The 57,671-nt window shown below is 35.7% G+C and carries 55 protein-coding genes and 1 other annotated feature (1 of these 56 only partly in view); of the genes, 5 read left to right on the plus strand and 50 right to left on the minus strand.

Going from position 1 to position 57,671, the window contains the following annotated elements:
• Positions 1 to 45: 45 nt before the first annotated feature.
• The 37 genes from pyrE to KQI49_RS13035 form a co-directional block, all read right to left on the minus strand.
• Positions 46 to 663: an orotate phosphoribosyltransferase gene (gene pyrE, locus KQI49_RS12855; RefSeq protein ID WP_216489542.1), complete on the minus strand. Its 618-nt coding sequence runs from the start codon at positions 661 to 663 to the stop codon at positions 46 to 48.
• A complete protein-coding gene (gene pyrF, locus KQI49_RS12860; protein WP_216489544.1) occupies positions 660 to 1,361 on the minus strand; it encodes an orotidine-5'-phosphate decarboxylase in 702 nt (233 codons plus the stop codon). Before pyrF ends, pyrE begins: the two co-directional genes overlap by 4 nt.
• Complete coding sequence (locus KQI49_RS12865; RefSeq protein ID WP_216489545.1) at positions 1,358 to 2,272, minus strand: dihydroorotate dehydrogenase; 915 nt, start codon at positions 2,270 to 2,272, stop codon at positions 1,358 to 1,360. Before KQI49_RS12865 ends, pyrF begins: the two co-directional genes overlap by 4 nt.
• Entirely contained in the window at positions 2,272 to 3,027 is a 756-nt protein-coding gene (locus KQI49_RS12870) for a dihydroorotate dehydrogenase electron transfer subunit (protein WP_216489546.1), read from the minus strand. The genes KQI49_RS12865 and KQI49_RS12870 overlap by 1 nt, the downstream gene beginning before the upstream one ends.
• Complete coding sequence (gene carB / locus KQI49_RS12875; RefSeq protein ID WP_216489548.1) at positions 3,024 to 6,221, minus strand: carbamoyl-phosphate synthase large subunit; 3,198 nt, start codon at positions 6,219 to 6,221, stop codon at positions 3,024 to 3,026. Before carB ends, KQI49_RS12870 begins: the two co-directional genes overlap by 4 nt.
• Positions 6,205 to 7,314 (minus strand): carbamoyl phosphate synthase small subunit, encoded by a 1,110-nt coding sequence (locus tag KQI49_RS12880; RefSeq protein WP_216489550.1) that lies wholly within the window; start codon positions 7,312 to 7,314, stop codon positions 6,205 to 6,207. Before KQI49_RS12880 ends, carB begins: the two co-directional genes overlap by 17 nt.
• Positions 7,307 to 8,590, minus strand: coding sequence for a dihydroorotase (locus KQI49_RS12885; protein ID WP_216489552.1), 1,284 nt, complete (start codon positions 8,588 to 8,590; stop codon positions 7,307 to 7,309). The genes KQI49_RS12880 and KQI49_RS12885 overlap by 8 nt, the downstream gene beginning before the upstream one ends.
• On the minus strand, positions 8,529 to 9,473 hold the full coding sequence (locus tag KQI49_RS12890) for an aspartate carbamoyltransferase catalytic subunit (protein WP_216489554.1): 945 nt from the start codon (positions 9,471 to 9,473) through the stop codon (positions 8,529 to 8,531). The genes KQI49_RS12885 and KQI49_RS12890 overlap by 62 nt, the downstream gene beginning before the upstream one ends.
• A 141-nt stretch (positions 9,474 to 9,614) precedes the next feature.
• Entirely contained in the window at positions 9,615 to 10,157 is a 543-nt protein-coding gene (pyrR, locus tag KQI49_RS12895; protein ID WP_216489555.1) for a bifunctional pyr operon transcriptional regulator/uracil phosphoribosyltransferase PyrR, read from the minus strand.
• 164 nt (positions 10,158 to 10,321) lie between these two features.
• Complete coding sequence (locus KQI49_RS12900; protein WP_216489557.1) at positions 10,322 to 11,230, minus strand: RluA family pseudouridine synthase; 909 nt, start codon at positions 11,228 to 11,230, stop codon at positions 10,322 to 10,324.
• Between the two features lies 1 nt (position 11,231).
• Positions 11,232 to 11,696, minus strand: coding sequence for a signal peptidase II (lspA, locus tag KQI49_RS12905; protein WP_216489558.1), 465 nt, complete (start codon positions 11,694 to 11,696; stop codon positions 11,232 to 11,234).
• Positions 11,697 to 12,620: 924 nt separating this feature from the next.
• Complete coding sequence (gene ileS / locus KQI49_RS12910) at positions 12,621 to 15,377, minus strand: isoleucine--tRNA ligase (RefSeq protein ID WP_216489559.1); 2,757 nt, start codon at positions 15,375 to 15,377, stop codon at positions 12,621 to 12,623.
• A 46-nt stretch (positions 15,378 to 15,423) separates the two neighbouring features.
• Positions 15,424 to 15,657: a binding site (T-box leader), on the minus strand.
• 65 nt (positions 15,658 to 15,722) lie between these two features.
• Positions 15,723 to 16,238 (minus strand): DivIVA domain-containing protein, encoded by a 516-nt coding sequence (locus KQI49_RS12915; protein ID WP_216489561.1) that lies wholly within the window; start codon positions 16,236 to 16,238, stop codon positions 15,723 to 15,725.
• A 68-nt stretch (positions 16,239 to 16,306) separates the two neighbouring features.
• Entirely contained in the window at positions 16,307 to 17,083 is a 777-nt protein-coding gene (locus tag KQI49_RS12920) for a YlmH family RNA-binding protein (protein WP_216489562.1), read from the minus strand.
• A 9-nt stretch (positions 17,084 to 17,092) separates the two neighbouring features.
• Positions 17,093 to 17,368, minus strand: coding sequence for a YggT family protein (locus KQI49_RS12925; RefSeq protein WP_216489564.1), 276 nt, complete (start codon positions 17,366 to 17,368; stop codon positions 17,093 to 17,095).
• Between the two features lies 1 nt (position 17,369).
• On the minus strand, positions 17,370 to 17,807 hold the full coding sequence (locus tag KQI49_RS12930; protein ID WP_216489565.1) for a cell division protein SepF: 438 nt from the start codon (positions 17,805 to 17,807) through the stop codon (positions 17,370 to 17,372).
• A gap of 12 nt (positions 17,808 to 17,819) precedes the next feature.
• Positions 17,820 to 18,503, minus strand: coding sequence for a YggS family pyridoxal phosphate-dependent enzyme (locus KQI49_RS12935; protein WP_216489567.1), 684 nt, complete (start codon positions 18,501 to 18,503; stop codon positions 17,820 to 17,822).
• A 24-nt stretch (positions 18,504 to 18,527) separates the two neighbouring features.
• Entirely contained in the window at positions 18,528 to 19,340 is an 813-nt protein-coding gene (pgeF, locus tag KQI49_RS12940) for a peptidoglycan editing factor PgeF (RefSeq protein ID WP_216489568.1), read from the minus strand.
• A 78-nt stretch (positions 19,341 to 19,418) separates the two neighbouring features.
• Positions 19,419 to 19,679: a YlmC/YmxH family sporulation protein gene (locus tag KQI49_RS12945; protein ID WP_216489569.1), complete on the minus strand. Its 261-nt coding sequence runs from the start codon at positions 19,677 to 19,679 to the stop codon at positions 19,419 to 19,421.
• 711 nt (positions 19,680 to 20,390) lie between these two features.
• Entirely contained in the window at positions 20,391 to 21,170 is a 780-nt protein-coding gene (gene sigG, locus KQI49_RS12950; protein ID WP_216489571.1) for an RNA polymerase sporulation sigma factor SigG, read from the minus strand.
• 122 nt (positions 21,171 to 21,292) lie between these two features.
• The gene (gene sigE / locus KQI49_RS12955; RefSeq protein ID WP_216489572.1) at positions 21,293 to 22,012 is read right to left on the minus strand and encodes an RNA polymerase sporulation sigma factor SigE; all 720 of its coding nucleotides are present in this window, start codon (positions 22,010 to 22,012) and stop codon (positions 21,293 to 21,295) included.
• Between the two features lie 20 nt (positions 22,013 to 22,032).
• Positions 22,033 to 22,953 carry a sigma-E processing peptidase SpoIIGA gene (gene spoIIGA, locus KQI49_RS12960; RefSeq protein ID WP_216489574.1) on the minus strand — a complete coding sequence of 307 codons (921 nt, stop codon included), beginning with the start codon at positions 22,951 to 22,953 and terminating at the stop codon, positions 22,033 to 22,035.
• Positions 22,954 to 23,199: 246 nt separating this feature from the next.
• Complete coding sequence (gene ftsZ, locus KQI49_RS12965) at positions 23,200 to 24,339, minus strand: cell division protein FtsZ (protein WP_216489576.1); 1,140 nt, start codon at positions 24,337 to 24,339, stop codon at positions 23,200 to 23,202.
• A 199-nt stretch (positions 24,340 to 24,538) separates the two neighbouring features.
• Entirely contained in the window at positions 24,539 to 25,822 is a 1,284-nt protein-coding gene (gene ftsA, locus KQI49_RS12970) for a cell division protein FtsA (RefSeq protein WP_216489577.1), read from the minus strand.
• 272 nt (positions 25,823 to 26,094) lie between these two features.
• The gene (locus KQI49_RS12975) at positions 26,095 to 26,868 is read right to left on the minus strand and encodes a cell division protein FtsQ/DivIB (protein WP_216489578.1); all 774 of its coding nucleotides are present in this window, start codon (positions 26,866 to 26,868) and stop codon (positions 26,095 to 26,097) included.
• A gap of 181 nt (positions 26,869 to 27,049) precedes the next feature.
• Entirely contained in the window at positions 27,050 to 28,159 is a 1,110-nt protein-coding gene (spoVE, locus tag KQI49_RS12980; protein WP_216489579.1) for a stage V sporulation protein E, read from the minus strand.
• 104 nt (positions 28,160 to 28,263) lie between these two features.
• Positions 28,264 to 29,610, minus strand: coding sequence for a UDP-N-acetylmuramoyl-L-alanine--D-glutamate ligase (gene murD / locus KQI49_RS12985; RefSeq protein WP_216489581.1), 1,347 nt, complete (start codon positions 29,608 to 29,610; stop codon positions 28,264 to 28,266).
• Positions 29,607 to 30,593, minus strand: a complete 987-nt coding sequence (mraY, locus tag KQI49_RS12990) for a phospho-N-acetylmuramoyl-pentapeptide-transferase (RefSeq protein WP_216489583.1) — start codon at positions 30,591 to 30,593, stop codon at positions 29,607 to 29,609. The genes murD and mraY overlap by 4 nt, the downstream gene beginning before the upstream one ends.
• 219 nt (positions 30,594 to 30,812) lie before the next feature.
• Positions 30,813 to 32,174: a UDP-N-acetylmuramoyl-tripeptide--D-alanyl-D-alanine ligase gene (locus tag KQI49_RS12995; RefSeq protein WP_216489584.1), complete on the minus strand. Its 1,362-nt coding sequence runs from the start codon at positions 32,172 to 32,174 to the stop codon at positions 30,813 to 30,815.
• A 5-nt stretch (positions 32,175 to 32,179) separates the two neighbouring features.
• The gene (locus KQI49_RS13000; RefSeq protein WP_216489585.1) at positions 32,180 to 33,652 is read right to left on the minus strand and encodes a UDP-N-acetylmuramoyl-L-alanyl-D-glutamate--2,6-diaminopimelate ligase; all 1,473 of its coding nucleotides are present in this window, start codon (positions 33,650 to 33,652) and stop codon (positions 32,180 to 32,182) included.
• A 184-nt stretch (positions 33,653 to 33,836) separates the two neighbouring features.
• The gene (locus KQI49_RS13005) at positions 33,837 to 35,768 is read right to left on the minus strand and encodes a stage V sporulation protein D (RefSeq protein ID WP_216489586.1); all 1,932 of its coding nucleotides are present in this window, start codon (positions 35,766 to 35,768) and stop codon (positions 33,837 to 33,839) included.
• Positions 35,769 to 35,897: 129 nt separating this feature from the next.
• Positions 35,898 to 38,108, minus strand: a complete 2,211-nt coding sequence (locus KQI49_RS13010) for a penicillin-binding transpeptidase domain-containing protein (RefSeq protein ID WP_216489587.1) — start codon at positions 38,106 to 38,108, stop codon at positions 35,898 to 35,900.
• 15 nt (positions 38,109 to 38,123) lie between these two features.
• The gene (gene ftsL, locus KQI49_RS13015) at positions 38,124 to 38,498 is read right to left on the minus strand and encodes a cell division protein FtsL (protein ID WP_216489588.1); all 375 of its coding nucleotides are present in this window, start codon (positions 38,496 to 38,498) and stop codon (positions 38,124 to 38,126) included.
• Positions 38,498 to 39,472 carry a 16S rRNA (cytosine(1402)-N(4))-methyltransferase RsmH gene (gene rsmH, locus KQI49_RS13020; protein WP_216489619.1) on the minus strand — a complete coding sequence of 325 codons (975 nt, stop codon included), beginning with the start codon at positions 39,470 to 39,472 and terminating at the stop codon, positions 38,498 to 38,500. Before rsmH ends, ftsL begins: the two co-directional genes overlap by 1 nt.
• A gap of 46 nt (positions 39,473 to 39,518) precedes the next feature.
• Positions 39,519 to 39,950 (minus strand): division/cell wall cluster transcriptional repressor MraZ, encoded by a 432-nt coding sequence (gene mraZ / locus KQI49_RS13025; RefSeq protein ID WP_216489589.1) that lies wholly within the window; start codon positions 39,948 to 39,950, stop codon positions 39,519 to 39,521.
• 239 nt (positions 39,951 to 40,189) lie between these two features.
• Positions 40,190 to 41,812, minus strand: a complete 1,623-nt coding sequence (bshC, locus tag KQI49_RS13030) for a bacillithiol biosynthesis cysteine-adding enzyme BshC (RefSeq protein ID WP_216489590.1) — start codon at positions 41,810 to 41,812, stop codon at positions 40,190 to 40,192.
• Between the two features lie 132 nt (positions 41,813 to 41,944).
• Positions 41,945 to 42,814 (minus strand): 2-dehydropantoate 2-reductase, encoded by an 870-nt coding sequence (locus KQI49_RS13035; protein WP_216489591.1) that lies wholly within the window; start codon positions 42,812 to 42,814, stop codon positions 41,945 to 41,947.
• 207 nt (positions 42,815 to 43,021) lie between these two features.
• Here KQI49_RS13035 and KQI49_RS13040 point away from each other — a divergent pair, with 207 nt between their 5' ends.
• Positions 43,022 to 43,507 carry an N-acetyltransferase gene (locus KQI49_RS13040; protein WP_216489592.1) on the plus strand — a complete coding sequence of 162 codons (486 nt, stop codon included), beginning with the start codon at positions 43,022 to 43,024 and terminating at the stop codon, positions 43,505 to 43,507.
• Positions 43,508 to 43,548: 41 nt separating this feature from the next.
• Here the strand turns inward: KQI49_RS13040 and KQI49_RS13045 are convergent, their stop codons facing one another.
• The 4 genes from KQI49_RS13045 to KQI49_RS13060 form a co-directional block, all read right to left on the minus strand.
• Positions 43,549 to 44,034, minus strand: coding sequence for an RsfA family transcriptional regulator (locus KQI49_RS13045; protein ID WP_216489593.1), 486 nt, complete (start codon positions 44,032 to 44,034; stop codon positions 43,549 to 43,551).
• A gap of 151 nt (positions 44,035 to 44,185) precedes the next feature.
• A complete protein-coding gene (locus KQI49_RS13050; RefSeq protein WP_216489594.1) occupies positions 44,186 to 44,941 on the minus strand; it encodes an enoyl-CoA hydratase/isomerase family protein in 756 nt (251 codons plus the stop codon).
• Positions 44,942 to 45,013: 72 nt separating this feature from the next.
• Positions 45,014 to 45,190: a 50S ribosomal protein L32 gene (gene rpmF, locus KQI49_RS13055; protein WP_216489595.1), complete on the minus strand. Its 177-nt coding sequence runs from the start codon at positions 45,188 to 45,190 to the stop codon at positions 45,014 to 45,016.
• A gap of 49 nt (positions 45,191 to 45,239) precedes the next feature.
• Positions 45,240 to 45,767 carry a YceD family protein gene (locus KQI49_RS13060; RefSeq protein WP_216489596.1) on the minus strand — a complete coding sequence of 176 codons (528 nt, stop codon included), beginning with the start codon at positions 45,765 to 45,767 and terminating at the stop codon, positions 45,240 to 45,242.
• A gap of 216 nt (positions 45,768 to 45,983) precedes the next feature.
• Between KQI49_RS13060 and KQI49_RS13065 the strand changes: the two genes are divergently transcribed.
• Positions 45,984 to 47,198 carry a nucleotidyltransferase gene (locus KQI49_RS13065; RefSeq protein WP_216489597.1) on the plus strand — a complete coding sequence of 405 codons (1,215 nt, stop codon included), beginning with the start codon at positions 45,984 to 45,986 and terminating at the stop codon, positions 47,196 to 47,198.
• An 801-nt stretch (positions 47,199 to 47,999) separates the two neighbouring features.
• Here the strand turns inward: KQI49_RS13065 and KQI49_RS13070 are convergent.
• Positions 48,000 to 49,016: a SepM family pheromone-processing serine protease gene (locus KQI49_RS13070; protein WP_216489598.1), complete on the minus strand. Its 1,017-nt coding sequence runs from the start codon at positions 49,014 to 49,016 to the stop codon at positions 48,000 to 48,002.
• A 352-nt stretch (positions 49,017 to 49,368) separates the two neighbouring features.
• On the opposite strand from KQI49_RS13070, the gene ylbJ reads away from it, so the two are divergent.
• On the plus strand, positions 49,369 to 50,568 hold the full coding sequence (gene ylbJ / locus KQI49_RS13075) for a sporulation integral membrane protein YlbJ (RefSeq protein WP_253286825.1): 1,200 nt from the start codon (positions 49,369 to 49,371) through the stop codon (positions 50,566 to 50,568).
• 79 nt (positions 50,569 to 50,647) lie between these two features.
• Here ylbJ and coaD read toward each other — a convergent pair whose 3' ends face one another.
• The 7 genes from coaD to KQI49_RS13110 all read right to left on the minus strand — a co-directional run bounded on the left by coaD (position 50,648) and on the right by KQI49_RS13110 (position 54,690).
• Positions 50,648 to 51,127 carry a pantetheine-phosphate adenylyltransferase gene (coaD, locus tag KQI49_RS13080; RefSeq protein ID WP_216489599.1) on the minus strand — a complete coding sequence of 160 codons (480 nt, stop codon included), beginning with the start codon at positions 51,125 to 51,127 and terminating at the stop codon, positions 50,648 to 50,650.
• Positions 51,120 to 51,686: a 16S rRNA (guanine(966)-N(2))-methyltransferase RsmD gene (gene rsmD / locus KQI49_RS13085; protein WP_216489600.1), complete on the minus strand. Its 567-nt coding sequence runs from the start codon at positions 51,684 to 51,686 to the stop codon at positions 51,120 to 51,122. Before rsmD ends, coaD begins: the two co-directional genes overlap by 8 nt.
• Positions 51,687 to 52,063: 377 nt before the next feature.
• Positions 52,064 to 52,339 carry a YlbG family protein gene (locus KQI49_RS13090; RefSeq protein ID WP_216489601.1) on the minus strand — a complete coding sequence of 92 codons (276 nt, stop codon included), beginning with the start codon at positions 52,337 to 52,339 and terminating at the stop codon, positions 52,064 to 52,066.
• Between the two features lie 63 nt (positions 52,340 to 52,402).
• Complete coding sequence (locus KQI49_RS13095; protein ID WP_216489602.1) at positions 52,403 to 52,834, minus strand: YlbF/YmcA family competence regulator; 432 nt, start codon at positions 52,832 to 52,834, stop codon at positions 52,403 to 52,405.
• 70 nt (positions 52,835 to 52,904) lie between these two features.
• Complete coding sequence (locus KQI49_RS13100; protein WP_216489603.1) at positions 52,905 to 53,138, minus strand: YlbE-like family protein; 234 nt, start codon at positions 53,136 to 53,138, stop codon at positions 52,905 to 52,907.
• Between the two features lie 6 nt (positions 53,139 to 53,144).
• Entirely contained in the window at positions 53,145 to 53,522 is a 378-nt protein-coding gene (gene ylbD, locus KQI49_RS13105) for a spore coat protein YlbD (RefSeq protein ID WP_216489604.1), read from the minus strand.
• Between the two features lie 100 nt (positions 53,523 to 53,622).
• The gene (locus KQI49_RS13110) at positions 53,623 to 54,690 is read right to left on the minus strand and encodes a CAP domain-containing protein (protein WP_216489605.1); all 1,068 of its coding nucleotides are present in this window, start codon (positions 54,688 to 54,690) and stop codon (positions 53,623 to 53,625) included.
• Between the two features lie 256 nt (positions 54,691 to 54,946).
• Between KQI49_RS13110 and KQI49_RS13115 the strand changes: the two genes are divergently transcribed.
• Positions 54,947 to 55,312, plus strand: a complete 366-nt coding sequence (locus KQI49_RS13115; protein ID WP_216489606.1) for a YugN family protein — start codon at positions 54,947 to 54,949, stop codon at positions 55,310 to 55,312.
• A gap of 402 nt (positions 55,313 to 55,714) precedes the next feature.
• The gene (gene ytvI / locus KQI49_RS13120) at positions 55,715 to 56,773 is read left to right on the plus strand and encodes a sporulation integral membrane protein YtvI (protein WP_216489607.1); all 1,059 of its coding nucleotides are present in this window, start codon (positions 55,715 to 55,717) and stop codon (positions 56,771 to 56,773) included.
• Positions 56,774 to 56,821: 48 nt separating this feature from the next.
• On the opposite strand, the gene ctaG is transcribed toward ytvI, so the two are convergent.
• On the minus strand, positions 56,822 to 57,671 hold the 3' portion of the coding sequence (gene ctaG / locus KQI49_RS13125) for a cytochrome c oxidase assembly factor CtaG (protein WP_216489608.1). It continues 59 nt past the right edge of the window; only the last 850 of its 909 coding nucleotides appear in the window; the start codon falls outside the window, past its right edge; it ends in the stop codon at positions 56,822 to 56,824.

A 57,671-nucleotide genomic window follows, 5' to 3' on the forward strand; every position in this document is an offset into this window, starting at 1 on the left:
TCGTCTTTTAATTACTTATACTTAGTTTTGTCCCAGCCTCCCTTTTTATTTAAAAGAATCCCGCCACATGAGTAATTCTTCTTTGTCTTTTTGTTTAATCTCTCCATTATTAATTAATGTTTCTATTAGATTATCGAAGCTTGTTATTGTTTTAAAAGGTATTTCTTGTTTGGCAAATTGCTCCGATGCCTTACTAAGCCCGTAAGTGAAAATGGCAAAAACACTTATAACTTCAAGTCCTTCCGACTTCAAGGCGCTTGCTGCCTGTATCGAAGAGCCTCCTGTTGAAATAAGATCTTCGATGACAAGAACTTTTTGTCCTTTCTCAACTTGGCCTTCTATTTGATTTCTTTTTCCGTGACCTTTTGCACTTGAACGAACATATACCAAAGGCAGATTTAACTCATCAGCGAGCCAGGCAGCATGTGGAATCCCCGCTGTTGCACATCCTGCGATAACATCTGGTTTCTCGTCAAGTTGATGAATCATATGTATAAACGCCTTAGTAATTTTTTGCCGGACTCTTGGATACGACATGGTCAGTCGGTTATCACAATAAATAGGTGATTTAATACCAGATGTCCAAGTGAAATAGTGATGTGGATTAATTTGCACAGCTTTAATTGCCAATAGATTTTTTGTAATTTCAACACTTAAGCTCATATTTCCCACTCCTTGATTGCTTCTTGATAAGCCTCATAAGGTTTTTCGGCTTTTGTGATACTTCGACCGATGACAAGATAGTCAACACCTTGTTGACGTGCTACTTTCGGTGTAGCAATTCGCTTTTGGTCATTTTGGTCCGTGTTCGTTAAACGTATCCCTGGGGTGACTGTTAAGAAGTCTCCACCGCACTCTTTTTTTATTTCTTGTGATTCATGTACAGAACAAACAACACCATCTGCTCCATGTTTTTTAGATAGGCTAGCAAAATGTACGACATTTTCATTCAAATCGCCAGGTAATTTAAGTTGATTGTTCAAAATTCCTTGATCCATTGATGTTAGAACGGTGACAGCAATTAACTTTGTATTTCCAGAACTATTTCCTGCTAGCAAACCTTCTTTAGCGAACTCAATCATTTCACCACCACCAAGTGCATGAATATTGACTAAATCAACGTCAAGGTAAGCTAAATTTTGCATGGCTCGTTGAACTGTAGTTGGAATATCATGAAGTTTCAAGTCTAAGAATACAGGATGATTATTCTCTCTAAGTTTTTCCACAACAGCTGGTCCTTCTCGATAAAAGAGTTCCATTCCCACTTTAACCGGGACACCTTGCAATTCATTTGTCTTTAAAAATTCTTCTGCCTCTGACCAAGTGGGAAAATCAAGAGCTAAATATACTGACGGATTCATAACACGACAGCCCCCTTTCCAATAACGTCATTTACAGAGTTAAAACCGTATTCTTCTAAGGTTTGTGGCAATTCAGTGATAATCTCAGGACAAACCAAAGGGTTTTGAAAATTTGCAGTCCCAACAGCTACAGCACTAGCACCAGCCAACAAAAATTCTAAAACATCTTCAGTGTTAGTGATTCCGCCCATGCCAATAATCGGGATAGATACTTGCTGTCTCACTTCATAAATCATTCGAATGGCAATAGGTTTTATTGCAGGACCTGAGAGTCCTCCTGTTTTATTAGCAATTAATGGCTTTCGACTCGGAAGATGTATTTGCATTCCAGTTAGCGTGTTAATCATAGATAATCCATCAGCACCTGCTGATTCAACGGCTTTAGCCATAGAAACAATATCCGTTACATTAGGTGATAATTTCACGTAAACGGGAAGATTGCTAGCTTTTTTGACCACTTCTGTAATGTGGGCAGCCATATTTGGATCTGTTCCAAATTGAATCCCCCCCTCTTTAACATTTGGACAAGAAATATTTAATTCGAGCGCATCAACCTTATCAGTATGATTAAATGCTTGAGCTACAATTTTATATTCTTCTACTGAACTCCCTGCAACATTTGCAATAATACAAGTATCATAATCGGCTAGAAAGGGGATCTCAGACTCAATAATTTTATTTACACCTGGATTTTGTAAACCAATGGCATTTAGCATCCCTGATGAGGTCTCCGCTACGCGCGGTGTTGGATTTCCAAATCGTTCACTCTGTGTTGCAGCTTTCATAATCACAGCACCTAGCTTGCTTAAATCATAAAAACGGCTATACTCCCGTCCGAATCCAAAACATCCAGAGGCAGGCATTACTGGATTTTTCAAAGAAAGCCCTGGCAATTTTACAGATAAATCCATTATAATCTGACCTCCTTAGCATTAAAAACAGGTCCGTCTTGACATATTTTTTTGTAACCTGTATCATCTTTTGTCGCAACAACACAAGCAAAACAAGCACCTACGCCACACCCCATGCGTTCTTCAAGTGACACATAACCATTTACATTTTCCAGCTTTTCTTGGACGGCTCTGAGCATGGGAGTTGGCCCACACGTATAGTAAATATCAAATTGATCAACTTCAGGGATTACGTCTGTTACTTTGCCTTGGTACCCGTATGTTCCGTCATCTGTTACGACATACGTGTCACCAAGGGACTTGAATTCCGCTTCATAAAATACACTTTCTGCCGTTTGATAGCCTAAGATTGAAATAACTTCAATATTAGACTCTACCAGCCTCTTACCTAGGTGATATAAAGGAGGTACACCGATTCCCCCACCAATTAACAACGCTTTTTTATCTTTTACATCACTGTAAACAAAGCCATTTCCAAGTGGTCCAAGAGCATTAATAGTTTGACCTGTCTGATAAGTTGCAAGTTTCTTTGTACCGTTACCAAAAGTTTTAAATAAAATAGTTATTTTTCCGTGTTCTTGATCCACGTCAGCAATCGATATAGGTCGTCTTAACGTAAAACCGTCCAGTTGTATATGAATAAATTGACCTGGCTTAGCATTTTGACTTATATGGTTATTTTTTAAAATTAATTCCACAGTGTCTTTAGCAATAAGGTTACTACTTGTAATAAGCAGTTTTTCTTGTTTAATCATACGTAAACGACCTCTTTATTCTCCATAGGTTTAGCGCTGAATGTATTTGCGTCAATTACACTTAGAATAGCGTTTGCTGTATCAAGACTAGTTAAGCAAGCAATCCCATGTTCAACTGATAACCGTCGAATCATAAATCCTTCAGATCTTGGCTGTTTGCCAGATGTTAATGTATTAATTACAAACTGAACCGTTCCACTTTCAATAATTGATAGTACATTTTCTTGGTCGGAGCCGATTTTCGCGACTTCTGTTACAGGTAAATCTATCTCCCTTATACTTGTTGCGGTTCCCTTTGTAGCGTATAACTTAAAGCCCAATTCATGGAACCATTTAGCTATATGACGCGCTTCTAATTTATCCTTATCCGCGATGGTTAAAAGCACAGATCCTTCTGTAGGAATGGTGAGTCCTGAAGCTATCAACCCTTTATAAAGTGCTTTTTCTAATGTTCGATCATAGCCAATTGCTTCCCCAGTCGATTTCATTTCTGGTCCGAGAGTGGTATCAACACTTCTGAGTTTTTCAAAAGAAAATACAGGAACTTTGATTGCAACCTGGTCATCTTCAGGTAGAATACCAGTCTGATAACCTAAATTGGACAGTTTCGTACCTAAAATACATTTTGTAGCTAGGTTCGCCATGGTAATGCCTGTCACCTTGCTTAAAAATGGTATGGTGCGACTCGCTCTTGGATTAACTTCTAAAATATATACTTGCCCATCTTTTACGATAAATTGGATATTAATAAGTCCTTTAATTTCAAGTTCTTCAGCTATAAGCTTTGTGGCTTCCATACATGTATGTTTTATCTTATCTGTCACTTGTTGGGGTGGATAAACAGCAATCGAATCCCCAGAATGGACTCCCGCTCGCTCAATATGCTCCATGATTCCCGGTACGATTGTGGTATCGCCATCACTAATAGCATCTACCTCTATTTCTATTCCTGTTAAATATTTATCTATTAAAATCGGATGCTTGGTCTGAAAATTAAGAGATTTAGTTAAATAAGCGTCAAGTTCGTCCTCGTTATAAACAATTTCCATTCTACTTCCACCTATTACATAAGAAGGTCGTACTAAGACCGGATAACCTAATTCAGCCGCAACATCAAATGCTTCTTCCAACTTGAGAACTGTTTTCCCTTTGGGCCGTAATAAATTTAAATCGTCTAATAGTTTTTCAAATTTATCACGATCCTCTGCCCGGTCTGTCGCTTCTATACTTGTTCCTAATATTTTCACCCCACGTCTTTCTAATCCAGATGCTAAATTAATTGCAGTCTGTCCACCAAATTGAACAATAACCCCTTCTGGTTGTTCAAGTTCAATCACGTTCATTACGTCTTCTAACGTAAGAGGTTCAAAATAAAGCTTATCAGAAATGGTGAAGTCGGTTGAAAATGTTTCAGGATTATTGTTCATTATGATGGCTTCATATCCCATCTCTCTAATAGCCAATACCGAATGAACGGTTGCATAATCGAATTCGATGCCTTGACCGATGCGAATCGGCCCAGAACCTAGCACAAGTATTTTTTTTCGATTAGATATGATAACATCATTTTCTTTTTCATAAGTACTATAGAAATAGGGGGTTGTCGATTCGAATTCTGCTGCACATGTATCAACCATTTTATATACGGGAATAATATTTTCTTCTTGTCGATAATGAAAAACTTCATCAGTCGTTTTATTTACTAAACGTGCTATATGACTATCTGAAAAGCCCATAACTTTGGCTTTTGTGCAAAGTTTATATGAGAATCCCTCTTCCAAGATTTGTTTTTCCAAAGTTATAATTTGTTTTATTTTATCAAGGAAAAAATAATTAATTTTTGTCCATTTGTGGATGTTTTCAACTGACATACCTCGTCTAAAAGCTTCTGCCAATACAAAAATTCTTTCGTCGTCAGCTCGCTGCAATCTTTCAATAATAGTTGTATCAGAAAGTTCTTCGATATGACTTAGCCTTAGTTCTTCAGTTCCGATATCAAGTGACCGGACGCCTTTGAGTAAAGATTCTGATAGTGAGCGACCAAGCGCCATGATCTCACCTGTTGCTTTCATTTGCGTACCTAGTTTGCGATTTCCAGATGTGAATTTATCAAAGGGAAAGCGCGGAAACTTTGTTACAACATAGTCAAGAGCTGGTTCATACATTGCAGAAGTTTTTGTTACAGGATTTATAATTTCATCCAATGTTAAACCAACCGCTATTTTGGCCGCCACTTTAGCAATTGGATACCCAGTTGCTTTAGAAGCAAGAGCGGATGAACGGCTAACACGTGGATTAACTTCAATAATATAATAATCAAAGCTATCTGGATCAAGTGCTAACTGAACATTGCACCCACCTTCAATTTCTAGTGCACGAATAATCTTTAGTGACGCATTTCTAAGTAATTGATATTCTCGGTCACTTAATGTTTGTGAAGGAGCAACGACTATCGAATCTCCAGTATGAATTCCCACCGGATCTATATTTTCCATATTACAAACTACAATGGCTTGGTCATTCTTATCTCTTAGAACCTCATACTCTAATTCTTTAAACCCAGCTATATTTCGTTCTATTAAGCATTGATGTACCGGTGAAAGGGATAAGCCAGCTCGCGTAATTTCTCTTAATTCTTGCTCGTTATAACACATGCCTCCGCCTGTTCCACCCAATGTATAGGCCGGGCGTACAATAAGTGGGTAGCCTATCTTGTCTGCAAAATCCAAGGCTCCTTCAATAGTTGTCACTATGCTACTTTCTGGAACAGGCTCATTTAATTCTTGCATCAATGAACGGAATCTTTCTCGATCCTCCGCTTGCTCTATAGCATCTAATGAGGTGCCTAGTAGTGTGACATTATAGTCCCCAAGAATACCTACCTTTTCCAACTCGACTGCTAAATTTAAACCAGTTTGCCCACCAAGTGTAGGAAGGAGTGCATCTGGCTGCTCTTTACGAATAATTTTCGTCAAAAAATCTACTGTTAATGGTTCCATATAGACTTTGTCAGCAACTGTATGGTCAGTCATAATGGTTGCAGGATTTGAATTCGCCAAAATAACCGTATATCCTTCTTCACGCAGCGATTGACAAGCTTGGGTTCCGGAGTAATCAAATTCAGCAGCCTGCCCAATGATGATGGGTCCTGAGCCAATGACAAGTATTTTTTGGATATTAGTATTTTTTGGCATATAAATCCTCCTTGTTTGTTTCCTCGTAATGTTGAATGAAATCTAAAAATTGATCAAATATATAATAAGCATCTTCCGGGCCAGGTCCGCCTTCTGGTTGGAATTGAACTGAAAAAGAGGGATAGTGACGGTGAATAATGCCTTCCACAGTACCATCGTTTAATGCTCTATGTGTTACTTCTAAGTCAGTATTTTGTAGTGATTCTTCCTTAACCGTATAATTATGATTTTGTGTTGTAACGAATGCTTTATTTCTATCTAAGTCTTTAACTGGATGGTTACTTCCATGATGCCCGAATAACATTTTCTCTGTATCAGCGCCAAATGCTAATGCCATGACTTGATGCCCTAAGCCTATTCCTAATAATGGAATATGATCTGATATATCCTGAATCGTTTTGATAGATGCAAAAAGATCTTTAGGGTTGCCTGGTCCATTAGTAATCAATACTCCACTTGGATTAAGCCGTGATATTTGTTCAGCGTTATAATCATGTGGAACTACCGTCACTTGACAATGCCGTTCTGTCAATTCTCTTAGAATACCATGTTTCATTCCTAAGTCGATAACGGTAATTCTTAATCCACGACCCGGTATAACGTACGCCTGCTTAGTAGAAACCTTTTCAACATCATTCGTTTGCTTTGACTGATTCTTTAATTTTTGAATCGTCGCTTTAATAGAAGTTTCTATATCAATTATGCTCCCTCTTAATGTTCCTGATTTACGTATATGTTTTGCCAGCATTCTTGTATCTATATTTGCTATACCAGGTATATGATGAGCTTTTAAAAATGTATTTAAATCTTCCACGCTTCGAAAGTTATTTGGTAGGTTACAGAACTCCCTAACGATTAATCCCTTTACAGCTGGTGACACGGCTTCAAAGTCATCTCGATTTATACCATAGTTACCTACCTCTGGGGTCGTCATTACCACTAACTGACCGTAATATGAAGGGTCTGATAAAATTTCTTGATAACCTGTCATTCCTGTATTAAAAATTAGCTCGCCGTGTGTATCACATTCATCCCCAAATCCAATTCCTTCAAATACAGTTCCATCTTCCAAAACAAGTCGACGTCTATTCATTTTCTCCCTCCTCATAAACTACTTTACCTTCAAATATAGTCATAACCGGAATTCCACGTACTTCCCAATTATGAAAAGGTGTATTTTTACCTTTTGAATAAAATTGATGTTTATCGATTTTTTCCTCTTTTGCTAAGTCTATTAATGTAAGGTCTGCAATACCTCCTTCTTTTATTTTTCCAAAGGGGAGATTGAATGTTTTTGCCGGTTTGATAGTTAACCAGTCTATTAACTGTTTTAATGCCACCCGACTTGTCGTCACAAGTGCTTTATATAATAAAGGGAATGCTGTTTCTAGACCGACAATCCCGAACGGAGCATCTAGACATCCTTTTTCTTTTTCCTCTGCTGTATGTGGTGCATGATCTGTTGCTATAAAATCAATCGTGCCATCAAGTAATCCTTCGATAAGTGCCTCTTGATCCTTCTTATTTCTTAATGGTGGATTCATTTTAAATTTGGCATCATCAGCATGAATATCTTCTTCATTTAGGACTAAATGGTGTGGGGTTACTTCGGCAGTAACGTGAATACCTGCTTTCTTTGCTTCTCTTATCACGCGAACTGACTCTTTTGTACTGACATGACAAACATGATAATGACAACCAGTTGCTTCAGCCAATAAAACGTCACGTGCTATTTGTACGGATTCACTTAAAGAGGGAATCCCCGGGAGATCTAATCTTCTACTTACTTCGCCTTGGTGTACTACACCTCCATAGACAAGGGAATTATCCTCGCAATGAGCCACGACAGGTTTATTTTGACTTGCAGCTTGCTGCATCGCACGATACATTACATCTGCTGTTTGAATACCGACACCATCGTCTGTAAAAGCAAATATATTTGCATTAGATAGTTCTTGTATATTGACAAGTGTGTCACCTTGTAAATTTTTCGTAATGGCTGCATAAGGTAGAACTCTAACCAAGGCATCTTTCTGTATTCGTTGATGAAGCTCTTCCATCTTTTCAACAGAATCAGGTACTGGATTAGTATTTGGCATAGCACAGACTGTTGTAAATCCTCCCCGTGCAGCCGCTTTTGTTCCCGTTTCAATCGTCTCTTTTGCTTCTCCGCCTGGTTCTCTTAAATGAATATGTACATCTATAAAACCTGGTGCAAGCAACTTTTCTCCACAATCAATGATTTTTTCTACTTCGTCTGTAATATCGGTGCCGATTTTAATGATCTTCTTATCATCTATTAAGACATCACATACTACTAGCTTGTTTATACTTGAGTATTTTGTTACGTTTTTCAATAGTGTTTTCATCTGTTGTTATACCCCATTCTTTTAAAAGTTTTATTATAATTGCCATCCTGACATAGACGCCATTTTCCATTTGCTTAAATATTCGTGAACGTTCGCATTCTACAAGACTAGAATCTATTTCAACACCACGATTGACCGGAGCTGGATGGAGAATAATCGCTTGATCCTTCATTATTTTTTCACGTGATTTTGTTAATCCGTAGTTATCCAAATAACCGTTATTGGTGTCAACTATATCGTTGTGACGTTCGTGTTGTACTCTTAACATCATCATGACATCACTGATTTGAGCAGCCTGATCCATAGTAAGGTTGGGGATATTTAATGAATCATCTTCGAGTCCGGGAGGAGCACTGAAATAGACGTCGGCTCCTAATTTTTGTAAAGCTTTTACATTCGAATGTGCAACACGGCTATGTTTAATGTCACCAGCAATCGTTACTTTTAAGTTTTTAAAGGAACCAAACTCCTCATAAATAGTTAGTAAATCCAATAAGCATTGGGTTGGATGTTCTGCTTTTCCTGCGCCTGCATTAATAATTGGAATTGAAAGGTCACTTAATTCTTCAATCCATTTATCTGATGGATGTCGGATGATTAATAGATCAGCACCAATCGACTCGAATGTTTTTGCCGTATCATATAAGCTTTCACCTTTTTTAGTACTTGATATGGATTCATTAAAATCTAATGTCTCTATTCCTAATTTTTTCTGTGCTAAAATAAAACTCATCTTTGTTCGTGTACTAGGTTCGAAAAATAAGTTCGCACAAAACATTTGGTCTAAAATCTGAGGGTAAGCACTTTTATAATTCTTAGCTTCTTCTAATAACGTAAGCAATTGAATCTCAGTTAAAGGATTGAGTGAAAAAAAATGTTTCATCATGAACCTCCTTGATATTCGAGTTTTCACAATAAAAAACCTCTTTGCAAAAGGTTGCAAAGAGGTATACGTGTCCTATGTATACACGTATTCTAATAGCAACCTTACAAATCTCTCTGGATTCATTTAAAGGTTTTATATTTAGTTTTCATAAATGGCTACTTGGTCTGATTGATCAGTTTCTTCTAAATGAACAACAACGATTTCTTTTTCGGAAGTTGGAATGTTTTTACCTACATAATCTGCTCTGATTGGTAGTTCACGATGCCCGCGATCAACTAAGACTGCTAACTGAACTTGTGCCGGTCTTCCTAAATCCATGGTGGCATCCATAGCAGCTCGCACTGTTCTCCCGGTATAGAGAACATCGTCTACTAAAATGACTTTCTTACCCGTTAAATCAACGGGAATGTTCGTGTCTTTTAATTCAGGTTCCGCTGATTCGGTTACTCTTTTTAAATCATCTCGGTATAAGGTAATATCAAGAACACCAATAGGGAGTGTCAACCCTTCTATCATTTTAATCCGTTCCTGTAAACGTTTAGCAAGTGGGGCTCCTCTCGTTTTAATTCCAACTAATACTAATTCTTCGCCACCCTTGTTTTTCTCAAGTATTTCATGCGCAATCCGGGTGAGGGCTCTATTTATCGCCGGTTGATCAAGTACTTCAGTTTTTTTCTTCATCCTTACCACCTCTACAAAAAACCCCTTTTCTCTATGAGGAAAAAAGGGGTCGGATATACGTATTTCTACATAAATCGTTTCGCTTCCTTGATAAGCCTCACTGGACTAAATTAAAGGATCTTTATTAATTATTTTCTTTATTATTACAGAAACTATGATAACTGTCAATACATTTTATCTAAAGTTCCAAGTAATTCTTGAAAGTAAGTTGGTGGGTCAACTTCAAAACGCATCCATTCAGCAGTCGTTGGATGTGTAAGTCCAAGCGTTCTAGCATGCAATACTTGACCATTTGTTTTTAAAGTTTTACGTAAACCATATTTTGGATCACCAACTAGTGGATGATTAATGTATTTCATATGGACTCTAATTTGATGTGTTCTTCCAGTCTCCAATTGACATTCCACATGTGTATACTTTGGAAAGCGCTGCAATACTTGAAAATGGGTGATAGCAGGTTTTCCGTTATCGACAATTCCCATTTTTTGCCGATCTTTCGGATCCCTTCCAATTGGGGCATCAATCATTCCTTCTTCATGCTCAATGACCCCATGGACAATTGCTTCGTATTTCCGCTCAACTTCTTTATTTGCCAATTGTTCGGCTAAACTCGTATGAGACTGATCATTTTTAGCCACGACAAGGAGCCCACTTGTATCTTTGTCAATTCGATGAACGATCCCTGGACGCTCAACTCCATTGATACCTGATAAATCATCGCAGTGATGAAGAAGTGCATTAACAAGTGTACCAGACTGATGGCCCGCTGAAGGATGGACAACCATTCCTTTAGATTTATTTACTACAATTAAATCACTGTCCTCATAAACAATTGCTAAAGGAATATCTTCTGCAATCACATCAAGTGGCTTTACTTCTGGAATAGACCATTTAATAATATCACCCGACTGACATTTATAATTAGCTTTTACTTTGCTACCATTAACTGTTACGTAATTTTCCGCGATCCATAACTGAATTTGCGAGCGTGATCGCGTAGGATTAACATTAACTAGTATTTTATCCACTCTTAAATTTGATTCAAAATCAGTAACAACATGTTGTTGTGACATATTATGCTTGCCCTCTTTTCTTTTCATCTTTAAACGTGACAATGATTACTAAGATGACACCTATCACCAGTGAAGAATCTGCTATGTTAAAAATGGGATAGTCATATTTAAAAATAATGAAGTCCAAGAAATCAACAACTTCTTTGTGAAAAAGACGATCAATAAAATTGCCAATGGCTCCACCTAATATGAGACTTAATCCTACTGAAAGAATGCGATTACCTTTAGCATATGTATGAAGATAATAAATAACTCCGCCTAATACGACAACCGTTACGATATAAAAAAACACCATTTGATCCTGCAGTATTCCCCACGCGGCACCTGGGTTTCGGTGGGATGTTAAGTAGAAAAAGTTCTTAATAATTGGTATTTGTTCATATAACTCCATCTTATTTACAACAAGCCACTTCGTCAGCTGATCTATAGCTATAACGAGACCAGCTATAATATAATAAAAAATCATCCCTAATCCTCCGCTTCCAATCTTGCACTTTTATCATGACTCTTTCTGATTTTACCATAAACTATGGAGTTTATACCACTAGAGCTATAATTATTAAAACAAAATTCCAACACTAAGCTTGAGTAGATCCTATATTTATCACAGTTAACGTTAATTATTTGAGCAGTGTAATGTAACACATTAGATATATGATGTGCAGTAACTTACTATCTTAGGAATGAATTAAGCCATCGCTACGGAAATACACTTCGCTTTCCAGGGGCGGCTTGGTGAGCCTCCGAATGCTAACGCATTTCGGGGTCTCACCGATGCCTCTGGGGCTGCGCGTGAATGCTCGCCCCATCGAAGACTATAGCTCCCCTAGGAGTCTCCGCGTATTTCCTCCGCTTAGGATAGTTCATTTTCATTAACAAGCTGTAGTACTAAAAAAACATCAGCATAGTATTGCTCAAAGTGAAGATAAAAACTTTATAAAATGTAATTACGCTTTAATCATAAAGTATATAGTAGCTCAGGCAGAACGGATACGTGTAAATTTAATCCAAAAAAAGTAACTAAAAGTCTAGTCTTTGAACTCCGAACGAAGGCTATCTATAGCGAAGGAAAAAATGCGAGACTCCTCGAAAATAAAAACCAATTTTCTTCGTGCGATGTAACGCGCTGAAGTCCCTCATGTCCTACGGAAAAGGAACAGTCTGAAGATCCCGCAACGAGTGTTTTTTGCGAGTGAGGAGGCTGAAGCGTTCCCCATGGAAAGCGAGTATTTTTTTCCGTAGCGATGGAATGAGCACATATCTTTTTAAGAGGGAACAACTTTGCTGACGTTACTGCAAATCATGTGTATAAGGTGCGTTTATGTTGGAGTTAAGGTATTGAAAAGAATAAAAGATATCTCTCAATTTTGAGGGATATCTTTTATAACTACTATTCTGCATAATGCTCAGTCACAACATCGGCGCAGCGTGTACAGAGTGTTGGGTGTTCTTTATTTTCTCCTATTGTGCAAGAGTTCACCCAGCATCGTTCACATTTTTCACCTGGATGCGGTTCGACTAAGACAGAAACATGCTTATAGTTTTTTGCTTTTTTCTCATGATCACTGAGCTCGGCTTCAGATACAATCAATAGCTGATGTAAATTAGGAATTGAATTTAAGATGGTTGCGACGTTTTCGTCTTGCGGCACAAGTGTAACTTTAGCTTCAAGAGACTTACCAATCACTTTTTCATCTCTAGCTTCTTCAAGTGCCTTTAAGACGTCATCACGGATCTTCATAAATTGATCCCATTTTTCTACTTTACCTTCAAATCCAACAATGGATCTAGAGGTTGGCATGTCAGTAAGCTGGATAGACTCCTCTTTAACACTTGGGATATATTCCCAAATTTCATCAGTCGTATGAGGAATTATTGGTGTTAGTAGCTTAACAAGACTGACCAAAATCTCATAATAACCCGTTTGAATACTACGACGATAATGATTATCTTCTGCTTCAATATACAAAATGTCTTTTGCGAAATCTAGATAAAAAGAACTCAAGTCATCTGCAACAAAGTTATGAATACGATGGTAAATTGGTGAATACTCGTATTTCTCGTAATTTTCATGAACATCATCAATTAGTTCTTGAAGACGATATAGCATATAACGATCGACTTCTTCCATTTCTTCCTCCGGCACACGATCGGTAGCTGGATCAAAATCAGAAATGTTTGCAAGCATAAATCGGAATGTATTTCTGATTTTTCGATAGCTCTCAGAAACCTGCTTCAGGATTTCATTAGATATCCGAACATCCGCTTGGTAATCTACTGAAGATACCCACAGTCTTAATATATCAGAACCGAATTGCTTTTGAACTTTACTTGGAAGCATCACATTACCTAATGATTTACTCATTTTACGACCTTTTCCGTCAAGTACAAATCCATGACTTACAATCGTTTTATAAGGTGCCTTACCTGTTACTGCAACGGCAGTGGAGAGTGATGAGTTAAACCAGCCACGATATTGGTCACTTCCCTCTAAATAAACATCTGCTGGACGGTGATGATCTGGACGACCAACTAAAACAGCTTCATGTGATGAGCCTGAATCAAACCAAACATCCATAATATCCGTCTCTTTAGTAAAGTTTCCGTTAGGGCTGTGCTCAGACGTAAATCCTTCTGGTAAGAGATCCTTCGCTTCCCATTCAAACCAGATATTTGAACCGTGTTCTGCAAACAAATTAGACACATTCTCAATGGTTTCGTCAGTAATAATTGGTGTTTGATCTTCACCATAAAAAACAGGAATAGGTACTCCCCATGTTCTCTGACGGGAGATACACCAATCTTCACGATCTTTCACCATATTATGAAGACGTGTCTCACCCCAACTTGGATACCAGTTGACCTTTTTAATTTCTTCTAATATATCTTCACGGAATGCCTTGATAGAAGCAAACCATTGTGAGGTAGCTCGGAAAATAGTTGGCTTTTTCGTTCTCCAATCATGAGGATACGAGTGTGTAATAAAGTTTAATTTTAATAAAGCCCCTACTTCTTCAAGTTTTTCCGTAATATCTTTGTTTGCTTTATCATAAAATATTCCTTCAAAGCCTGGCGCTTCCTCTGTAAAGACACCTTTTTCATCAACAGGGCATAATGCGTCAATTCCATATCGCTTGGAGGCATAAAAGTCATCTTCACCGTGCCCAGGAGCAGTATGGACACATCCTGTACCAGAATCTGTTGTAACATAGTCTCCTAAAATAATTAATGATTCACGGTCATAAAATGGATGTTTGGCAGTAATTCGCTCTGCCTCCTTTCCTTTAAAACGTTTGACAACTTTAGGAGTTTCCCATTCTAATTCTTCGCTAACAGTATCTAGTAGAGACTCTGCAATAATATATTTCTCATCATTAACTTCCACTACAACATAGTCGAATTCTGGATGCAGGGCAATAGCTAAGTTTGCAGGTATCGTCCAAGGTGTTGTCGTCCAAATAATAAATTTTTCGTCTCCAGCAAATAAATTTTTTCCGTCCTTAACATTAAAAGCAACATAAATGGATGGTGAGCGCTTATCATGATATTCAATTTCAGCTTCTGCAAGTGCAGATTCTGAAGACGGTGACCAATACACAGGTTGCAAACCTTTATAGATATAACCTTTTTTAGCCATTTCACCGAATACTTTAATTTGGGCTGCTTCATAATCTTTCGTTAACGTAATATATGGGTTGTCCCAATCACCGCGGACCCCCAAGGACTTAAATTGATCACGTTGATTATAAAGTTGACCCATAGCGTATTCTGCACACATCTCTCTAAACTCCGCGATATTTAAATCCTTGCGGTTAATTTTTTTCTTTTTAGTTAGTGCAGTTTCAATTGGAAGCCCGTGGGTATCCCATCCAGGTACATATGGAGCTTGATAACCCGACATCGATTTATAGCGGGTTATAAAATCCTTTAAAATTTTATTTAATGCATGCCCAATGTGTAAATCTCCATTAGCATAAGGTGGGCCATCGTGTAAAATAAATAAAGGTCTTCCTTCAGTTCTCTTTTGATCCTTTTCATAAATATTCATTGATTCCCATTTTTCTTGTCTTAACGGTTCCTTATTTGGTAAATTTCCACGCATTGGAAATTTTGTTTTCGGCATTAATAACGTTTTTTTGTATTCCATGTATAAACCTCCTAAAAAGTTAATAAAAAAAGCCCTCAACATCCCAAAAAGGGACGAGAAGACTCGCGGTACCACCCTTATAAATTAAAAATAATTTAATAGTTCAATTATAATTTAATTCACCTTAGATTCATAACGGGAATAAACCGGCTATTATTACTCAATTTCATAATAGCTACTCAAGAGTGATCTTCTATGGATCCCATTGCCTCAGGCTTTCACCATTTCCTGATTCGCTAAACAAAAGTACTCCATATACTGTCTCTGTCATTGTATTTTACTTTTTTTGAAATATTTAATTTTAATACTCAGCATTATATGTAAATATAACAACGGCGTCAAGGTTTATGACTTGTTTTCTGCCGTTTCATATTCCATCGTTGCTTCATCGTCCATTTCAGTGTTAAACAAATCGTCCCAATCATCTGTATTAATCATATCTAATTGAGCTTCAACAAGCATTTTTAATCGCGTACGGAAAACTTTTGCTTGTTTTTTCAACTCTTCAACTTCCATTGAAATACGCCTAGATTTACTTAATGATTCATTGATAATCCGATCGGCGTTCTTCTCAGCTTCTTTTATAATAAGTTTGGATTCCTTTGTTGCATTACCTGTAACTTCTTCTGCTGTTTCCTGAGCAACTAAAATAGAGCGATTTAGAGTTTCTTCAATATTAGTGAAATGTCCAAGCCTTTCATTTAGTCCTGAAACTTTTTCTTCAAGTTCTTTTTTTTCACGAATCACTAATTCATAATCTTTAATAATTTTATCTAAAAAGTCATTAACCTCATCCTCATCATAGCCTCTGAAGCTTCTTGTAAATTCTTTATTATGAATATCCAGTGGTGTTAATGGCACCTTGGCCACCTCCCTAACGAATTTAGTTTTACGAAGTATTCTTAGTCATTATTCTATCAAATTCTACATTATTTTAAAATAGCTATTATGGCGCGTAGTCTATTTTTACGTGTTTTTCCCTCAAGGCTTATAAGTTTACTTCTCCCCTTGCCTCTTAAGGAGAGCATATCTGATTCACGTAATTGAAAGCTCGGTTCATCAACTACTTTAAAATTAACTTTAACGTTATTTTTTTTAATATAGTCTACTGCATCTTTTCTAGATAAATTATATATTTCTTTTAATACATTATCCAATCTTAATGAGGAGATTGTTCTGGATTGTTCAAGCCAATTCTTTTCTGTTTCAATCAAATCATCAAATGGTTTGTCGACCAATTGAATTGTAGCATTTTTAATTGAGGTTAAATTAGTCTTTATAAAAGGTGAAATTTCTGTTGTTGTTATAATTTGAAACCGACCGTCTTTTAAATAGATATCACCGAGAGTTTGTCGTTTAACTCCTAAAGATAGAAAGGAACCCATTATATCCCGGTGTGTTAATGTAATAAATTTGGAATGATAATTTCCTTCAAGTAATGTCAATTGGTAGTCAATATGCTCAATCTCTTCATAATACGGGGCGATAATGGCCCTTTTTCTTTCTGAATAATGGCCACCCCCAAATTGATTCACTTGTAAATCGTCATTCTCTGTACCAACAAGCATATCCACTATTTGTTGCTCCCGTGGATCAAGAAAATCTGTTAATTTTCTTTGATATGACCTTTCAACTTCTTCTTTCCAGGATAACACTTGATCAATAAATGCGTGTTCTTCTTTACGAAAATGTTGATAAATCCCCATAACTATTTATTAAAAGAGACCTCCGAATATATCGTATAATGCTCTTAGTCCATATGCTTGAGCAAAATTTAATACTAAGATTGCTACAATAGGAGAAATATCTATCATTCCAAGAGGTGGGATAATTCTCCTAAAGGGCTCAAGAAATGGTTCACAAATCTTTGTTAAGAACTCTCCGAAAGCTGATTCACGTGCACCTGGAAACCACGACATAAAAATATATATAATTAAGGCAAAACTATAGAGCCTTAATGCCAATCCTAATAAATTCAATAGTTGTAACATATTACCATCCTCTATTCAATTCTTGCTCGTCCTCAAATGAATCTGTAATTGTTCCTGACACATCAACATTATCTGGAGCACATAAAAATGTTTCTGTTCCCAATTTCTGTATATTGCCATTCACAGCATAAACAGTACCACTTAAAAAGTCAACTATACGTTTGGCTTGTTGGTGATCTACGCGTTGTAGATTAATCACAACAGCACGACGATTAACAATATTGTCAGCAATTTCTTGTGCTTCACTATAAGAACGAGGTTCCGCTAAGACTACTTTAGCTGTCGCCTGCTTCATACTCGTTAAATTAACAACATTCTTCTTTTCTTGCTCGAGTGGGACTTGATCTGTTTGTTCATATGCGTCTTCCTCATTTTCTTCAATATATTCATACTCATCATCCATAGTAAAATATGATTTAATCTTATTTTTGAAACTCATTTATATTTCACCTCACTTATCGTAAGGTCCTACAAGTTCTGAACCTATACGGATATGTGTTGCGCCCTCTTCAATGGCTATCTCATAGTCATTACTCATTCCCATAGATAAATATTTACAAGGTGCGTGCGCTAAGTGTTTCTCTTTAACCTGATCCCTTAAATCAGCAAGCTTTCTAAACACTTCTCTTAAAACCTGTTCATCTTCAACATGTGGTGCCATTGTCATAAGACCAATAACCTGGACATTTTCATACTGATCAATTTCTTGTATAAAATTCAAGACTTCTTCTGGGTGTAACCCATGCTTTGTATCTTCACCACTTACATTGACTTGAATAAAACATTCAACTGGTTTTGAAGTGCGCTTATTGATTTCTTTCGCTAGTGATTTACGATCTAATGAGTGAATTGCCGTTACTTTATCAACTACTTCCCTAACCTTTCTCGATTGGAGTGTCCCGATAAAATGCCAATTAACATCATCATTATTTATTTGTGTTTGTTTTTTTACAAATTCGTCTGTGCGATTTTCTCCCAAATGATTTATCCCAGCTTCAATTGCTTCCTGGGTTCGTTCTATTGTAACATATTTCGTCACTGCTATTATTGTAATATCTTCTAGATTGCGATTACTTTTTTTACACGCTTTCTCAATATTATTTCGAACTATTTCTAAATTTGAAACAACGCTCATTACAAACTGGCTCCTTTTACATTTTTAACTTTGCTTTAAACCTATGTAACCTAACATTCTTCCCGTCTTCCCTTGATCTCTACGATGAGAGAAGAACAAACCTTGTTTTGTATATGTACAATGCTTTGTCATTTCTATGTTCAATTCCTTTATCCCTGAATCAAGTAAAATCTGTTTATTTAAAAGTTTTAAATCTAATAAATATTTAGTGTCGCTATGTTTTATACTCACGCTTTCTCGGTAAAGCTCATCAATTTGATTAATTACTGTTTCATCTACTTCATATTTTTCTTGTGATATTGATGGTCCAATTGCAACTAAAATATTTTTGGGATTGACACCCAAGTTCTGCATTTGTTCCACCATACGTGCCCCTATTTTATTTGTAGTTCCCCGCCAACCTGCATGGGCTATACCGATGTAGGAAGTGATAGGATCAAAAAAATACAAAGGTACACAATCAGCAAAAAATGCAGTGCAAAGAATGCCAGGTTCTCGGGTTATTAATCCATCGGTTTTTTTTATTGATGAATCAAACGTTTGAGCCCCTTTTCCTTTGTCATGCTTGTCTACAATATGAATTTGATTACCGTGAATTTGTTCTGCTGCTACCCATTGACTCAAAGGCATTCTTAGACTTTTGCCTAATTCATTTCGGTTTGCCAATACGTCTTGAAGTTGATCATTAACGTGCATCCCTAAATTAAATGTATCAAAAGGGGACTGGCTTACACCACCCAATCTCGTTGTAAATCCGGCAACCAATGAATTGTTTTGACTTTGCCATAATTCTATACTTAAAAAGGTTGGGTCCTTTTGTTGAAAAATCTCACTCATGAAAAGACTCACCTCCTAAAATAGTTATTGCTTTTTCTATTTTATCACAAATTCAATATAGTTCACCTATTTCAATCATTAATTTTCACTAGGGTAAAGCTGTGGGTAATCAATATCTTGGACAAGAATAACATCGGTGCCAATTGTAACGATTTGATGCCAAGGTATAAATACTTCTTCTTGCTTCCCAAAAAAGCTATCGTTTTCCTTAACAAAAATAATAAGAGATCTAATTTTCCCTAGATCAACATCGATTTCTAAATCGTCAATATGGCCTAAACGCCTCCCATTACTAACAATAATAATTTCCTTCATCTGTAACTCCGATAACTTAATCATCCCATCCACCTGCCTTACTTTTATGTATATGCGCATTTCACCAGTTTTAATTATAAAAGAGTGACAGATAAATGATGATAAAGTTTTTATTTATATCATAATACACAGTAAATATAAACCGCGACATAGTGAATAGGTGGATCCGTTTATTCCGAGCAAATAGAGTGCGTACACCTCGTTTCGGCAGAATACTTCGCTTTCCACGGGCAAGGCTCCAGCCTCCTTGCCCCGGCAAGGGGTATGCCGGCGTTGTCCACAAAGGACGGTTTTAGTCGGCCTTCATTAGCTTTACCACCGCTGCGGGGTCTTCAGACTCGTGCTTTTCCCACAGGAGTCTTCGTATTCTGCCTACGCTATTATGCTACGATTTACAACTTGGTATATTCTGGAATATTAATTGTGACAGACATCTACATATCCTAAAAGATAACTACTATAAGCGAAGGAAAAACGCGGAGACTACTGTGGGAGCTGAGGCCTAGATGAGACCCCGCAGAGCGTAGCTCGAGGAGGCTCATCAGCCGCCCACGGAAAGCGTAGCGATTTTTCCGCAGCGATGGGATTATCACTTACTTTAATAGGACGAGAAGAGTGTCATTGTTGAAACTATGTGTCGCATAATATGGATTATGTGATGTCGTGCTTGCTTAAGGTTTGTAATAAAACGCAAAAAAAGTAGCTGTACGGATTCGACAGCTACTTTTTTTACTCTTACTCAAACATCTCTTTATTCATTTGTTCAATTGCTGCTTTTTCCAGGCGTGATACTTGTGCTTGGGATATTCCGATTTCTTCGGCAACTTCCATCTGGGTTCTTCCTTGAAAGAAGCGTTTATTTAGGATTAATTTTTCTCGTTCATTTAAACGATGCATGCCTTCTTTGACCGATAATTTATCTGCCCAAGTATCAACCTTCTCTTTATTATCACTAATTTGATCCATGATATAAATGGGATCTCCGCCCTCGTTATATATGGGTTCAAATAATGAAACCGGATCCTGGATAGCATCCATAGCAAATACAATATCTGTATAAGAAACTCCCATTTCTTCAGCTATTTCCATTGGTGTCGGCTCTTTCGAAGTCTTATTAATTAATTCCTCTCTTATCTTGAGCGCTTTATAGGCTGTATCTCGTAAAGATCTTGACACCCTGATTGGATTATTATCCCGTAAGTATCGTCTTATCTCACCTATAATCATCGGAACAGCATATGTTGAAAACCTAACATTGTGACTTAAATCAAAATTATCAATGGATTTCATTAGACCAATACAACCAACTTGAAATAGATCGTCTACATATTCTCCGCGATTATTAAACCTTTGAATCACACTTAATACTAATCGTAAATTTCCATTCACAAGTTCTTCTCGTGCTGATATGTCTCCTCCCTGCATTTTTTTAAATAGTTCTTTCATTTCATCATTTTTTAAAACGGGTAATTTTGATGTATCTACTCCACAAATTACTACTTTATGTCTTGACATTCTTTACCCTCCTGCTTGGAGATGTTGTACATGGTAAGTATCTCCGAGAGAGTTCTTTTTTATGCAATTGAAGTCAAGACAAAATACACCTAAATTCTAGTTTGTAGTAGTAAGGGCAAGGGTTATACCATTTTATTAAATTCTTTTTTAAGTCGCCTTATAATTTTCTTTTCAAGTCTCGAAATATAGGATTGGGAAATTCCTAATAAATCGGCAACATCTTTTTGGGTTTTTGCTCTTTCACCTATTAAACCAAAACGCAGTTCCATAATTTGTTTTTCTCTATCATTCAGTTGATGCAATGATTTTTTTAATAAAGAACGATCCACTTTAGCGTCTAAACCTTTTGTAATAATATCTTCATCTGTACCTAGTACGTCAGATAACAATAACTCATTACCATCCCAATCTACATTTAACGGTTCATCAAAAGAAATCTCTGTTTTCAATTTATTGTTACGTCTGAGATACATTAAAATTTCGTTTTCTATACATCTAGAAGCATATGTAGCTAATTTAATTTTCTTTTCAGGATTAAAGGTGTTAACTCCTTTTATAAGACCTATAGCACCTATGCTGATTAAATCTTCAATATTAATACCTGTATTTTCAAACTTCCGGGCAATATATACGACTAGCCGTAAATTACGTTCAATTAAAATGGCACGGGCGGATTGATCTCCTTCTGGTAGTAATTCAAGTAACTCTTTCTCTTCTTCTTTTGATAGTGGAGGTGGTAAAGCTTGACTTCCCCCAATATAATAAATTTCTTTAGGTTTTATCCCTAATTTTATGAGTAGTTTATACCACCATAAACGAAGACGTAATTTTATTATTCTCACATTTATTCGCTCCTTTTGTATCACGCTGTATTTATATTTGATAATTTAATGATTTCTGGTTGCAGCAAGCAATGGTATAAATGGTCTGTCGTTAAATTATCAAACTGAATTCCAATCAGTACATTGTTAGTTATGATCTCATCTTCATCGTATTGAATGGTCAACTTCTCAGGGCGTAAGGCGAGTAAAAAGTTACTTCCACCTTCAACACCTTGATAGGGGACAACATGGATGCTGTCCTCCCACGCCTTTGGAATATTATCGAAGTCAAGAGAAGCATGTGACTCCTTCAATTGTTTCCATTCCACTTCCGCAAACCATTGTTTCAAAAAGCTTTGATCCGCAATAACGACAGGTTTTTTAGTCATAGGACAAACTAACTGATTCCCACTATCAATATAACCGTCTGTTGAAAATGTACGACCGTTCATCTTAAGTGTCACACGATAAAGCTGGTCATATCGAATTTTTTCAACTGCATGCTTGTCCAACCGTCTTTTAGTGAATAACCAAACGAACGGAAATCCTATAAGAATAAACAGCCAACTAACAGGATCACCATAACCTTTACTAAATGTTAAAATTCCTGAATCAGACATCCCTACTGGACTTTGAGCCATGTGGTGTAAAGCTATTAAACCACCCCCTATTGCAAATGTAATAAAGTAGAAAATTAACAGTAACTTCAATGTCCTATGAATTGAAATAAAGCGAAATGTGCAAAACACAATTAGAAGAGAATAAAGTAGTTTACCAACTATGGACGTTAAAAAGGTATTAGGAAAATAAAGTGATAATGGAACAATCAAAGAAGCAACAAACGCTCCAAATAATAGTCTTCGTTTTGTTACTCTTTCTTTTACCATAGCGCCGGTCAACATTAAGAGCATTAGATCTAAGAAATAGTTTAGTGCCCACACTGCATCTAAATAAATTGTCACTTTACTTTTCCTCCATAATCTCTTCAGTTTTCATACGCTCGGACATACTAAAATGAGTATATCCCATTTAACGAGCGAAGTCTGTCACTTTTTGTATGCGTAAATTTACTAATTTCAACTAGTTATCAATAGTTATCGGAAAGATTGTCGGAAGAAAAAAGAGGGATTAATATTATCAATATAAATTATACAAAATAAAAAAACGATAGCTCAAATAGCTACCGTTTTTATTAAATATTATTTTTACTAGTTTCGATTACGATTCCGATTTCTTAAGAAGGTTGGTATATCTAAGGTGTCTTCTTGTTTTTGGTGAGTTTGAGTTGGATTTGGTTGAACAGACTCTCTTACGTTATCTTCAGGTTCCCGTGTAGCTGCATGTTGTTGATGTGTTGTGACTGGTCTTTGTTTTGGTTGTTTATCTATATTTTTTGCCTCATCAAAACCTGTAGCGATCACTGTTACAACTATTTCATCTTTCAAGTTCTCATTTATAACGGAACCAAATATAACGTTAACTTCATCATCAGCTGCTGAAGTAACCAAATCAGCCGCTTCCTGAACTTCAAATAAACTCAAGTTTGTTCCCCCGGTAATATTCATTAATATTCCATGGGCACCGTCAACGGATGTTTCAAGCAATGGTGAAGAAATGGCTTTTTTAGCCGCCTCTGTTGCTCTGCTTTCACCTGTTGCAACACCAATTCCCATAAGCGCAGAACCTTTATCGAACATTATTGTTTTTACGTCAGCAAAGTCCACGTTAATAAGACCTGGTTTCGCAATGAGATCAGAAATTCCTTGCACACCTTGTCTAAGTACATTATCAGCTTCGCGGAATGCCTCAAGCATTGGAGTGTTTTTATCTACAATTTCAAGTAATCGATCATTTGGGATAACTATAAGTGTATCGACACTGTTTTTCAAGGCGTCAATCCCCGATATCGCTTGAGTGGACCTTCTTCTTCCTTCAAACGAAAATGGACGAGTAACAACACCGACAGTCAATGCACCTTGTTCTTTGGCAATTTGTGCAATAGTTGGGGCAGCCCCTGTTCCGGTTCCTCCACCCATTCCAGCTGTTACGAAGATCATATCAGCACCCTGAAGAACTTCTTCTAATTGCTCCTTGCTCTCTTCAGCCGCCTTTTTTCCGATCTCCGGGTTAGCTCCTGCACCTAAACCACGTGTAAGTTTCCCACCTATCTGAAGCTTTAATTCTGCCTTTGATAGATTAAGAGCTTGTGCATCTGTGTTAACAGCAATAAATTCAACACCCTCGACTCCATGTTCAATCATTCGGTTAACCGCATTATTACCTCCACCACCTACACCGATAACTTTAATCGTTGCAAGTTGATCTGTTTGTGTATCAAACTCTAACATTTTTCGTTCCTCCTCAAAATTACAAGAATTAATCTACAAAATATGTAACATTCAAAAAGCGAGCAGATATCAAATCTTTCTACCTAGAAAAAATCAAACAAACCATCGTTATTTGATACACATCATGAATTATATTTAACCAATATTTTATAATGGGTAGAATATATCTTTTGCTGCTTTTTGATAAATAGTTCAAGTGTTAATCAAAGAAATACTTAAATAAGTTGGCAATACCAGATTGCTTTTTCTTTTTTTCTTTCGGTTCTGAGTCATTAGATTGACTTTTCTTTATTCGTTTTGGTTGTTGTTCACTTTCTGTAAATGCTACTGCTGGTTGTAATTCTTTACCTTGTATTTTCGCATTATGATTTGCAAATTGCAAGATTCCTACACCTGCTGTGAACTGTGGTTCCCTTACCCCTATATAGTCAGGTATCGCTATTCGAACATTGGATTGAAATAAATCCTGTGCCAATTCAAGTGCACCTGGCATTTTCATAGTGCCGCCAGTTAATACATAGCCACCTGGTAATTCACGGTAACCCATTTTTCTAATTTCTCTTTCAGCAAAAGCATAAACTTCTTCAAGTCGTGCTTCAATCATATCGGAAATTTCTAATTGATTATAAGTTTGAGTAGCGTTACTGCCAATTGTAGTAGCTTCAAATATTTCATCTTCTTGGGCTAAATCGTAAAATGCATGTCCATGATTTAATTTGATGTCTTCTGCTTCCTCTGTTGATGTTCTTAAACCTATGGATAAATCTTTCGTAATATTTTCGCCTCCAAGAGTGACGACACTTGTTGATGATAAATGCCCATTTTCGAAAACCGAAACTGTTGAACACCCTCCACCGACATCTATTAACGCTACCCCGAGGTTTTTTTCATCTTGGGATAACGCAATTGAACCAGCTGCAAGCGGTTGTAGACAAATATCGGAAACCTGTAGGCCTGCTCTTTCAACACATTTTAAAATATTATGTAAAATAGTTTTTGAACAAGTGATAATGGTTCCTTCCATCTCTAAACGAACACCAATCATTCCGCGTGGATCCGTTATTTCGTCTAAACCATCAACGATAAATTGCTTCGGAATAACATCAATTATTTCCCGTTCCGGTGGAATTGAAATAACTTGGGCACCATCAATTACCCTTGTAACATCTTCATCACCAATTTCTCGATCGTCACTTTGCACAGCAACTACACCATGGCAAGGCTGTAATTGAATATGACTTCCGTTGATGCCTACTACGACACTATCGATTTCCATTCCTACCATCCGTTCAGCTTGTTCTGCCGCATTTCGAATTGATTGCACTGTTTTATCAATATCAACAATGGCACCTTTTTTCATTCCATTTGACTTTGCAGAACCAACACCAATTATGTTCAAGGAGTCGTTTAAAACTTCACCTATTATAACTTTAATTTTTGATGTCCCTATATCAAGACTAACTAGCACTTCACTATTTTCCAAAGAAAGGCACCTCCTAATTCAAAACATCATTTCTCTTTTATTTTGTTTTTCAATAATGATTACTCTTTTCTACTATAATCTATTATTTTATATGAGTTTTCAAAAAAAAGATATATATTTTATGCATTTAGTAAATATTTTTAATAATTTCCTATAATTCGAGTGGATTCGCTACTTTATTCCCCATATTTAGAGCATTTTTCAATTCGTTTATCATTGGAAATCTAACAATAGCTTTTCGTGAGTTAATAAACTTTTATGGGGATTGACCACTATTCTTCTTCTTTCTTTTGATCCTCACTTTGAAAACTCTCAAAATAAGCACCGCCCCCAATATGAATAATTCCTTTATCTTCTGGGTCTAATTGCGAAACAATGGAAGGATAAACAGTCATTTTCTCGGAAAAGTCACGTATTGTACTCGAAACGACATAGCCATCATTCATATATAGGAGTATTTTGTTCTTGTTTTCTTCTGTTGGGTCCCAGTATACTTCTGAAATAAGATTTGAAATACTTTTTGGCAGCTCGTACAATTCAACGGCCATTTTATCCAAGTAATCTTTTTCTGAAAAGTTAAGCAATAGAGGTGCATCGCCGTTTATACTCTTCGTCTGTCTATCTGTTATAATTTCCCCGTCTTCAATGACAGGCATATAATGTTCCTCATCCTTAATAAAACCGACCAGGTCAAATTCTTTTATAGTAACATTGACAGTCCATGGCAGCGACCGCTTAATAGAAACTGTGTCTACCATAGCATTTTTTTGAATTGATTCAGTCATATTACTTTTGTTTATTGCCCATATATTCGTCTGTTTGGTCAGCTCACTTAATTGAATGATCTCTTCCTTCGACAGGACATTATTCCCCGTTACATTTATTGTTTTCACATTACTAAGTGGGGATTGTAAATAAACAACTAGCGAGACTAAAAGGAAAAAAATAGATAGATAAAATATAAGTCGTCGATTTGCTTTCTTTTTTCGTTCCTGTTTTAATTTAGGGATGCGATCTTCAATCGACACAACGTTTTTTTCGCTCATCGTTTTCTTCCTTTATCGTAAATAATACTTATTTGTTTGTAAACTAGCTATAATTCTTCAAAATCAATTGGTATATGAATTATAACATAATATGTATCTAAACAGATAGTGCACAGTTAAATCATTACCCTTATTTTAATGTTTTTAAACATAGTAGTTTTTACCATCCAATACAACCCCCTTACAATCTACTATATCGGCTAATGTTTAGAAGAATTCCAGCTGAAGCCAAAGTTAAGGTCAGAGATGAGCCTCCATAACTTAGGAATGGTAAAGTAATTCCAGTAACTGGGATGAGACCTATAACAACACTTATATTTATCATAGCCTGAATTGTTAACATGGAAACGATGCCTAACGCTAAAAAACGCCCAAATAAATCTGGAGCCTCTAAGGCAACTTTGATTCCGCGCCAAAATAAAAAGAAAAATAATACTATCAGTAAAGTACCACCTATAAAGCCTAATTCTTCACCTAGAATAGAAAAGATAAAATCTGTCTGTGGTTCTGGTAAGTAAAAATACTTTTGTAAACTTTCACCAAATCCGACACCCATTAAGCCTCCGGGACCAATAGCATAAAGTGATTGAATGATTTGAAAACCATCACCAAGTGGATCTTCCCATGGATTTAGAAAAGCTGTAATCCGACTAATCCGATACGGAGCAGATATTATAAGAATAACAAAGCTAACCAATCCAATTAGCGCTAAGCCAAAAAAGTGTGAGAGTCTTGCGCCAGCTACAAAAATCATGATCATACATGTAGTAATTAGTACTATACCTGTACCCAAATCTGGCTGGAGCATGATAAGTCCAAAGGCAGAAATAACCAAAATCAATGAAGGAAAGAATCCTTTTTTAAAAGAAGCTATATATTTTTGATTTGAAGCAAGAAAAACAGATAAAAAAATAATAAGGCCTAGTTTCATAAATTCAGATGGCTGAATACTGAATGCTCCAACACCAATCCAGCTTTGAGCTCCTCCTCTTACCATACCGATACCAGGTACTAAAACTAAAACCAATAATAAATAACAGAAAAACAGGATATAGTTAGCGTACTTATTCCATGTATTATAGGGTATTCTCATAAAGATAACCATAGCAATGACTCCAGCACTAGCAAATAATAATTGTCTTTTTAAAAAGTAAAATTGGTCCGAGTATTTATATTCAGCCCAAATATATGAAGAACTGTAGACCATAGCTATGCCGGCAGTTAGAAGAAGGATAATCACTGTGAGCAAGAAATAATCAGGTTTTTCTTTGAGTTTTGTTGATTGGCTCATATACAAAAACACCCCTTAATAAATTAGGGGCGTCATTTTGTTCATATATATATTAAATCCATAACCAAATATAAAACAGACTAGAAAAAGACATGAACAAGCCCCTACTTTAATGTATGCACGGCTTGTATAAACATGTCACCTCTTTCTTCAAATGTTTTATATTGATCCCAACTAGCACAGGCTGGCGATAACAGAACGACATCACCTTCTTCAGATACTTCATACGCTAGTTTTGTGGCTTCTTTCATATTAGTTGTTTTTCGGCAGATAGAAATATTTGCTTCCTTAGCTGCTTGCTCTAACTTTTCAGCTGTTTCACCAAATACTATCATCGCTTTTACATTATTAAGGGCAGGAACTAAAGTATCAAAGTCGTTACCACGATCCAGACCACCCGCCAATAGGATTATCGGTTGGTTAAACGATGCTAAAGCTTTTTCAGTTGCTAATATATTTGTGGCTTTTGAATCATTATAAAACACTCTACCTTTAACCTTTTCAACCAATTGTAGTCGATGCTTAACACCAGAAAAGGAAGTTAACACTCTTTTTATTCCTTCGTTTGTGGCACCTTGTAATTTTGCAGCACAAACTGCGGCTAAAATATTTTCTAAATTATGAGTACCTACAAGAACAATGTCATGTCGCCTAATAATTTGTTCGCCATTAAAATACAAATAATTATCATCTATCCAGGCCCCTGACGTAAGTTGTTGTGTCGTTGAGAAAGGGATTTTATTAGACTTTGCTGTTGCAGCCCCATGGTTTACAGAATGATTATCGACATTATAGACTAGATAATCTTCTTTTGTTTGGTTTTTAAAAATATTAAATTTAGCCTGTTTATAGTTTTCAAGTGTCTTATGGTAATCTAAATGTGCGTCATATATGTTTAATAAAACTGCAATATGAGGGCTGAATCTAACAGTTCCCTGCAATTGGAATGAAGATAACTCCAAGACCAGCGTTTCATCTTTCTTTAAATCTACAGCTATATCTGAAGCTACTACCCCAATATTCCCAGCAACTTCGACAGGGCATTTGCTCATTTTAAGCATTTCACCTATCAGCATCGTCGTGGTTGTCTTTCCATTTGAACCGGTGACTCCAATCACAGAATTGCTAATGAGATAATTAATCAACTCAATTTCCGTAACAACGGGAATTTGACGCTTTTCAGCCTCATTAACAATAATGTTTTCATATGGAATACCTGGGTTTTTAATAACTAGATTGATATCATCTAACACTGAAAGTGGGTGGGCACCTGTAATAATATCGGCTCCCATCTCTTTTAACTCATCAATGTCCTTTGATTCTTGTGAAGTTATATCATTTATTCTTACTTTTACATCGTTCTCTAATAATATTCTTGCAGCAGATGTACCACTTTTCGCTAATCCTAGAACTAGTACATGCTGATACGGAAAGTTTATCAGCTTATTCATCCTAACCACACCCTAATATAAATACCGAGAGCAGCAAAGATCAGTCCAACCAACCAGAATGTCGACACAACTCTCCACTCTGACCACCCCAGTAACTCATAATGATGGTGGAGTGGGCTCATTTTAAAGACTCTCTTCCCTGTCGTTTTAAATGAAATAACCTGGATTATAACCGATAAAGTTTCAATGACAAACACACCACCAATAATAACAAGTATAATCTCTAATTTTGTTAGAATAGCTATACCTGCTATAGCTCCTCCCAGAGCAAGGGATCCAGTATCTCCCATAAAAACTTTTGCTGGATGAGCATTAAATACAAGAAAACCTAACAGTGCTCCAACTGTAGCCAATGCAAAAATTGTTACTTCATCCTGTGGCGAACCATACCATGCTAAAACGGCAAACGCTCCAAATGCAATAGCGGCCGTACCTGCTAAAAGACCATCTAATCCATCAGTTAAGTTAACAGCATTCGAAGAGCCGACAAGCATGAGAATAACTAATAAAGCATATCCCCATCCCAGCTCTAGCTGTATATTAGTGGCGGGTATATTAATATGTGTCGGAAAACCATGGTTATATAAAATCAGATAAAATATAACAGCGATAATTAATTGACCGGCCATTTTTTGTTTTGACGTCAATCCTAGATTTCGTTTCAGCGCGACTTTAATAAAATCATCTAAAAAACCTATTAATCCATAACCGAACAAGACAAACACAAGTAACCAGGTTTCATAGCTAATTGCCCCATTATTAATTTTAGCTGACATAATAAGTGATGTGATGATAACACTTAAAACAATCATCACTCCACCCATTGTTGGAGTTCCTGATTTCTTTTGATGCGACTTAGGGCCTTCTTCCCGAATGCTTTGTCCAAACTTTAAGCGTCGCAAAAATGGTATAAATAAAGGTGATAAAAGGACGGTTATTAAAAATGCTATGGCTAATGTGATTATTATTATAATGATGTTCATAAGATTTCTCCTCTCTGTGCTACGACCGTCCTCAAAAAAGTGAATCCTCAATCAGTAATGTGTAAAAGTGAGTTAAACCATTTATATGTAGTCTAAAAACACAAAAATTACGAACTTGATTGGTTCTTGAAATTTTATCCACTTTGGCAAGTTCTCAGCATTTATATTTATTTTACTTAATTCTTTTATAAAATCCAATCTTTAGTATCTAACTCTACATTAATTGATTTTTATCTTCTCAATCAATCTTTCAAATTCCATACCTCTTGAAGCCTTAAATAAGATTAGTGTATCTTCATTTAAATACCCCTGAAGGCTATTGATTAATTCATCAGATGAATTAAAGTGTTGAGAGTTAATATCATTTTCTTTTTCATTCACTTTCTTACCTGTTGCTTGGATCTCTTCCCCCATAGTAAATAAAGTTGTGATTGGGGACTCAATAACATCTGCTATAGACTCATGAAGTTCTTTAGAATGAGATCCGAGTTCGAAAACATCTCCCAAAACAAGAACTTTATTTTTATAGCCTGTCAGCTCCTTTACTACCTCAATCGCTGCCTTCATAGATGTTGGTGAAGCATTATACGCATCATTAATGATAGAAGTCCCGTTTTTCCCTTTAATCATTTCAAAGCGCATTGATGTTAAACTCAGATTTTTAAAAGCTTCGTTAATTTGTTCTTCTGTCACACCAACATCCAGACCAAGTGTGATTCCAAACGAAGCATTTTTAGCATGATGCTTACCTAATAATGGTATTACAAAATCCGACCCCGTTGATAAGTGAAATTGAGTTTGTTTTTGATGAAATGTAACTTCTGAAATGATAACATCGTTCGTTGAATTAAATCCACATTTAATTATATTATATTCAGAGGATTTATGTTCCAATAAATCCTCGTCACCATCGACAATTAGACAGCCATCATTTTTTAGACCGTTCGTTATCTCAAGTTTTGCTTTTGCTATACCAGCACGACTTTTAAGAAACTCAATATGGGATTCACCGATATTGGTAATGACAGCATAATCAGGTTTAGCTATACGTGATAATAAATCTATTTCACCAAAATCATTCATGCCCATTTCTAGAACGAGCATGTCTGTTTCTTTTTCCATTGATAAAATAGTGAGTGGTAAGCCGATATGGTTATTTAAATTTCCAAATGTATGATGTGTGTTAAATTTCTGTTTAAGTATTGTAGCAACAATATCCTTTGTTGTTGTTTTTCCATTAGACCCGGTAATTCCAATAACTGTAGGGTTAACTACATCTCTGTATTTAATAGACAACAATTGCAGCGCCTCTACTGTATCATCCACTAGGAAAACCGGAAAATCTTTTGGTAAGTCTGGTGGCAGTTGTCTTTCACTGTTCCATATAACCGCTACAGCTCCATTATCAATTGCTTGTAACACAAATTCATGGCCATCGAATTTCTCACCAATAATAGGAATAAAGAGAGAGTCTTTTGTTTTCTTACGACTATCTATGTTCACTTCTTGAATTGATAAAGCAGTCTTTGGGTTGCCTTCAAAATTATTAAAAATAGTTGTAAGCCAATCAGTTGTAAACATTTGCATCACTTCCCCTTATTCCTAATAGCTTCTTCAGCCACTTTATGATCATCAAAATCATGTTTTTCGTGACCTATCTGCTGATATGTTTCATGGCCTTTTCCTGCAATTAATATAACATCGTCTTCTTTCGCCATATTAATTGCTTCATTTATAGCTTGCTTCCGATTTACAACAACATGGTAATTAAGTGCATCTTTATTCAACCCAGTAACCATATCTTTTATAATTTCTTCTGGATCTTCTGTACGTGGATTATCTGATGTGAAAATAGCTTTATCAGCATACTTAACAGCAATTTGTGCCATTAAAGGGCGTTTAGTACGATCTCTATCCCCTCCACACCCTACGACAACATAAATATTTCTTTTAGCAAATCCTTTAATTGTTTCAAGAACATTATCTAATGAGTCTGGTGTGTGGGCATAGTCCACAATTACAGCGTATGGCTGATCAGCGAGAACAGGTTCAAAGCGTCCATTAACCCCCGTCACGACCTCCAATGCTTCTTTAATTACATTTAATGGCACCTCTCTAGCTAAAGCAGCAGAGGCCGCTGCTAACATATTATAAATGTTAAAATTACCAATCAACCTGCTTAAAATGTCCACATTACCAACAGGTGTCTCTAAGGTGAATTTTGTCTGGGTGATTCCTAGTTCGATATTGCTTGCCATAACATCTGATTTATTTTTTATTCCATATGTAATCAGATGCTGAGCAGTACTTTTCTTTAAGAGGCCACTCGCTTTCTCATCTTCGTTAATAATAGCGTATTTCTTGCTCGTTCCATATGTATTTCCAAGTTGAGAAAACAGCAAGCTTTTTGCTCGTAAATAATCATCCATATCCTTATGATAATCGAGATGATCTTGTGAAAGGTTTGTAAAAATAGCGATATCATAATTACATCCAAAAACACGTCCTTGATCAAGAGCATGTGAAGAAACCTCCATAATCGCCTGATCTACGTTTGCGTCAACCATTTTCTTAAAGTTAGTTTGTAATTCTAAGGAATCTGGTGTTGTATTATTTATCGGATATTCTTTTTCTCCAATTTTCATTTGAATCGTACCAATTAAACCAGTTTTTTTCATGTCATGATTGAAAATCTTCTCAAGCAAATAAGTTATTGTTGTTTTACCATTTGTTCCCGTAACACCAATTAATGACATGTTTTTTGTTGGATTATCAAAAAACTTCGCTGCTAACATTGCTAAAGCACGCTTAGTATCCGATATAACAATGACTGGAACAGGAAGCGACAGTTCTTTCTCAGCGACAACTGCCACAGCTCCTCTTTTAACCGCATTCTCTGCATAATCATGACCATCTACGGTAAAGCCTTGAATACAAATGAACAAAGAGCCATCGTTTACCTTGCGATCGTCCATTTGAATCTGGGTAATTTCTCTGTCTTCTATCGTCGTAGAAGTTCGATAAAATGGTAAACAGGAAAGGAGACTTGATAATTTCATATATTCAACATCCTTACATATTTAGTGTTAAACCGAAATCAAGCTTTAAAATTCGATATTTTAATTCCAACAATAAAAATACGTTTTATGATCATTCTTTCTGACCGTTATCAAATTATAATTATAGCAAAATTTTTGCCATTTAACGATCTTTTACTTATCTTTAATAGAAAATATTTTATCTTTATTCAGGTTCAGAGGATAAATAAATTCGTATCGTTGATCCAGATTCAACCTTTGTTCCAGGTTCAGGTGATTGATCAACAATATGTTCTCCTGAGCCATTAGTTTCTATTGTTAAATTAGTCATATACTCTCTTAAATCATCCTGGGTTTGACCAACAAGATCAGGAACATCTACTTTAGGTTCTTCTGGATAGACATACTCCTTTTCTAACCCATCAGTGCGCTGTTCAATTCCTAAAGCATTTAAACTATCACCAATAATGGTACCAACTATAGGAGCAGCGACAACACCACCGAACTGTACTGTATCTTTAGGATTATCTATAGCAACTAAGACCACAATTTCAGGGTCATCCGCAGGTGCAAATCCAATAAAAGAAACGATGTGATCATTAGCTAGGTAGCGTCCATCCTCCCCTACCTTCTGCGCAGTTCCAGTTTTCCCTCCCACTCTGTAACCATCTACATATGCGGGTCTACCTGTACCATAGGCAACGACACTCTCGAGAGTTTTACTTACTTCTTCCGATGTTTCCTTAGAGATAACCCGTTTTTTAAGTTTTTTCTCAGTTTTTTCCACCACTTCTTCAGTCTCTGGGTCAATCCATTCATCTGCAATATAGGGTTCGTAAAGGAAACCACCATTAATTGCGGCCGAAACAGCCATTACTTGTTGAATAGGAGTGACAGACACACCTTGTCCGAATGAAGTTGTCGCTAATTCAACAGGGCCGATGTTTTCCGGTTTAAATAAAATACCATTACCTTCACCTTGTAAATCTATTCCTGTTTTTGTTCCAAATCCAAAGTCTTTTATATAAGAAAACAATTTCTCTTTACCTAGTTTTTGTCCAAGAGTAACAAAACCTGGGTTGCATGAATTTTGCACAACTTCTAAATAAGTTTGTTCTCCATGCCCACCGCTTTTCCAACAACTTAAATTTGCTCCACCAACTTTAATTGATCCTTTATCATTATATTTATCTTTATGAAGATCAACAAGCCCTTCTTCTAACGTTGCAGCTAAAGTGATAATTTTAAACGTTGATCCTGGTTCAAATGTCTTCCAAATGGGCAAGTTGCGATCAAAAATTTCAGAATCTACGTCTTGATAATTTTCCGGATTAAATGTAGGACGTGATGCCATACCTAAAATACCACCTGTTTTAGGATTGACTGCTAAAGCCAGTGCATTGTCTGGGTTATATGTCGCTTCGGCTAAATCAAGTTCTCGTTCCATGATTGTTTGAACCTTTGAATCAATCGTTGTTTTTAAATTCAATCCGTCTTTAGGCGCTTTATATTGATCAGATAAATTATCTAATTTACCGCCTTTAGCATCGGAATAAATAGATAGGCTTCCTGCTTCTCCACTTAATTTTTCATCATGAAAAAGTTCAAGCCCCATCAACCCTTGATTATCGATTCCAGCAAACCCTAGAACATGGGCTAAGTCTGTACCAAAAGGATAATGTCTTTTAGAATCCTTTGCTAGATAAACTCCATTGATATCAAGTGTTCGTATCGCTTTTTCCTGTTGTTTAGAAATCTTTCGCCCCTCTGGATTAATATTAACGAAATTCGAGTCTTCTGTAACATGTCCATATGCTTCATCTACCGGAATATCAAGTATTCTTGCAAGTTTTTCTGCTGTATACTGTGGATTTTCGATTTGACGTGGTGCCAGGATAATAGAAGGTGCTGTCACATTTTCCGCTAATATTTCTTTATTGGCATCTAAAATATGTCCCCTCTCAGGCTCGAAGGTTATATCCCGTGTCCAAGATTCATCAGCCCACTCTGTTAGTTCTTTTCCAATAATAAATTGGACATACCCTAACCTAAAATCAATAATCACAAATGCCAAAAATCCAAAAAGAAAAACAGTGACTAATCTTTTTTTAACTGTCATAGTAGATACGCGTTTCATACTCCATCCCCTTTTCATAGGTAGGCTTGTTTCCACTATATGAGTTGAAAAATTGATTAGAACACCGTTTTAAAACAATTAAGTTATATGCGATTATTTTGTTGAAAAGAAGAATAACGACAGTGTCATTTAGTCTGTATCTTTTTCTTTCAGTTCGACTTTTGTTGGTGAACTTAATTCGACTGTTAAGCTATCCCCTTTTTTAATTGGTTTATCGGCCGCAATACTTTGAGATTCAACAAATCCATTACCTTTAATAGTAATTTCTAAATTTAATAGATTTGCAAGTTGCATAATATCACGAGATGACCAGCCAATGACGTTTGGCATTTTCACTTTATCAGTTATTAATATCACTCTATCATTCGGTAATACTTCTTCTCCTTCATGAACATTTGAAGCTGTCACCTTCTCACCTGAACCGATAACACTCACATTCACTCCTTGATTTTCCAAATCTTTCTTCACTTTTTTCGCGTTTTTTTCTTTTAGGTGAGTCATTTTAATTTCTTTTGTCTCGTTTTTAGCTTCCTTATCTGGTTCAATATTTAAATAACGCAAACTACTTTCCATGACATTTTTAAATATAAAAGACACTGGTGCTGAACCTTGCTCAAACCCATCTTCAGTTTCTAAATCTGGTTGTTTAACAGCAACATACATAATGAGTTCTGGATCATCGTGTGGGGCCATTCCTAAAAAGGAAAAAGTATTATTCCCAACACCGCGCAAATAACCTCCATCAGGATTAGGTATTTGGGAAGTTCCAGTTTTTCCAACTACAGAATAATTATCTAACGCGAACATCTTTCCCGTTCCATCTTTATCGGAGACAACCGATTCCAATAGATCGAGGACTTGATGAGACGTTTCTTTAGAAATTGGTTCACCAACTACTTTAGGTTGCTTTTCCTTAATCACGTCACCTGTATTTGCATCTACTATTCTCTTAATCACATAAGGTTGAAGCATTTTTCCATTATTCGCAATCGCTGAAGCAGCTTTTACTTGTTGAATGGGAGTAAGTGTTGTACCTTGCCCAAATGTTGTAGATAACTTATCACGCGGATAAGTATATGAAATTTTACCTTCAGATTCACCTGGTAAATCAATATCAGTCTTTTTATCGAAATCAAAGGAATGTAAATAATCCAAATAAGTATCTGAATCCATTTTTTCCCATAAAAGCTTAGCGGCAGCGACATTCGAAGAACGAATAAACCCTTCATCGTATGAAATGGTGCCCCATCCTTCACCACCATTATGATCATTGACTGGTTGAACTTGTTCATTAATGCGATAACTTCCTGACTTATATTCCTCGTCTCCATTATAGACGCCTTCCTCTATCGCACTTGCCCAAGTGAACATTTTCATTGTAGAGCCTGGTTCAAAAGGAGTTGAAATAGCATCATTATACCAATTTTTCACATCCTCAGGATTATTAGGATTATAACTAGGCCGATTTCCCATGGCTATAATCTCCCCTGTTTTTGCATCCATTACAATAGCAGTCATCCGTTCAGGTGTATATTGTTCTTGCACTTGTGACATTACATCTTCTAGTAAAGTTTGCACTTTTTGATCTATCGTTAAATAGACATCATTACCATTTTTAGGCTTTTTAATCACTTCATTGGGATCAAGCAATTTCTTGTTATATTTATCTCTTTCATAAGAAATATAGCCGTCCTCACCTTTTAACAAGTCGTTTTTTTCATCTTCAATCCCTGTAATTCCTTTAATTTCTCTAGTTACTTGTCCTTTTTCATCTTCTTCTTCTGTTTCCCTAGCAAAACCAATAATTCGAGATGCAAACATGCCATTAGGATAATAACGCATTGCCTCTTTGTTAAAATTAATTCCAGGCAATTTCATTGCAGTGATGTCGTCTTTTTGTTGTTGTGATAATCCTTTACCTTGCTTACCAAATTCTACTTGAGTCCTTCCGTTTTTTATCCCAGCATTTAAGGTAGTTAGAATATCCTCTTTTTCAACATTAAGAATATCAGATAGTTTTTCTGCAGTTTTTTCAGGATCCTCTACATGTTGAGGTGTTTTTTGGTTCTCCGAAAAAGCCTCATCAACAATGGCATAAAGACGATAAGTAGGCTGATCATAGGCTAATGCCATTCCATTATTATCTAAAATCTTTCCGCGCTCTGCATGAAGTGAATAAGATGACGTCCTTTTTTGTTTAGCCCATTGTTCTAATGATACATTATTAACCTCACCAGACACTTGTATGTACAAGAAACGACCACTTAACACTAAGAATATGCCTATAAATGAAATCATTAACAAGCCTGCAACAATATTTGTTGATTTATTCTTCTTCATATAAAGACTCCTAAACTATTTGTGCAATAGATTTGCTTGTTTGATTTTTGCATCTTGGATTTTGAGTCCATTTTCTTTAGCAATTTTAGTTATTCTTTCAGGCCTGCTTAATTCACTTACATCAAATGATAGTCCTTCGTTCTTTACTTGTTGAGTTTGAACTTCGCTTTCAAGTTGCTGAAGTTCACGATTTAATGAGTCTGTGGATGAGGAAAAGGAAACAACATAGATTCCTACAGAAACTAAACATATTCCCGCAATGGAATACAGCAACTTTTCTCCCTTTGTTATCCAGCTACTTTTACGAACCTTTACTTTAACCTTATTTTGCTCTTCTGGTTTATATGCTGGTGCTGATTGTTGCCATGTTTTAAATTTAGGTGCTGCCATTATCTCTTCCACCCTTCTATATATTTAAAGTCATTATTCCATTCATTCTTTTTCTCAACAATACGGAGTTTTGCCGATCGTGACCTACGATTTGCACTTAATTCTTCTTCTGTTGCTAAAATCGGTTTTCTAGTTATAAGTTTAAACGGCGCTTCGTGGTCTTTTGGCAGAATCGGTAAATTTCTCGGTACCTCTTTAGGTGTACTCCATTTTTTAAATGCTTGTTTACATATCCTATCCTCTAATGAGTGAAATGTTATAACAACGAGCCGACCACCTATTGATAAGTTCCGAGCCGCTTGATGAAGTGCATCATTAAAGACATTGAGCTCATCATTTACAGCAATTCGAATCGCTTGGAAAATTCTTTTACCTGGATGTCCACCCTTTCTCCTAGCTGGTGCTGGAATCGCTTCTTTAATGATATCGACTAGTTGATGTGTTGTTTCGATTGGCTCATATGTACGATGTGCTTCAATTTTTCTCGCAATTTGTTTTGAAAATTTCTCTTCCCCATATTTAAAAAATATCGATACTAAATCGTTATAAGACCATTCATTGACTATTTTGTAAGCTGTTAGTTTTTGAGTTTGATCCATCCTCATATCCAATGTGGCATCTTGATGATAACTAAAACCTCGTTCGCCTCGATCAAGTTGGGGCGAAGAGACTCCTAAATCAAATAAGACTCCGTCAACCTTTTCGATGTCATGCTCTGCTAACTTTGTTTCGAGGTGACTAAAATTACTGTGTATGAATACCAATTGATTTTTATATGAACTTAATCTCTCTTCTGCTGCTTGTAAAGCATCCAAGTCTTGGTCGAAGGCAATTAACTTTCCGTCAATTAACTCTTCTGCGATTTGCCTAGAATGGCCGCCTCCACCTACCGTACAGTCGACATATGTACCATTTGGATCAATATTCAAGCCTTTTATTGTTTCATTTCTTAGTACTGAGTAATGTTCAAACATTTTAACACCCATTTCAAGAAACTCGTTTCCATTTTTTAAAACGCATCTAAATATCAAAGTCCATTAAGTTTTCAGCAATCTCAGCAAAAGACTCTTCTGATTCCGTAAAGTAATCTTCCCAAGCTTCTTTCGCCCAGAACTCAACTCGATTGGAAACCCCAATGATTACACATTCTCTTTCAAGTTCTGCATAGTTTCTGAGAGGCTGTGATAAGTTTATTCTCCCCTGTTTATCCACTTCACATTCAACTGCGCCTGAAAAGAAAAAACGTGTAAATGCTCGTGCGTCTTTTTTAGTCAGTGGGAGTTTTTTTAATTTTTCTTCAAGTAATTTCCATTCATCTAGTGGATATGCGAATAAACATTTATCCAGTCCACGGGTCACAACAAAGCTTTCCCCAAGCTCTTCACGGAACTTCGAAGGAACAATAATACGCCCTTTTGTGTCAACATTATGTTGATATTCCCCCATGAACATAGAGTTCACCCACTTTCATGTTTTTATATTACCACATTCCACCACTTTTCACCACCAAATTATTAAAAAAGATTTTTATTACTAATAAATACCAGTTAAACGCTTAGTTACAGAGGTTTATTAAAAGAAAAAACACAAATAAAAAGCTAGGATAAACACTGTTGTATCAGTGTTTATCCTAGCTTTGTGCTATCAACGTTACACCAGACTATTCAAAAGTGGTAGAAGGTGGTGGAGTTTTAAAGATTTATCAAGAAATGATTTTCATCAAACGACATTGGTCGGCTTAGTAACTCTTTAATAAATTGCTTACCAAATTGATTAAAGAACAAAAGCGGATTCCAAACTCTTTCTTGCAAACCACCGAAGGGATGTAACATTATGTTTACTTTATTAAATTCAGATAGTTCTTGTTTATATTGAGCTTTTATTTTATTTAAAATTCTTTTTTCTAAGAAGTCGATATTCTCATGTAAGAAATACAAATTTTTCTCGCCTATAGATCCTAAGTCATCTCCTAATTGATGAGCGATATCCCTTAAAGGTTTATGCACTGCTTCAATTTTATTCTTGATTTCCATAGTAATTTCTTCGACAGGAGGTTCTATTTTTTCATTTAACCAATGATCTTTTTGTTCTTTGACTCCTTTATGAATGATTTCCTCTAATTTCAGATTATATTTTTCTGTTAGTTTAAAAGTATATGAATCAACGTAGGTCATGGACAACCTTGGTATGACTGGAGGCATTTTTAATTCCAGTGTATTAAATGCCGGTTTTAATGTGGACCAATAACTGATCTCACCTGGTCCGCCTATAAACGCAAGTGTTGGAAACAACAGCTCTTGCATTAGCGGACGACTTATTACATTATTACTTAAACGATCAGGACTGTTTTGAGCAATTTCAATCAACTCTTCTGTCGATAGTTTTATCTCATCGTTTTTACCAATCCAATACCCCGAGTCTGTTCTGTTTAAGAGGATCCGCTCATTATTTATATAAAAATAAAGATGTCCATTATTTGGTTGAAGATCAAGATCGACTGCATATCCACAACGTTTTAAATCTTGCCAAACACCATAAACCCCAGTACTGATTTCCGCTTGCTTATGAATTAATGTCGTGAAGTGGTCATTTTCTAACCTTCTTACTACCTCACTTCCTGAGTCTACCAAGACAAGACCTTCATCTTGAAACAAACTAAAAATGAGTCGTGCAAAAAAATCAACATATGAATCGGATTGTTCCAGACAGTCATTAATTGTCTGGTAGAGATCCTTTGTATATTGTGTTTCTTGTAAATGAACAAAGATATTTTTTAGCCATTTATATAATTTATCTTTTTGAATGGAAATGTCAGATACCGGCATTTTATCAATTGTGTGTCGAGGGAATACATGCTTTTTCATTTGATCGCCAGAAGGCATATATATATGGTTTATTTCATCAAAATCGTGGTCTTCTCCCGCAATCCAAAAAACTGGAATAACAGGAACCTGTAAATGCTCTTCCTGCTGTTTGGCATATTTTATAATCGAAATAATCTTATTGACCGTATACATGGGCCCTGTTAACAATCCAGCTTGTTGGCCACCAAGAACAACAACACTGTTTTTATCATTTAGTCGTTCTATATTCCCTAAGGTTGAGGGGGGAGCATCCCAATTTTGATTTAATTGAATTAGAGCTTTAGTTAACTCAAGTCTTTCAAAGGACTGATTCCTTAAATCGTCAAAACGCTTTTTCATATTCTTTGCAGATACTCCATAATCAAAGTATTGCATAATGTTTTCATCTTTTGCTCGATAATTGTTTATAATATTATTTTGATTTTTTAATTGTATTGGATTAATCTGCATATACTGACAAGCTCCTTTAATTATATGTAACATACCACGTCAATTTGTATTGTACATAAGATTTCACTACTTTTCATGCTTTCTGACTTTATGCGAATATTTAATCATGACTCAACTTTCGAAGAATGAATTTTAACTATTTTTATATTCTAATGCTTGAATTGCTTTATACACAAATGTAGTATATGGCAGTTCTGTTGTTGATTCGGTAATAATATATCCTGATATTGCTTCATTTTCTGTAGGACGATTTTCCATTAAATCTTTTAACATAGATGATATATTTTCACTTGTCTTTTTGGCAATCGTCTGAACACGGTGCCAATTTTCTTCGAAGTCTAGATTAAGTGATTCTGCCGCTTCGAAACATAATTTTTCTGCGATGTCATATAAATATTTATTAGATAAAATTACACCGTTTTTTACATTGAATAACGCTGTAAGTGGATTAATAACCGCATTAACAATTAACTTTTCCTTAAGCAAAATTTTCCAACTTGAACAAAAACGAACGGGAAATGAAATATTATTCAAGTGATTTCTTAGCCAATAATCACCTTCTTCACTTGCATTAAATTGAGCATAGGCTATTTCACCTTTACCAGTATGAGAAAACAGATTATCTTTTTCTCGTAGTGATCCGTGACTATTAATGCCAACATAAACAGGTTGAGTTAAGTGACTTAGATAATTAGTATGACTCATCCCGTTTGGTAAAAATAACAAGGGGGTCTGCGAATTCGTTTGATTAATCATAGGCATAATATCTTCAATTTGATGCTGTTTCACACAAATTATGATCAGTTCTTCTTCTTTCATGTTCTCTACTAATAACGATTCAACTGAAAAGTTTTCCCTGCTTTTTTCCTCCACTATACCTTCATTTCTAAGTAAGTGAGCTTGCTCATTTCTTCGTACGTAAACTCTCACCCTATGATATAAGCTTAAATAACTACTTATTAAAAGTCCTACAGAGCCTCCACCAACCACACCTATATTCATAAAAAATGATCCCCTCTCACTTTCCATCTCTCGGCAACAACAGCAGCTTAATTACATCTCATGTCTAAAACTAAAATTGAACCTTGTATACAATGCATTAAAGATGACCTTTTTCATTTGATTATTTTCTTTCTGTAACTGTTTATATTATAATATTATAAATAGGGGAGAATTTAAAATATTTTTATTTTTAAGGGGGCACGACCAATGAATAATATAAAAATAGAGAAATTGCTAATTAACTATAAGACACTTGATGACTTTAAAAGTTTCAAAGAATATGGAAATCAGGAATTATCCATGTTAGAAGATTTGCAATCAAATATTGTAGAAGATAATAGTGAATCACCTTTTTATGGAGTATACTTCGGTGATACACTTATCGCTCGTATGAGTTTGTATAAAGTAAGCCAAAAGTACGATAATTACTTTGATCCACCACAAAATTATTTAGAACTCTGGAAACTTGAGGTTCTCCCAGACTACCGTGGTCAAGGATATGGGAAAGCGCTAGTTGATTTTGCTAAAAGTTACGAACTCCCTATCAAAACGAACCCTAGAATCAACTCTCACGGTTTTTGGGAAAAAATGGACTTTCAAAAAATACACTATGAAATGGAAAGAGATCTTGGGGAAAATCCACTAGTTTGGCTTCCCAAAGGAGTAGCAGAAAAAGAGGTTTCAAAAAATTAAATAAAAGACATGAATGATTGATTTCATTCATGTCTTTTACTTTATTTTTCTCCCTTCTTATGAACCCAATTCCACAGATTCCCTATTTCTTGCCAAACATGTTCATAACGCAAGAGTTTCTCTTTCAAATTTTTGTTTTCTTCTTTTAATTGCTCTAGACTTTCTTTTTGATTTAATGTTTTGGAATAATCTTCCCCTTGATAATTCGTCTTCATTTTTTCTAGCAATAAAATGGCCGCCTCTAATGTATCTTTCTCTTCAGGCTTATAGGATTCTGAAAATCTTATATAATGACTTGTATTTCTTTGTTTTCTTTCCTTTTTTGCTTGTTCAATGGCATTCTGATGTTTTTTCCTGATTGTTGCATTCCACCGAAACCCACAAGCAGCCGAAGTTCGCGATAGTTGTTTGGCAACATCTTTAAAAGCTTCTAGTTGTGTTTTTCCTTCTCTAATATAGCGAAGGACCGTTTCGGCCAAAATAATATCTTCATCATCTGTCCACGCATCTTGTCGTGTCGCGTTCATAAACATCACTCCTCACATCTTTGATATAAATGTATGCAAATATTAAGAGTGATAGAATAGAAGTTTCATATTTCAGATAAAAATCCAAGGATATAAGCAGAGTAGATAAAGGCAAGAAAAAGAGATTGAGAATAAATTAAGGTTTGGTGATCTATTTCATAATTCGTTTTATAGCTTCCTGATGTGCGTGACTTCCCCACAAAGTTGCACTCTGACGGACTTCATCATTCATTTCAGCCGATAGACTAAGTACCGAGATTTTTTTATTGAATTGTGCTTTTAAAACTTTCATCTGCTCAATTGATTTTGTTAGATAGGGTTGTAAGATGCTATTTAAATCTTCCCATTCTTCAGAAGCAACAATGTTATGTATCCACCCGTGTTTTTTCAAATAGTCAACACCATGTACATTCCCTTCTACCAACCATTGATAGGCAAAATTCGGATTCACTTTCTCGTATAATAATACGCCTCCACCCCATCCAGGCACAATTCCTAATGTGGATTGAATAAAACCAAATTTAGTCCCTTCTTTACCAATTCTAAAGTCACATGCTGTTGCGATCTCACAACCTCCACCTAACGCATTACCATTTAATAAGCAAATTGTGGGTACAGGGAATGAAACTAACTCATAAAGACATTCTTTCATTGGATAAAGTTTACTAAATGCTTCATCACTATTTAAATCACCATGTAAAGTATTTAAGTCACCACCCGCACAGAACATCCTTTCTCCTGCAGCGGTTATAACTAAAAATTTAATATTGGTATTTTTTGCAGTTTGAATTTTTTCTAAAAGTTCTTTAGCCATGTCACTTGATATCGCATTGTGTTTTTCCAAACGATTAAGCCTAATAAGACCATAGCCTTCCTTGTAGACTTGGTATTGTACTAATTCAGGCATTAAATCACCTCAACTCTCATATGAAAAAGACAGATCATTCATAACCAATGATCTGTCTTAATGTGCATATTATTAATTGCTTTCAACAACTTCTTTACCATCATAATGACCACAAGCTTTACATACATGGTGAGGCTTAGTATACTCACCACAATTTGAACATTCTACCATGCCAGGTACATGTAATTTCTTATGTGTACGACGTTGATTTTTTACTTTTTTAGAAGTTCTTCTTTTTGGTACCGCCATGACTTACACCTCCCTCAAATAGAAAAGCAAAACCTGGAATAATCAAGTTTTATTTCTCTTTTTTGTCTTTTAATAACTTTTCTAGCTTTTTCATACGTGGATCAATGGATTGATCATCAGTTTCTTCCGAGATAATTTCCCAACCTTCTCCTTTAGTAGGGGCGTTTTTTTGGGCATTCTCATCATCAGAAAAAACTCTAAAAGGGATATCTAATAAGATATTTTCTTTTATTTGTGGCGTTAAATCAATCACTTCTCCGTCAACTGGATGAATCTCATCTTCCTCATCTTCCTCACTGTAGTAAGGAGATAAAGTATAGATTTCATCAGCTGTTATATTAAACGGATAGACGACATCAACGAGTGTCCGTGCACATGGAAGTATCATTTCTCCTTTTAAGTTCAAGGTAATAATTATCTCTTCACCTTGCATAGTGCACATGGCCTTGACATCTACAGGGTTGATTTTACGTATATCATTGTTCATTTTTTCCAACTCAGAGACATCCACTTTTTTTTCAAATATATAGGGTTGCTCAAATGCGTTTCTTTTAATTTTTCCTAACGTTAATTTCATTATAAACACCTCTAGGCAACAAGAGTAATTTTAAAAGGAAATCATGTATTTGTCAAGATATTTTCTTAACAGTTAACTTAATTTTACATTATCACGAATTATATTTCATTATTCCCCATTTATATTTGCTTAATCACCCCTGTTTTTATGTACAATTATGCAAGTTATATAATGTTTGTTACAATTATAACAAATAGAGTAAGTGAGGTAATGTTCATGCGAGCATGTGGTCTAATTGTTGAATACAATCCATTTCATAATGGTCATCTTTATCATATTAATCAAGCAAAAACAGAAACTTCAGCTGAATGTATGATTGCTGTGATGAGCGGGTCTTTTTTACAGCGCGGCGAGCCAGCAATTATAGATAAATTCCATCGGACTAAAGCCGCTTTAAAAGCAGGTGTCGATCTTGTCCTAGAATTACCCTATGCTTTTGCAGTGCAAAGCAGCCGCCTGTTTGCTAAAGGCGCTGTACACACCCTTCAAGAAATTGATACTGATTTTTTGTGCTTTGGAAGTGAATCAGGTGATATCTCCCATTTTATATCAACTTACACACTTTTCAAAGAAAAAGAAGCTGACTATAAGTGTTCTTTACATTATTCATTAAAAAAAGGTGCATCATTTCCTGAAGCAAGTAAACAAGCATATCAAGACATCGGGTTAATTGACCATTCAATTGATTTATCAAAGCCGAATAATATCCTAGGTTTTAGTTACATAAAGACAATCCTTGACAATAACCTTTCTATTAAGCCTTCTACAATTAAGAGAATTAACAACCAGTATCATGACACAGAAATCCAAAGTACCATTGCATCAGCCACAAGTATTAGAAATAAACTACTTGATGATTATATTTTATTCTCGGATGATATTATCAACAGCATACCGGACGAAACTATAAGACAATTACAATTATATCAAAAAGAGACGGGTTTGTGGCATGAGTGGGAAAAATACTTCCCTTTAATTTATTATCGGGTCCTGACGATGAATGCAGAGGAACTAGCAACTATTCAAGGAGTTGATGAAGGGATTGAGCACCGGTTATTAAGTACACTTATGGAAGCCACATCTTTTAACGAATGGATGAAAGCAATTAAAACAAAACGGTATACTTGGACAAGAATTCAGCGCTTGTTCGTTCATCTATTAACAAACACTAAAAAAAATGATCTAATTGCAGTGAATGAAATGAACAGTGTACCTTATATTCGATTACTTGGTGCATCCAAGCAAGGACGAGCCTATTTAAATGATAAAAAGAAACAGATTGATGTTCCCATCATCACCTCACTAAGCCGAAATCAGCACCCTTTACTATCAATTGAAGAACGTGCTACGAACGCTTATTATAGCATCCTTTCACCAAAACTCAGAAATAAATTTCATGCCCAAGAATTAAAACCTCCCATTATGATTTAAATTATATAGTTATGTAGTAAGAAATAAGTGAGGTATGAAAAGAGGTTGGGACATAAGTATTTTAGTTAATTTAAAAGCGAACGTATTAAAGTATATTTCTTTTAATATACACTTTTAAAATCAGCGTAGAAAAAATACGTGGACTCCTTGAAAAAATCGCGATGAATCGTTGTCGAAGTATTCTTTGTCCAGCAGGATGAAAAGCTTAGATGAGACCCCCGCAGAGCGCCATGAATGATGGAAGGCTAAATTCGCGACGTCCTGTGAGGGCGCCTTCATGACCAACATCCTGTTGGCCCGAGGCTCAGCAGCAAAGAAGAATGAACTGCAATTCTTCTCCCCCTGCGGAAAGCGAAGTATTTTTCCGAAGCGAAATAACGCTCGCTTAAAATTGTTCGTCTTTTAATTACTAATACTTAGTTTTATCCCATCCTCTAACAGGAGGTGGGTAGTTCAGTGTTGCGACAAAGGGCTCTATGGGGCGAAGCTTGGCTGCAGCCCCAGGACGTCGCGGTTTTAACTGAACCTCCCAAACGGCTCTACTTAAGGAAGGCCGACTAAGTAGCCTTTGCGGCTAACGTCGGCATAACCCTTTTGCAGGGGCATGTTTCCTTTATCTCCCACATAATGAATGGTCAATGTTGATGCTCCTGAGCATCAACATTGACCCTATCTCGCTTGGCAAGGCGCAGTCCGTACGTTGCTAAACGGGCGCCCCGCGCTTTTGTTCTATGGTAATTTCGTAGTGGTTACAAAAACAATAGATTATTTTCTCTAGTCATGTTGTAGTCATACTGTTTCCTAGTCTAACGAATGTAAGTAGTTTAAAGCATCTTCAAATGTATCGACTGGAACGATTTCCATGTCCGTACCAATTTCATCTGCAGTTTGTTTTGCTAAATTATAGTTGGAATCCTCCGCTCCACCTTCATGCGGTGCGAAAAAGATATCACATCCCTCGCGATCTGCGGCAATTACCTTTTTGTCTATCCCGCCAATCCTAATTACATTCGCATTGTAATCAACTTCACCTGTTCCGGCTATTTCATATCCATGAGTTAAGTCTTGTTCAGTCAACTGATCATAAATCTCTAATGAAAACATTAAACCCGCACTGGGGCCACCGATATTTCCACTTGAAAAATTTACTTTTGGATTTACCGTTACACTCCGATCTGTTACTAAACTCACTCCCATACCAATTCGATTATCAATGTCATCAAATTCTTTTAATGAAACTTCTTTAGTTAATTCTTCGTCATCTCGAATAATTGTTAGGTTCACCTTGTCTCCGGCCCGTTTAGTTTCAATATAATCCATTAAATCGTCCGTTTGTTCAATTTTATTATTGTCGATGTTAATAATTTCGTCTCCCACTTCCAACTGTCCTTCAGCTGGCATGTTTTCTACAACAGAGACTATATAGACACCTTCATAATCAATGGTTATATCTTTTTCAGCGGCTTCGTATGCTACCACGGTGGCAGCCTCCTGAGAATTTTCCATAACCTGTAGTTGAGCATGAAAATATTCATCTTCTGTTATACCTTCTGGAAAAACTTCATCTAATGGAAGTATTTCTTGATGCTTATTAAATTTAGCTAAAAGATATTGAATCGGAGTAGCCTGACCACCTCTAACAGTGACAAGGTGCATATCGCCTTCACTTTCAAAGCCATGTTCAACCTGCACAATTGGGTTCAGTGCATCAGCTCCTCCTGGTTTGTATATATAATACGGAAGTTTATATGCAACTAAAAAATAGGATGCAATAACAACAATTATTAAAAAGACAAGTTGACGTTTATTAAATTTCATTCCTAAACTCCTTCCAGACGATAACAGCTGGTTCGTTTTTCTAAATTACTTTCATTAATTTCACAATCAATAAAATCAATTAAATATTTCACTACATTCTCTAAACCCTATGATTAATTTTCAATATAATGTTCCCTTTTCATCCTAAATTATCTTAAATATAAAAATGTGTTTGGCATAAATTTGGAGGGTACTGGCGTATATTTATATAGATGAACAAGTTTTCATCATAAGTAGATTAAGAACTCAAAAATTGGGAAATTGTTCATCCTTGATTTAGACAAGCTAGCACTTATTTTACTACTACAAATTTAATAAGTACAGAGCTAACAATTGAATAGGGGGCAATTTATTGAACCAAAAAATTAAAACAAGTATGTTCGCAGGATTGACGTTATTTTTTGCGTACAGTTTAATAAAGTATCCTGACCAAGCGTTAGAAGCTAGCATACGTGGACTGAACAGTTGGTGGGAGGTTGTTTTTCCTTCACTTTTACCATTCTTTATAACCGCTGAGTTACTCTTGGCCTTTGGAGTTGTACACTTTGTTGGTGTATTGTTTGAACCTATTATGCGTCCGCTATTTAATGTACCGGGTGCAGGTAGCTTCGCCTGGTTAATGGGTATGGCAAGTGGATACCCAACCGGAGCGAAAATAACAGTTAGACTTCGGGAAGAACAACAAGTCTCTAGAGCTGAAGCTGAGCGCTTAGTCACTTTTACAAATGCTTCAAGTCCTTTATTTATTTTTGGTGCTGTTTCTGTTGGATTTTTCCATGATGTAAAACTAGGTGCTTTATTAGCTATCAGCCACTACGTTGGAAACACATTGGTAGGAATATGTATGAGATTTCACGGTGCATCCAATAAGAAAAAGAAAAATTCTAAATACAAATTCTCGATTAAAAGAGCTTTTAAAGAAATGCATCGCTCCCGCTTGAATGACAAGCGTCCTTTTGGTGAAATTCTTGGGGATTCAGTACTTAATTCAATTAAAACACTTGTTATGGTTGGCGGATTTATAATTCTATTTTCAGTCATAATTAAATTATTATATTTAACTGGTATTACAACTGCTATTGCGGCCATATTAAAATATATATTTTTGCTGTTTTCAATTCCAGTAGAGTACGCAGTTCCCTTTATATCAGGTTTCTTTGAGATTACTACAGGTATACAAATGATTTCTCAAGTGCAACCAGACACTCTTTTAATTACCGTGATGCTTACAAGTTTTATTATCGGCTTTAATGGGTTTTCAATTCAAGCTCAAGTTGGAAGTATTATATCCCATACCGACATTCGCTTTTCCCCATATTTTATCTCACGAATTTTACACGGGATATTTGCCAGCATTTTATCAGCTTTATTGTATAAACCCCTTTATATAAATCGTCAGGCATTTGATCGTGATGACTTACCTGTAAGTGGGATGGTCACAGATAATTTTTACTCACATATTTTTAGGGAATTAAGTTATTATGGACCATTAATTACAATAACATTCTTAGGTATTGCAACAATAATCTTATTACGCCGACATAATTATTAACAATACATCAACACAATCCAAAAAATCCGAGCAAGTGATTCGCTCGGATTTTTTATATACTGAACGCAAGTATTTTATCTTATTGGAACTTCTCTTGTAAAGCTTTTTCAACGACAGGTGGAACAAGATCTGAAACACAGGCATTATATTTAGCTACTTCTTTAACAATACTCGAACTTAAAAAAGAATATTGGTTATTAGTCATCATAAAAAAGGTTTCAATATTTTGTTCCAACTTTCTGTTCATAGATGTTATTTGCATTTCATATTCAAAGTCACTAACAGCACGCAATCCTCGCAATATAACATTTACATTTTTTTCTTTAGCATAATCAATCAATAGACCACTGTTAGAATCTACAGAAACATTAGGTATATGCTCTGTTGCTTGTTCAATTAATTTGATTCTTTCTTCAATAGTGAACAAAGGGTGTTTTGATTGATTATTAAATATAGTTACAATAATTTCATCAAAAATACGAGATCCCCGTTCAATAATATCCAAGTGACCATTTGTTACTGGATCAAAGCTCCCTGGGCAAATAGCAATTCTAGTCATCATGTTTCTCCTTTCGGTAAATAGAAATACCGATTGTTTTACCATAAATTTCTTCCTTTATTAAAGTTAATCCCTTAATCGAAGAAGGTAAGTTCTCGGTACTGTCATACTCACAATAAATAACACCATTTTCTTCCAATATTTCTAATTTAATAATTTGATTTAATAATTTTTCATAGTCAACTTTACCATATGGCGGATCTAGCAAGATTAAATTAAATTTTATATCTCTCTTTGATACAGCATTTATTGCTCTATATGCGTCTGTTCGAAAAATTTCTATTTTATCACTTATATGTAAAACTTCTGTGTTTTGCTGAATTGTTTGAACAGCTTTAGGGTGTTTATCAACAAAAACACTGTGTTCCATTCCGCGACTAAGTGCCTCTATACCTAATGACCCACTCCCTGCAAATAAATCTAAGCAATGTCCCCCATTAAAGAAAGGTCCTATTACCTGAAAAATGGCTTCTTTTATTTTATCTGCAGTCGGTCTTGTTGTCTTCCCTGGAACAGCTTTTAAATGTCGACCTTTAAATTGCCCAGCTATCACACGCATATTCCAACACCACCTAATCTATATTACCTTTGAGTTTCCGACAAAATAAAGTAAAAGTTATAAGACATATGTATCTAGTTTATGAGTAATTGATCTAATCATACTATCTAAGAGTTTATCAAAAATAAGAGATAAATGGTATATATTTTTTTCTATCGTACATAATAACATAATGAGACAGCTGGCGATAGCTTGGTTGTTTCAATGACGGAGATGACTTAGACTTCCCCATAAGTCCTCCTCCGGTTTCTCCTCTCCCTTTGCCTTTTAGTTTTTTAAACTAAAAGAACCTGCAGAAATTATCTGCAGGTATTTTTTTGTCCTTTAAATAAGACTATTATATTGTCTGCTCTTTAATTGCATCTAACTATTAGCAATTAAATACCTATTTTATAGTCATACTGTTTCGCTTCATCTGGTAAAGCATTATCGAACTCTGTCTTAACAAACGGCTTATAGGACCGTTCCACTTTTGAAATAAAAGAATACTTGGAAAGTTTGCTTTCGATAGTTTCTATGTCAGATTGGTTTACGTATATTACTGCGTATCTCATTTTCTTGGATACATAAATCAAATGACCAAGCCTTTTTATTTGCTTAATATTTCTCATATGTTGAAACCAAACAATTAAACCTTGTCGTTTGTTGTTCATACAAACCCCCACTTGGTAATTAATTAGTAGAGTATTTTAGTCAACTAATAATCATATTAAAAGTTAAGCGCTACAGCCACAGCTCCCTCCAGAGCCACAGCCTCCATCTGAAAGAGCTGCTCCATCTTTTGGCGCTTTGATTTGTTCGCTTACACTCAAAGCGATACACTCACTAATTTCATCCAACATCAATTGCAAATTACGCTCCGCAATCTTGTATTGAGCAACTTTGTCATTCATATCCATCTCTCTTTTTGTAAGGCGGACCTTTTTCATTATTTCTCGATAGTCAGGATGGTATCTGCCAAATCGTTGGACATCTTCATAGTGACCTTTCATATCTGCAAAAGCATTGATCAGCTTTGTCGATTCACTATCATTATACAAAGCGTCACGTGCTGCTTTAAATTCATGCATAACATCTGATTGTTGTATCATATCCCCTAATAATTCGGACCGATCTAAAATGTCCACATACTCTAGGGTACCTATCATAATACACACCTCCGTCACTATCATATCACTTTTTTAAAATGCTGAAAAGACAGTCCCCTCTTTTCGCCTGTTAATCTTTCATAGCTTGGCTCATTTGAACAAGCATAGTGGCAAGATGTACATGTTCACTAAATTTCTCAAGGCGCTTAGAAAAAGTTTTACCATAAAAGATTTTTGCTTCTTTTTCCAGTTCAAACATCTTATCTGGATCCCTTGATAAATAACGATACCAAATCGGATTATACCTGACAAATGTTAATAATTCAGGATTGGCCTGTAAATAATTATAAACATTTTCGTTCATTTTATATCAATCCTTAAACCAGTTAAACTGTCTGCGTTGAGGGGTTGGATCTTCTTTCGCTTTAAATTCCCCTAAAACTTCTTGTAATGTAGAAACCGTCCCACTTAACTGATTTACTTGCTCTTGCACTTTCTTAATGTCTATATTTTCTGTCATCTTCAACAGGTGGCTAACCCATTCGGTCTTGCTATCAGATTTTTGTTGGGGATTGGTATAATCTTTAAACTGTTCCCAGTATGGATCGTCTTCTTCAAGAAGAACCCATTTCTCATAATACTCTTGCCATGAAGAACCATTTTTTCGTATCTTTTCAACCAACTTTGGATGTTTATTTATAAAAGATTTAAACTCAGCAACTGTAGGATGTAAGTTATCATCACCCATATTTTTCACCCCATTATTATAATCCATAACCTAAGCGATACATTAACAACCTCTAGATTATAATATGACAGTTTATTTTGACTGTGCATTCGCTGAGAGTTCATTCATATTTGGTGAGAAAATTTTGTGTGTAATAAAGTCGATAAACCCCTACTCCTAAATGTGTATAGCTTTCATTGAGTAAAGCATCTCTATGCTCCTCACTATTGAGCCACCCTGCAACGACAGCAGGTGCATCAGAATACTCTGCAGCTATATTTTCCCCTGCAGCAGAGTAAAAAATATCCTTATCGGCTAACCGCTCTTTTAACCCTCCACCATCTAGATTATGGTGTGAAAAGTAATCATTTTCTTCCATATCTTTACTGTGAAGGAAAGCAACTTCTCTTACTGATTCTTCCCACTTCAATTCATTTTTATCATACGCTTTTCTAATTACATTCGTTATATCAAAAATTTGTTGTTCCATCCCTTTTTCAACTTCTAACCACTTGTCATCAGATAATTTTTTCGGCTCTTCAAGACTACCACGATAGACCATTTGGTATGGTCTATGGTTTAATAATACGTCACCATCAAGAATTCTTAAGGACGTCAGACGTTCATTAAACGTATCGAAATATAATTGAACAAACACATTATCCGTCACTTTAATTAGCGGTTGCTTTTTTAGATCTTTAGTCGTTAATTCAAACTGATAAGTAGAAACCCCATGACGATAATTCACTTTATCATCAAAATGAAATTCATCTTTAACTGAATCATATTTTTGTCCGATTTTTAATGGGTCAGTCCCCAAGTCTTCACCAGCTGCAAAAATAGTCACTATTTTATCGTCTTTTATGCCAAACTGAATATATTGGTCATTTGAATCTTTATAGACCCACCATGTATAGCCATAAGCACTTAAATCTTGACTTTTAGGCTCTCCCATCTTATTTAACAAGGCTTCAGATGTCTTACCTATCCAATCAAACAAGTCGCCCTGAAACGTCTTGCTAAGCTTTCTTTCTTCAGGAATGTCTTTACTTTTTAATTTGCTTTCTTTTGGCATGGTATAATTCCACTTCTTTATGGTTGTCTCTTGAAATAAGTCACTTTTCTGGATTGTCAAATAGGTTATTGCAGATATTATTAAAATTATGAAAATAAATTTAATAAGTCTCATAATTGCCTCCTTAACTCACTAGTTTGCTCTATCATATGATAATCCACTAGTTTACATTACTAAAATTTTAAAAAACCATAGAATCTCTAATATGTATAGCATAACCAATCTTATTAATTAACTTTTCAGTGTGAAGTGTATATGTCTCACTGTTATTTAAACGTTTTATGCCCGCTCAAACATTCTTTTCCATTGCAAGTTGCTGTATTTTCTACTATCATAGGTTTAGTAAGGATAAATTTGCGAGGTGAAAAAGATGAAATTGGAAAACTTGGGAATTGACGATTTAGTTCTTGACCTGAAACCATTAGATCACATAATGGGAAAGCATGCATTTATTCGTGCAGCTCAATGGGACTATGAACGAGTCACATATGATTACAAAATTGGATCCAAAGAAAAAAACATTACATATTACATTCGAATTCAAGGGTATGCTATCGAAGGGGATGTAGATCGAGGCAACGCAGTTATAAAGCTAATGACCCCTCTCTTGGGTAAACATTATTACCCACATGGGGTAGAATATGGTGAAGAAGAAAACTTCCCTGAGAATCTTGTTGAGCGTGCCAAAAATCTCATAAGTAACGTTAAAGAAGAAATAACATTATATAAAAAGTAAAAGTCTAGAACCGACTACATGAAATGATTAAAGTAGTCGGTTTTTTAATAGGTTAGAAAACTATAAAAGAAAGCTTCTGTGAATAACTTCATACTAAAAGTGGCCACGCCGAGTGCAAGCACTCAGCCCGCCTAAGGTCTTAAGCGGTAAATCTACGTGGCAAAAACCGCCACTACGTTTTCCTTCTTAAGCTATAACTGAGGCTTAACGAGCACTTGCACTTTTTTTCTTAGTAATTGATCCTCACCCTAACTTAATTCGTTTTTAAGATTATCATATAGAAATATCCGTTCATTATAAAGAGTGACTAGTGTTTAAACTGTTCAAGTAGTGGATTAAATGATATATTTTATATACCAATTTAGCAAACGATCTATTGTTGAAAGGAGGCGTTTAAGGACGTTGTTTCGTAATATTACCAAACGCCAATGGACACTGTTCTTCTTATTTATATCCATCATTTTAATTTTTTACTTTATTTTCCCCATATCATTACCTTTAGTAATTGCCTTAATCACAGCATTAATGCTTAACCCTCTTGTAAGAATAGTTCAACATCGATTAAGAATAAACAGAAAAGCATCCGTGATTATAGTTTTTCTACTTTTTTTGATATTCGTTGGGGTAGCTGGAACTCTAATTGTTACTAAGGCAATTGGCCAACTTGTAAACTTTGTGGAAGATATACCAATGTACATTAATCAAATTAACAGTCTTTATAATGAATGGGAAGAAAATTTTCAACATTATGCTAGCAATTTACCACCTGAATTTGTAAAACAAGTATCAGACAGCTTCCAGGATAATTTAATAGCATTAAATACAACCATAAAAGAAAAGATTACAATTGATAATATCGCACAAGTTTTTGCAAAAGTACCCCAATACCTCATAAGTTTTATTGTTTATCTAATTGCACTTTTTCTTTTCATGTTGGAACTTCCTTTTTTAAAAGCAAAGTCATACCATCTTTTGACAGAGGAAACCGCCAAAAAAGTCTCCTTCATGAATGAAAGATTATCTAGTGTTATGCTTGGATTTTTAAAAGCACAATTTTTAATGAGTTTAATTATTTTTATTGTCTCTTTAATAGGTCTGCTTATAATCGCGCCTCATGTCGCTTTGGTGATGTCGCTTATCATATGGGTAATTGACCTCATACCGATTATAGGTTCAATCATTGTGCTAGGACCCTGGGCAATTTTTATGTTTTTATCCGGAGATACCATTATGGGTGTAAAACTTGCTGTACTGGCAATTATTTTATTGGCTATCAGAAGAATCGTCGAACCTAAAGTCATGGGACAACATATTGGCTTGTCACCGTTAGCAACGTTAATAGCAATGTTTTTAGGATTGAAATTGATGGGTGTTTTCGGGTTTATTTTAGGTCCTCTCCTCGTTATTGCCTTTAACTCTGCCAAAGAAGCAGATATCATAAAATGGAAAGTCAAGATATAAAAAAGTGTGGAAGTAATTGCTTCCACACTTTTTAGTAATTGGTTTTAACTATTCCTGAATTTCTGTCGTTGGTAACGGATCGACAGTTAAACTCTCTCTTGTAAACCAAGAGAAGAATATACGAGCCAACATAACAATATAAACAATTTCTTGCATGATTTTCATAATAATACCGCCCAATTGCTGATCTTCAAGAACACTTAAAGGTGAGAACATTTCTGGGCCTGAGATGGAAACAGCAAGGCCATCTAAGACATCATTCGGAACACATAAACTCATCGCCTGAATCCATGACCCTTCAGAACTATAAGCGTTAAATACTGGGGTTGAAGCAAAAATTATCAAAGCACATGCCACTGTAATGATGGCCGCACTCGCTACAAGGTATCCCATTTTAAGTAACGGTGCCAAAGTATCAAACTCTTCCAGTGGAGTAATTATCGGCCACCACATTATAAATGCGAAGAAAAGCAATATCAGAATCGTTGATGTATGTGCAAACTGTGATGATTTGGAATAATCAAAGATAACTGGCATGTGGTATAGGGAAAACAAAACATTAAATGATACTAAAGCAACGATAGGTTTTGTTAATACCCTAATAATAGATTTAAACACCGGCGCATAAACAATTTTCCTCCACATCCATTTTGGCAATCCTTTGATAATAAAAATAGGAAATATTAGAAATAAAATAACCATTTGAATCATATGTGCAGTTAGCATAATATGTGATAATAAATCAATTGGTGATCCTTTGGCTATATATAACAGTAATAGACCTATATAAAAAAGAACTCTCTGCTTACCGCTTGGAGCAGGCTCAGATTTTCCACCAAATTTATGACGAAAAGGACCGGTCATTAAGTAATATGCTATACCTAAAACAATCACGAAA

The sequence above is a fragment of the Virgibacillus sp. MSJ-26 genome, assembly GCF_018918075.1.
GTDB lineage: Bacteria > Bacillota > Bacilli > Bacillales > Amphibacillaceae > MSJ-26.

Coding starts and splice junctions, on each gene's coding strand:
- KQI49_RS12920 (WP_216489562.1), bottom strand. CDS start 17,083: ATGGGGATTTATCAACATTTTCGTAAAGAAGAACACGCATTTATTGAT.
- sigG (WP_216489571.1), bottom strand. CDS start 21,170: ATGTCAAGACATAAAGTAGTAATTTGTGGAGTAGATACATCAAAATTA.
- KQI49_RS13005 (WP_216489586.1), bottom strand. CDS start 35,768: ATGAAACGCGTATCTACTATGACAGTTAAAAAAAGATTAGTCACTGTT.
- KQI49_RS13050 (WP_216489594.1), bottom strand. CDS start 44,941: ATGCCTGAATTAGTACAATACCAAGTCTACAAGGAAGGCTATGGTCTT.
- KQI49_RS12870 (WP_216489546.1), bottom strand. CDS start 3,027: ATGATTAAACAAGAAAAACTGCTTATTACAAGTAGTAACCTTATTGCT.
- KQI49_RS13045 (WP_216489593.1), bottom strand. CDS start 44,034: ATGAACGCGACACGACAAGATGCGTGGACAGATGATGAAGATATTATT.
- ylbD (WP_216489604.1), bottom strand. CDS start 53,522: ATGGGTGATGATAACTTACATCCTACAGTTGCTGAGTTTAAATCTTTT.
- KQI49_RS12945 (WP_216489569.1), bottom strand. CDS start 19,679: ATGATTAAGTTATCGGAGTTACAGATGAAGGAAATTATTATTGTTAGT.
- KQI49_RS13100 (WP_216489603.1), bottom strand. CDS start 53,138: ATGAACGAAAATGTTTATAATTATTTACAGGCCAATCCTGAATTATTA.
- carB (WP_216489548.1), bottom strand. CDS start 6,221: ATGCCAAAAAATACTAATATCCAAAAAATACTTGTCATTGGCTCAGGA.
- pyrR (WP_216489555.1), bottom strand. CDS start 10,157: ATGAAGAAAAAAACTGAAGTACTTGATCAACCGGCGATAAATAGAGCC.
- coaD (WP_216489599.1), bottom strand. CDS start 51,127: ATGACTAGAATTGCTATTTGCCCAGGGAGCTTTGATCCAGTAACAAAT.
- ftsZ (WP_216489576.1), bottom strand. CDS start 24,339: ATGTTAGAGTTTGATACACAAACAGATCAACTTGCAACGATTAAAGTT.
- KQI49_RS13090 (WP_216489601.1), bottom strand. CDS start 52,339: ATGAACAACAAACGACAAGGTTTAATTGTTTGGTTTCAACATATGAGA.
- rsmD (WP_216489600.1), bottom strand. CDS start 51,686: ATGCGTGTGATAGCTGGGCAATTTAAAGGTCGACATTTAAAAGCTGTT.
- KQI49_RS12880 (WP_216489550.1), bottom strand. CDS start 7,314: ATGAATAGACGTCGACTTGTTTTGGAAGATGGAACTGTATTTGAAGGA.
- murD (WP_216489581.1), bottom strand. CDS start 29,610: ATGAATAAGCTGATAAACTTTCCGTATCAGCATGTACTAGTTCTAGGA.
- pgeF (WP_216489568.1), bottom strand. CDS start 19,340: ATGAGTGAGATTTTTCAACAAAAGGACCCAACCTTTTTAAGTATAGAA.
- rpmF (WP_216489595.1), bottom strand. CDS start 45,190: ATGGCGGTACCAAAAAGAAGAACTTCTAAAAAAGTAAAAAATCAACGT.
- KQI49_RS13000 (WP_216489585.1), bottom strand. CDS start 33,652: ATGAAATTATCAAGTCTCCTTTCCTGTTTACCATTTTATCGAACTTCT.
- KQI49_RS13040 (WP_216489592.1), top strand. CDS start 43,022: ATGAATAATATAAAAATAGAGAAATTGCTAATTAACTATAAGACACTT.
- mraZ (WP_216489589.1), bottom strand. CDS start 39,950: ATGTTCATGGGGGAATATCAACATAATGTTGACACAAAAGGGCGTATT.
- KQI49_RS13035 (WP_216489591.1), bottom strand. CDS start 42,814: ATGAATATAGGTGTGGTTGGTGGAGGCTCTGTAGGACTTTTAATAAGT.
- KQI49_RS13115 (WP_216489606.1), top strand. CDS start 54,947: ATGAAATTGGAAAACTTGGGAATTGACGATTTAGTTCTTGACCTGAAA.
- ftsL (WP_216489588.1), bottom strand. CDS start 38,498: ATGGCAGCACCTAAATTTAAAACATGGCAACAATCAGCACCAGCATAT.
- KQI49_RS13070 (WP_216489598.1), bottom strand. CDS start 49,016: ATGAAATTTAATAAACGTCAACTTGTCTTTTTAATAATTGTTGTTATT.
- KQI49_RS13060 (WP_216489596.1), bottom strand. CDS start 45,767: ATGAAATTAACGTTAGGAAAAATTAAAAGAAACGCATTTGAGCAACCC.
- rsmH (WP_216489619.1), bottom strand. CDS start 39,472: ATGTTTGAACATTACTCAGTACTAAGAAATGAAACAATAAAAGGCTTG.
- KQI49_RS12865 (WP_216489545.1), bottom strand. CDS start 2,272: ATGGATTTATCTGTAAAATTGCCAGGGCTTTCTTTGAAAAATCCAGTA.
- KQI49_RS12900 (WP_216489557.1), bottom strand. CDS start 11,230: ATGTCACAACAACATGTTGTTACTGATTTTGAATCAAATTTAAGAGTG.
- KQI49_RS12935 (WP_216489567.1), bottom strand. CDS start 18,503: ATGAGCGTTGTTTCAAATTTAGAAATAGTTCGAAATAATATTGAGAAA.
- KQI49_RS12885 (WP_216489552.1), bottom strand. CDS start 8,590: ATGAAAACACTATTGAAAAACGTAACAAAATACTCAAGTATAAACAAG.
- KQI49_RS12925 (WP_216489564.1), bottom strand. CDS start 17,368: ATGTTACAACTATTGAATTTATTAGGATTGGCATTAAGGCTCTATAGT.
- spoVE (WP_216489579.1), bottom strand. CDS start 28,159: ATGAGCCAATCAACAAAACTCAAAGAAAAACCTGATTATTTCTTGCTC.
- ileS (WP_216489559.1), bottom strand. CDS start 15,377: ATGGAATACAAAAAAACGTTATTAATGCCGAAAACAAAATTTCCAATG.
- KQI49_RS12995 (WP_216489584.1), bottom strand. CDS start 32,174: ATGTTTACAACTGATTGGCTTACAACTATTTTTAATAATTTTGAAGGC.
- KQI49_RS13095 (WP_216489602.1), bottom strand. CDS start 52,834: ATGATAGGTACCCTAGAGTATGTGGACATTTTAGATCGGTCCGAATTA.
- KQI49_RS12975 (WP_216489578.1), bottom strand. CDS start 26,868: ATGAGCGAAAAAAACGTTGTGTCGATTGAAGATCGCATCCCTAAATTA.
- KQI49_RS13110 (WP_216489605.1), bottom strand. CDS start 54,690: ATGAGACTTATTAAATTTATTTTCATAATTTTAATAATATCTGCAATA.
- bshC (WP_216489590.1), bottom strand. CDS start 41,812: ATGCAGATTAATCCAATACAATTAAAAAATCAAAATAATATTATAAAC.
- KQI49_RS12930 (WP_216489565.1), bottom strand. CDS start 17,807: ATGAGTTTCAAAAATAAGATTAAATCATATTTTACTATGGATGATGAG.
- KQI49_RS12890 (WP_216489554.1), bottom strand. CDS start 9,473: ATGAAACATTTTTTTTCACTCAATCCTTTAACTGAGATTCAATTGCTT.
- pyrE (WP_216489542.1), bottom strand. CDS start 663: ATGAGCTTAAGTGTTGAAATTACAAAAAATCTATTGGCAATTAAAGCT.
- lspA (WP_216489558.1), bottom strand. CDS start 11,696: ATGATTTTTTATTATATTATAGCTGGTCTCGTTATAGCTATAGATCAG.
- KQI49_RS13065 (WP_216489597.1), top strand. CDS start 45,984: ATGCGAGCATGTGGTCTAATTGTTGAATACAATCCATTTCATAATGGT.
- KQI49_RS13010 (WP_216489587.1), bottom strand. CDS start 38,108: ATGAAGAAGAATAAATCAACAAATATTGTTGCAGGCTTGTTAATGATT.
- pyrF (WP_216489544.1), bottom strand. CDS start 1,361: ATGAATCCGTCAGTATATTTAGCTCTTGATTTTCCCACTTGGTCAGAG.
- mraY (WP_216489583.1), bottom strand. CDS start 30,593: ATGAACATCATTATAATAATAATCACATTAGCCATAGCATTTTTAATA.